This is a genomic window from Burkholderia sp. Leaf177 (genome assembly GCF_001424345.1).
Classification (GTDB): Bacteria; Pseudomonadota; Gammaproteobacteria; order Burkholderiales; family Burkholderiaceae; genus Caballeronia.
The window spans coordinates 56,521-114,191 of record NZ_LMPF01000001.1; the positions used below are offsets into that span (position 1 = coordinate 56,521).

The window sequence follows — 57,671 nt, forward strand, 5'->3', positions numbered from 1 at the left end:
TCGGCGGCTGTCAGGATGAGCACGGGCATCTGTGAATTGCGGGCGCGCAGGCGCCGCAAGACTTCGAGGCCGGACATCATCGGCAGGCCCAGATCGAGAATCAGCAGGTCGAAAGTTTGCAGCGAAAGTGCAGTGTCCGCTTCCACGCCGTGCTTGACGTGATCCACTGCATACCCCGATTGGCGGAGTGATCGAACCAGACCGTCCGCGAGTATGCTGTCGTCTTCGGCAATGAGTATTCGCATCGTAGTGTGCGCAAAAGGCATTGCCGGCACCGCAATTCGCCCGGCGCGGCGGTCTCCAGGTGTTGTGGTGCGCTTGCATGGACGGCGTGGCGTTATAACTACGCGCGCCGATCCCACTTGCAAAAACACCTGTTTTTTTATACAGTGTCTGAAGCAGTGCACCCAGTGGAGCAAAAGTCCGCGGGCATGCGCCAGATGCCGTTCATCATAGCAAAGGACGATTCATGGAAGATAGCAAGAAAGGCCCGGGCGGGATGTCTGCGGAAAAGAGCAAGGCGCTGGCCGCTGCGCTGTCGCAGATCGAAAAGCAATTCGGCAAGGGGTCGATCATGCGACTCGGCGCCGGCGAAGTCATTGAAGACATTCAAGTGGTGTCTACTGGTTCGCTCGGACTGGATATTGCACTGGGCGTTGGCGGCTTGCCGCGCGGACGCGTTGTTGAAGTCTACGGTCCGGAATCGTCGGGCAAGACCACGCTGACGTTGCAGGTTATCGCTGAAATGCAAAAGCTCGGCGGCACGGCGGCGTTCATCGACGCGGAACATGCGCTCGACATTGCGTATGCGCAAAAGCTCGGCGTGAATCCTTCGGATTTGCTGATCTCGCAGCCGGATACGGGCGAGCAGGCGCTGGAAATCGCGGATGCGCTGGTGCGCTCGGGTTCCATCGACATGATCGTGATCGACTCGGTCGCGGCGCTGGTGCCGAAGGCTGAAATCGAAGGCGAAATGGGCGATTCGTTGCCTGGTTTGCAAGCGCGTTTGATGTCGCAGGCGCTGCGCAAGCTGACCGGCACGATCAAGCGTACGAACTGCCTGGTGATTTTCATCAACCAGATCCGCATGAAGATCGGCGTGATGTTCGGCAATCCGGAAACCACCACGGGTGGTAACGCGCTGAAGTTCTACGCGTCGGTGCGTCTGGATATCCGCCGTATCGGTTCGATCAAGAAGAACGACGAAGTGATCGGCAACGAAACGCGCGTGAAGGTGGTGAAGAACAAGGTTGCGCCGCCGTTCCGCGAAGCCATTTTCGACATCCTTTACGGCGAAGGCATTTCGCGTCAGGGCGAAATCATCGACTTGGGCGTGCAAGCCAAGCTGGTGGACAAGGCTGGCGCCTGGTACAGCTACAACGGCGAACGGATTGGTCAGGGCAAGGACAACGCACGTGAATTCCTGCGTGAGAATCCGGAAATGGCGCGTGAGATCGAGAACAGGATTCGCGAGTCGCTGGGTGTCAATGCAATGGCCGAGTCCTTGCCAGGCGTTGCCGAAGTAGCTGATGAAGAATGAGTAGTAGGCGGTAGAAAAGATGCTGCGCAAGAACCGATTCGGATCAAAGGCCGGTCGCGACGCAAGTCGTGACTCGGAGAAAGACGCAAAGGAAGATCCGGATGATTCGAATTCTTCAGGCGATGACGCCGAAAGCGTCAGCGCTGAAGAAGGGGTTGATCGCTACGAACGAAGTAGCGATCGATACCGCGCAGCGTCAAACGAACGCGCTGGTGCGGAGGGATCTGCACCGGCGCGTCGTTCATTTGGGAATAGCTTTAGCAAGAGCAGTGGCGCCGCTGGTGATAAACCCAGCAGCGGGTTCAAGGGCAGCAGCTTTTCAAACAAAGGCGGCGGCAGCAGTTTTGGCAGAAAAAGCAGCTTTGGTAAAAGCGGAGGCGGAAGCGGTTCGAGCCTTTCGACTGGAACGTCGAAAGCGGAGGCCATTGCGGCAAGCGTTACCGCGGACGAGAACGCAGCGCCGGACGAGGTTGAACCCGTGTACGAACGGTCAAGCGATCGTGCGTTTCCGAAGAAGCGCAGTTCGTTTGGCGGCGGAGGTCTAGGAAAGTCTTCCGCCAAGGTATCAGCCACCGAGCCGGATAACGTCTACGAGCGCTCCAGCGATAAAAAATTCGGACGCGGCAGTTCAAGCGGGCGCAAATCCTCAATGGGCGGAAAAGCAGCCTCAAAGCCAGTAGACGGTGAAGACGTTTTCGAACGATCGACCGAGCGCGCAACAAGCCGCAGAAGCGCGTTCGCGAAGAAACCGACCGAAGGCAAATCGGCAACCGGTGCCGCAGATCTAGCCAGACAGCAGGCCGAAGCAAACGCCGCAGACGCAACCGATCGATTGAAGCTCGCGCGCGCCTTGCTTGATCAAGCGGTTGTTCAAACGCAAGCGGCATCTGCAAAAACCGTTGCTACAGGTTCCAACTCAGTGGCCATCACGGGAGAGTTCGAACCGGCGGATCCCTTCGAGCCGTTCGAACAATGCGTTCCCGCAATCGGCAGCGCGCCAAACACAGAAACCCCAAACACAGAAACCCCAAACACAGAAACCCCAAACACAGAAACCCCAAACACAGAAACCCCGAACGCGGCCACTGAATCCGTCTATTCCCGCGGAACAACGGGCCGGGGCAAACCGCCAGCAGCTGGTGAATCCAAAAGCAAACGCCCACAACTTTCCCTACGCGGCCGGGCACTCGGCTATCTATCGCGCCGCGAACACAGCCGCGCCGAGTTATCTCGCAAACTTACGCCGCATCTAACCGAAACCGATTCGATCGAAACGCTACTCGACGCCCTCGAACGCGAAGGCTGGCTTTCAAACGAGCGTTTCGTGGAAAGCGTGGTTCACCGGCGTGGCGCGAAACTCGGCACCAGCCGGATCGTGAACGAGCTAAAACGCAATGGCATCGACGAAACTCTGATCCAGGACGCAAATGCGGCGCTGAAAGACACCGAGCTCACCCGCGCCCGCGACGTCTGGAATAAAAAATACGGCGGATTACCAACCACGCCAGCCGACCGCGCCAAACAAGCCCGTTTCCTCGCCACGCGCGGTTTCTCCAGTGGCGTGATCATGAAAGTCCTGAAAGCCAGCAACGACGATTTCAGCATCGAATAAGCTCCGAATGCAGCAAAACCAGTACGAATTAGCCCTAATTCAGCAGTAATCGGCCTTGCGGCAACTCGGCCCGGCTCAAAATGCTCAGTATGGTAAAATCCGTATGTTTTCCCATTCGGCCTTTCTCCGCACATGCCGCTTTCTCCGCCTGTTTCCCGTCAGTTGCGCCATCGCCGCGCGATTCGAATGGAAGCGTTTGAGCGTGATGACGGTTTGTGGGATATCGAAGCCTGCCTAACTGATGAAAAGCCGCGCGACGTCAAACTCGCGACGGGCGTCCGGCCTCGAGGCCTGCCGATCCATGAACTCTGGCTGCGCATCACTATCGACCGCACGTTCGCTATCGTCGGAGCCGAAGCCGCTTCCGATTGGGCGCCGTATGGCCGGTTGTGTTCAGCATCGAACCCGGCATATCGCGCGCTCATCGGCCTCAATCTCGTACAAAATTTCCGTCGCGAATCCAGCCGTTTGCTGGCCGGAACGACCGGTTGCACCCATCTCACCGAACTCTGCGCCGTGCTTCCCACCGCCGCCATCCAGGCTTTCGCCGGCGAAGTGTGGAACACTGAAAAAGGCGCTGCGCCCGGAGAGTCATCGGACAACGCGGCCGCAAACAGTCAGGCATCAACTTCAGACAAACCGCCTTTCCAACTCGGCCGTTGCAACGCATTGCGTTTCGACGGCGAGGCTGTCCGGCAACACTATCCACGGTGGTTCGATCACGCGCCCAGAAGCGCGGGCGAGCGTGTCGTGGGGAATGCCAGCCCGAAGGACAGTGGACAAGACCGGGAGCGCACTTGAGCCAGCTCAGCGAATCCAGCGTGAGCAGGTTCACCAGAACTGGCCGACCACGAAATACCAGCAAAATCAGCAGAATCAGCGATATCAGCAGAAGCAGCATGAATCCGGCGACGTTGATCACCGCTGCCGGATACATTGCTCGGCGTAAATCTTCGTATCCAACCATTCGAAGTTCAATCCAACTCTCAGACTGAAGGAATCACGCATGAAGATTCACGAGTACCAGGGAAAGGAAATCCTGCGGAAGTTCGGCGTCGCGGTCCCGCGCGGCAAGCCCGTGTTCTCGGTGGACGATGCGGTCAAGGCCGCTGAAGAGCTGGGCGGCCCGGTATGGGTCGTCAAGGCTCAGATTCACGCTGGCGGTCGCGGTAAGGGCGGCGGCGTGAAGGTTGCAAAGACGCTGGACCAGGTTCGCGAATATTCGAACCAGATCCTCGGCATGCAACTCGTCACGCACCAGACCGGCCCTGAAGGCCAGAAGGTGAACCGCCTGTTGATCGAAGAAGGCGCGGACATCAAGAAGGAACTGTACGTGGGCCTCGTGCTCGACCGCATCACGCAAAAAGTCGTGGTGATGGCATCGAGCGAAGGCGGCATGGACATTGAAGAAGTCGCGGAAAAGACGCCGGAACTGCTGCACAAGTTCGCCGTCGAGCCGTCGACGGGTCTGCAGGACAAGGACGCCGACGACCTCTCGCGCAAGATCGGCATCCCCGATGCATCCATCCCGCAAGCACGCGCGATCCTGCAAGGCCTGTACAAGGCATTCTGGGAAACGGACGCATCGCTGGCCGAAATCAACCCGCTGATCGTCACTGGCGACGGCAAGGTTATCGCGCTCGACGCCAAGTTCAACTTCGACGCCAACGCGCTGTTCCGTCATCCGGACATCGTGGCGTATCGCGATATCGACGAAGAAGATCCGGCTGAAGTGGAAGCATCGAAGTTCGATCTGGCCTACATCTCGCTCGATGGCAACATCGGCTGCCTGGTGAACGGCGCCGGTCTGGCAATGGCGACCATGGACACCATCAAGCTGTTCGGCGGCGAGCCGGCCAACTTCCTCGACGTGGGCGGCGGCGCCACGACCGAAAAGGTCACGGAAGCCTTCAAGATCATGTTGAAGAACCCGGGCCTGAAGGCGATCCTCGTGAACATTTTCGGCGGCATCATGCGCTGCGACGTGATTGCGGAAGGCGTGATCGCGGCGTCGAAGGCTGTGTCGCTGAAGGTTCCTCTGGTCGTGCGCATGAAGGGCACGAACGAAGATCTCGGCAAGAAGATGCTGGCGGATTCGGGCTTGCCGATCATCGCGGCCGACAGCATGGAAGAAGCTGCGCAGAAGGTCGTCGCGGCAGCCGAGGGCAAGTAAGCGCCAGATTCAATCCGGCAATTACGAGCGTTCCACCAGACACGAAAGGCGGCGCTTTTTCGCCTCGCCGCGCCTTGAAACAAGGTGCGCAGGTGAAAAGCGACGTCGACGAACAGAGGTCACACCATGTCGATTCTGATCAACAAAGACACCAAGGTTATTACCCAGGGCATCACCGGTAAGACCGGCCAGTTCCACACCCGCGCTTGCCGCGAGTACGCGAACGGCCGTGAGGCGTACGTCGCGGGCGTGAACCCCAAGCGCGCCGGCGAAGACTTCGAAGGCATCCCAATCTACGCGAGCGTCGCGGAAGCGAAGGCTGAAACGGGTGCAACCGTTTCGGTGATCTACGTGCCGCCGGCAGGCGCCGCTGCTGCAATCTGGGAAGCGGTCGAAGCCGATCTGGATCTCGCCATCTGCATCACGGAAGGCATTCCCGTGCGCGACATGCTCGAGATCAAGGACCGTATGCGTCGCGAAAATCGCAAGACGCTGCTGCTCGGACCGAACTGCCCGGGCACGATCACGCCGGACGAACTGAAGATCGGCATCATGCCGGGTCATATTCACCGCAAGGGCCGTATTGGCGTGGTGTCGCGTTCGGGCACGCTTACGTACGAAGCAGTGGGCCAGTTGACGGCTATTGGCCTTGGCCAGTCGTCGGCGGTTGGTATTGGCGGCGACCCGATCAACGGTCTGAAGCACATCGACGTCATGAAGATGTTCAACGACGATCCCGACACGGACGCCGTGATCATGATCGGCGAGATCGGTGGCCCGGACGAAGCGAACGCGGCTTACTGGATCAAGGACAACATGAAGAAGCCGGTGGTCGGCTTCATCGCGGGCGTCACGGCTCCGGCCGGCAAGCGCATGGGTCACGCAGGCGCGCTGATTTCGGGCGGTGCGGATACGGCCGATGCCAAGCTGGAAATCATGGAAGCATGCGGTATCACCGTCACGAAGAACCCGTCGGAAATGGCGCGTTTGTTGAAGGCGATGCTGTAACAAAGGCTTCATCGACAGAAAACGCAGCGGTTTGATATGCTTATGTAAGCCTTGCGTAACGCGTCGGTACTAAAAGCGGGGGAGCTGATGCTTCCCCGCTTTTTTATTGGGCGTGCTTTCTGTCGTCGTTCACTGGTTTTTCCATGCTCGAATTTTTCGCCACGCTCCATTGGGGCGCTGTTTTACAGATCATCGTCATCGACATTTTGCTCGGCGGCGACAACGCGGTCGTCATCGCGCTCGCCGTGCGCAATCTGCCCGACCAACAACGCACGCGCGGCGTGCTGTTCGGTACGCTCGGGGCAATCATCCTGCGTGTCGTGCTGATCGCCTTTGCGGTCGTGCTGCTCGATATCCCATTCCTCAAGTTCGTCGGCGGGCTGTTGCTGTTGTGGATCGGCGTGAAATTGATGATGCCCGATCACAGCGACCCGAACGTGAAACCCGCGGATCAGCTTTGGACCGCGATCAAGACCATTATTGTCGCCGATGCCGTCATGAGCCTTGACAACGTGATCGCGGTCGCGGGCGCGGCGGAAGCCGCCGATCCGCAGCATCGGTTGACGCTGGTGATCTTCGGCTTGCTCGTGAGCATTCCGTTGATCGTGTGGGGCAGCACGCTGGTGCTCAAGTTGATCGATAAATTCCCGATCGTCATCGCGCTTGGCGCCGGATTGCTCGGGTGGATCGCGGGCGGTTTGATCATCGGTGATCCGTTCATCGACCGATGGCCGGCGTTGAACGTACCGAGCGCCGAATTTGCCGCGCATGTCGCGGGCGCTGTGTTCGTGCTTGCCATTGGCTGGTTCTTCCGCAAGCGTGTGCAAGCCGCGGAGTCGAAGGCGGCGCACTGATTGGCGGCAAGCGTTAGCCATTTGGCTGACTGCCGGGGCATTGCCGGGCTCAATAAGATCGAAGCGTCTGAGTTGCATCACGCAACCAGGCGCTTCGTCTTTTTGGGAGTTGAGCGATGACAGTAGCGGTGTGCGGGTTCAAAAGCATCAGGGAAGGCAAATCGTGGTTCCGGCGAGCGTTGGCACGGCAAAGGAAAAAGCGGTCGAGGCTGGGTTTTACGCTGATCGAGTTGATGATCGTGCTGGCAATCGTGGGCGTGGTTGCTGCGTACGCGATCCCGGCTTATCAGGACTATCTGGCGCGTAGCAGGGTGGGAGAGGGATTGTCGCTGGCGTCATCGGCGCGTTTGGCCGTGGCCGAAAACGCCGCGAGCGGTTCGGATCTAGGTGGCGGATACGCATCGCCGCCGGGAACGCGCAATGTGGAGTCCATTCACGTCGATGACGACAACGGCCAGATCACCATCGCGTATTCCACGCGCGTGGCGCCCGCGGGCGAGAACACCATCGTGCTCGTGCCATCGTCTCCTGACAATGCCGACGCACCCACGGGGCGGACAGTGCTGACGAAGGGTTCGGTTCAGGCTGGATCGATTACGTGGGAATGTTTCGCGGCGACCAAATCGGCGTCATCGCTGCCGGCGCCGGGCGCCGGTCCGCTGCCATCTGAAGCACCAACGTTGGCGCCGAATCTCGCACCGCCGGAGTGCCGCGCGTAAGTTGGCGACACGGGTTCTACGACGCTTGAAAGGCCGATCGCAAGCACACGTAACCGCTGCAGTAACGCATTGGGCGAGCACGCGAATTGCGGTTGGCTTTTTTTGTTTTGCCGAAAGCGCCACGAATTTCTAACGATTCACGGCGATTTCGGCGCATTTCATGCATGGTGCCGCACAGCATGAGTAATTTTTTGTATAGTGCGCCGGTTGCCGACGTTCCCGACCCCTCATGCCTTCAAACATCGCGCGCTACCTTACTCTTGCCGTCCTCTGTCTGGCGCTGACGATTCCGTACGCGGTCGTCAACCACACGTATCCCATTCCAACGTTCTACGCCGAGTACAGCGCGCTCGGACTGTTCTTGGCGCTTGGTGCTGCCATGGCGCTGGTCGTGCGTTTGTCGGAGCCTCGTGTGGCGTTCGCGACACCGCTCATTGCGTTGATGCCGCTCGTGCTCGGGTTGTTGCTCGTAGTGCAGACGGTTGTGCTGCCAGTCGCGCAACCATCGATGAACTGGCTGGGCGGCGGATATTTGCTGGCATCGTTTATTGCCGTGCATACAGGGTATGGGTTCGTGCGCGCCGGAATGGCCGAGAGAGCGTTGCGCTGGGGCGCGGCGGCGTTGATCGTGGGCGGTCTCTTTGCCGTGTTCTGCCAGGTCGCGCAGCTCTTTCACGTGGAATCGAAGTTTTCGCCGTTCGTAGTGGCGTACAACGTGAGCGTCGAGCGCCGGCCGTTCGGCAATATGGCGCAGGCGAATCACCTTGCTACGTACATCGCATTCGCGACGGCTGGCGCGTTGTATCTGGTGCAGACGCGACGTCTGCCGGTGATCGCGTGGTTTGTGCTTTCCGCGATATTTTCTGCGGGCCTGGCGTTGACCGTATCGCGTGGACCGTGGTTGCAGATGGGCGTGATCGTGGTCGCCGGCTTGTGGATGGCGTTGATCCAGGGCCGCTCGACCGCCGCCGATGACCCCGATGCGCTCGCGAGCGGCGCTGCTCGAAGCAAGGTGCGCGCGTGGTTGATTCCGGTCGTGCTGCTCGTGCTGTTTTTTGCGGTGAACGCCGCGATTCGATGGGCGAACGTGCGATATCAGCTCGAGCTCGGGCAGTCAGCAGCGGAGCGCATGCAGGACGCGAACCAGATCGCGCCGCGCCTTGCACTGTGGAAATACGGCTGGACCATGTTCCTGACGCATCCGCTATTGGGCGTGGGCTGGGGCGAATTCCCGCTGCATCAGTTCGAGTTTGTGCGCGAGCTTGGCGGCGTGGAGATTGCGAATAACTCACACGATATTTTCATCGATTTGCTTGCGAAAACCGGCCTGCTTGGTTTGGCTATCGTGTTGTTCGGCGTGATTGGCTGGCTGGTGCGCGTGCTGCGCGCGCCGCATACGCCGGCGCGGATTTTTGCGCTCGCGCTGCTCGGCGTTTTGACGATGCACGCGATTGTCGAGTATCCGCAGCAGTACATGTTTTATCTGATGCCCGCGATGCTGATTTTCGGCTTGCTGGAAACGCGGTCGTTGCGGTTGGTATCGCGCTCGTTTTCTTACGGGCTTTACGCGGTGCTGGTGGTGCTCGGGCTGCTTTCCCTTTATCCGGTTCTGCGCGATTACAACCGCGCCGAAGTGCTGTATTACGGCGCGCGCCCGGCTGAACAATACGCGGCGGATCCGTCGTTCCTGTTTCGCGCTTGGGGCGAATATGGCGCGGCGACGTTGTTGCCCATGAACGGCCAGGACCTTGCCAGCAAGCTCGATATGCACCGTCAGGCCATCGCGTTGTTGCCGGGCGAAACCGTGTTGCGCCGATACGCGGTGCTGCAGGCGCTCGCCGGCCAGAATCAAGACGCGCTCGATACCATGGCGCGGCTGAAGATCTTCGCAACTGAGCTGCACGACTGGCCAGCGCAACTTGCGGCAGTGTTCAAATCAGTCGATGAGCAGGGCAAGCCGCTTGCAGCATTTAAGGCGGAGCTGGTGAAGCTGTATGGTCAGCCGGCGGCGCCAGCGGATGCGGATGACAGCGACGATGATGGGGATGATTGAATTCCCTCACGCGTAGAAAACGAAGGCCGTTCCAGCGCAAGCTGGAACAGCCTTCGTCATTTTCGACGTGTCGTATGAGCGTGTTAATCCTTCGCCACCCAATCCCCCGATTTCCCCCCGTGCTTTTCCATCACGCGAACGTCATTGATCGTCATTCCCCGATCCACCGCTTTGCACATGTCATAAACCGTCAACAGCCCGACCTGCACCGCAGTCAACGCTTCCATCTCCACGCCAGTCCTTCCCACCGTCTCCACGCGCACTTCGCAATGCACGCCGGGCAATTTCTCATCGATGGAAAAATCCACCGCCACGCGCGTCAGCGCCAGCGGATGGCATAGCGGGATCAGATCCGACGTGCGCTTCGCGCCCTGAATTGCCGCGATCCGCGCGACGCCCAGCACGTCGCCCTTCTTGGCTTTGCCATCGCGGATCAGCGCTAGAGTGGCGGGCAGCATCGCGATGGAACCGCGTGCAACGGCGATCCGCCGCGTTTCGCTTTTGTCGCCGACATCGACCATGTGGGCTTCGCCAGAAGCATCGAAATGTGTAAGTCCGGACATGAATTCTCCTTGCAGCGGGCGCTCATGATACCAGCGGCGCAGGACGGCCCAACGGGTGGTCCACGCGCGCTCACGCTGCTACGATAAGCCTTTCCAGCAAATCGTGATCGCCGCCCCGGCCAACCGTGCAGCAAAGTTTGCCATGCGTCCAAACCGCCTGATCGCCGCCATGTTGTGCCTGACCGTGAGTCTTCCTCAAGGCGCGTTCGCACAATCGGCGACGCAAGCAGCAGTACAAACGGCAACGCAAACCCCAACGCAAAAATCACCACCGTCCAACGACTCGCTGACCACGCCAACCGCGACCATCGATGCCAACGTATTCGGCCTTTACGGCGGCGCGGCTGCGCGCTTCGCTAATCGTCCGGGGGAAAAAGCGGGCCTTCAGGCGTCGATGAACACGCTGCAACTTCCCGATCTCGGCGATGGTTCCGGCGGCGCGCTCACCCCGCAAGCCGAGCGCCGTCTCGGCGAGCGCCTGATGCGCGACCTGCGCCGCGACCCGGATTACCTCGATGACTGGCTCATCCGCGATTACCTCAATTCCATCGCGGCGCGTTTGTCGGCGGCTGCGGCGACGCAGTACATCGGCGGATATCTACCGGACTTCGAGCTTTTTCCCGTGCGCGACCCGCAGATCAATGCGTTCTCCATGCCGGGCGGTTTTATCGGCGTGAACACGGGATTGATCGCGACGAGCCAGACGGAGTCGGAACTGGCATCGGTGGTCGGGCACGAGATGGGGCACGTGCTGCAACGGCACATCGCGCGGATGATGGGTTCGAGCGAACGCAGCGGCTACGCGGCGCTCGCCGCCATGCTCTTTGGCGTACTCGCCGGCGTGGTTGCGCGCAGCGGCGATCTGGGCATGGGCATCGCGATGGGCGGGCAGGCGTTCGCGCTCGACAACCAGTTGCGCTTTTCGCGCTCGGCGGAACACGAGGCGGATCGCGTCGGCTTTCAGATGCTGAGCGCGGCCGGCTACGATCCGTACGCGATGGTCTCGTTTTTCGCGCGGCTCGACCGCACCGCGATGGGCGATAACGGCGTGCCGCCGTATCTGCGCACGCATCCGCTGACGGGCGAGCGCATGGCCGACATGGAGGATCGTGCGCGCCGCGTGCCGTATCGGCAGCCGCGGCAGGATCCGGAATACGGTTTCGTGCGGGCGCGCGCTCGCGTGTTGCAGATGAATTCGACGAGCGAATATCGCGATGTCGCCAGCCGGCTGCGCGCGGAAATCGAGGATCAGACGGCGCTGAACGTGGCCGCGAACTGGTATGGAATCGCGCTCGCAGAGACGCTCCAGCGCAACTACGATGCCGCGAATAAATCGCTGGCCGAGGCGCGCAATGTGTTCGATGCCGAGTCGCCGCAAGACGACCGTCCGGTTTCTTCGGAGCCGAAGGCGCCGGTGACTGCGAACAAACCGGTCGCGCCAAGCCTGTCAATCGATGTGGCTTCTCCCGCGAGCGCCGCGCTGGCATCGCTGAATGCCGCGCAATCGCCGAAAGCCGTGGTGAATCTCGGCACCATCGCCGCGAAGCGTCCGCAGGATCGCAGCTCGCCGAGCCTCGATGTCCTCGCCGCGGACATCGCGCGTCTCGCGGGTCACGACAACGTAGCCATCCATCTTGCCGATACCGCCCAGGCGCGCTGGCCGGCATCGCACGCGGCTATCGAAACGCATTTGCAGGCGTTGTTGTCGGCGCGGCGTTTTACGGAAGCGCAGGCGCTGGCCCGCCGCGAAACGCGCGACGATCCCAATCAGCCGGACTGGTGGCGCTACCTGGCGCAAGCGAGCGCGGGCGCGAACGACGCGATGGCGCAGCATCGTGCAATGGCGGAAAAGCTGGCGCTGGATGGCGCGTGGCCATCGGCGATCCGGCAATTGCAGGCCGCGCGCGATCTGAAAAACGCGGGTTTTTATGATTTATCGACGATATCCGCGCGCTTGCGCGACTTCGAGACGCGCTACAAGGAAGAGCGCGAGATGGAGAAGGACGATAGTTAGCCCGCGCGCGCCTTGGCAGCGGGGCTTGCGACGAAGCCAAAGCGTCCGGCGACGTCGTCGCGCGAGATCCGCTGCAACGTCAAATTCACGCCGGCAGCAAAGTGAAAAACGCCGCCATCATCGTCCAGTTCCGCATTCGATGAAAACAGGTCGAGGTCGTGATCGTGCAACGCGGCGATTCGCACAGCGTCCGAAAACAGCACGTTGCCCTGGTCATCGAGCCATGCTTCGGACGGCTCGAACGCACCGCCGGCGTGATCGGTCAGCTTGAGTGCGCCATCGGTTTCAGCCAATCGCACGATCCACGGCGTGTATCCCAATTCCACATACACGCGCTGCGGTCCGTTCTGGAAGAACCACTGGCCGGTTTCATCGGCGGCGTAGTTACGGTTGATGAAACTCAGAAGCGCATCGTGGCGAATGATGTCGCCGGGCAAATCAGCGGCTTGCGTGGCGTCGTCGCGCATGCGCCACTGGCCGCGCCGATCGAGCAGCAGCCAGCCGGTGCAATGCGGAACGTTCGGCCATTTGGCCAGCGCCTGCTTGACGATCTCATCCATGGGTGGAATCCGTAGTGTGTGCGGCGTGCTGCACGTGCATCTGTAAATAACCGAAAACCCGCTGCGACAACCAGTCGATCCGACCCGGAAACGGCCCGGTCATGAAGCCGACGTGGCCGCCGTGCATGGGTTGATCGAGCGTGACAGCGGCCGATACTTCCGCAGCCGATGGCAGCACGCGCCCGGGCAAGAACGGATCATTGCGGGCGTTCAGCACGAGCGTGGGCGCGGCGATGCGCGGCAAGAACGGCCGCGTGGTGGCGCAGGTCCAGTAGTCGTCGGTATCGCGGAAACCGTGCACGGGCGCGGTCACGGCGTTATCGAACGCGTGCATGGTGCGGGCGGCAAGCATGGCGTCGCGATCGAAAAGTCCCGGGTACTGGTCGAGCTTTGCGAGCGCCTTGCGCTTGAGCGTCTTCAGGAAACTGCGCGTGTAAACCATGCCGAATCCCTGCGATATCGCGTGGCCGCCGGCGTGGACATCGAGCGGCGCGGAGATTGCGGCGGCGGCGTCGAGAATCGCGGTCGCGTCCTGTTCCTGTTCGCAAAGCCATCGCAACAACACGTTGCCTCCCAGCGACACACCCGCCGCGACCACCGGCCCGTCGTGCTGCGCCTTCAGTCGACGCAGAACCCAGTCGATTTCGGCGCTATCGGCGAGATGGTAAAAGCGCGGCAGGAGGTTCATGGAACCGCTGCAACTGCGGAAATGCGGCACCACGCCATGCCAGCCGCGCGCTTTCGCTTCGGCCATCAGCACGCGCGCGTAGTGAGAATCTGAACTGCCTTCGAGGCCGTGGAAAAGGACGAAGAGCGGAGCTTTGGCCAGTGATTGCGTGTCATTGGCGGCGTTGTCGAGCCAGTCGAGATCGATGAAATCGCCATCCGGCGTGTTCCAGCGTTCCCTCTTGTATTCGACCATTGGCCGACGAGCGAACAACGCAGGCACGATAGTCTGGGCGTGAGCGGTCGGCAGCCATTTCGGCGCCTGGTACAGCAGATCGACTAATGGATCGACGATTACGTCGAGGGTGGAAGAGAGCGCGTCATTCTCCGGCGCCGTCGCGCGCGCCGGGCCGGGAGGAACGAGGTGAGATGAATCGCGTTTCATGGCGCGCTATCGGAGCAAAGTGCAGGCGAGTCCATTGATACTTTGGGCAATCCCCAAACCACGAATACGAGCACACCGCGCCCGCGAGTCCGTTTCAATGCAGCGGACCCTGCCCATGACGCATTTTGGCAGCAACCTGACCGGCGGCTTCGTCTGGCATCGCACTCGCGTGGATATGCGCTATGCGCCATTCGCCACGTTCGTGGACCATCACATAGGTGCTGAAAACCATGATCGGCGTGCTGCCGGGCTCGGCCGACTGATGCGCTTCGGCGATGGCGTAAACAACGGTGCCGAGACTGTCGTAGACACGGATATCGAGTGGCTCGACTGTGATCGGCTGATTTTCGAGTTGGGTGGCGAGACCTGCGCGTATGCTGTCCAGACCGCTCAGGTGCGAGCCGTCCGCACAAATGAAGGTGGCGAATTCCTCGTCGATCCAGAGCGCCATCACGCTGTCGATATTGCCCTCCGCGACGGCCTGGTAATAGGCGTTGAGGGTATCGGCGGCGGCTTCGAAGAGGCGGGCAAAACGTGGCATGGCTTGTGGGTCTCTAACGTTCGATGCACGGCGTCCAATGTTTTACGGACAAAAAACGCCACGGTTCGGTCAAGTTTCAAAAGCATGCCCCCGCGCAGGTGGCATTGGCATGTCGCAAGCAGCGACTCTGACGAAGTTATGTGAATTGGGCTTTAAGCCGCTTCATGTCGCGTTAAAAGCGTTGGCAACTACGTTGCGTCAACTCCGTTGCGTCAACTCCGTTGCAGCATCAACATGCCACGCAGATCGCCGAAAACCTGATCCGCGCCGAGTTCGCGCAGGCAGTTCAGATGACCCAGCGGACACTCGCGGGCAAAGCACGGACTGCATTCGAGGTGCAGCCATTGTACCTTTGCGAGATCGGAGAGGGGCGGCGTGTGGCGCGGGTCGGTCGAGCCGAACACCGCGACCAGCGGGCGACGCAGCGCGGCGGCGACGTGCATCAGGCCGGAATCGTTGGTGACCACGGCGCTTGCACGTGAGATCAGCGCGCACGCTTCGCCAAGCGATGTCTGACCGCACAGATTGCGCACGTTCGACGCGCGGTCCGCGATTGCCTGCGCGAGCGGCGCGTCTTTCGGCGAGCCGAGCGCGACAATCCGCGCATACGGAAACGACTGCGCGATAAATTGCGCCAGCGACGCAAAATGCTCCGGCGGCCAGCGTTTCGCCGGCCCGAACTCGGCGCCGGGGCAAAACACGACGAGCGGCGCGCGGGTATCGAGGTTAAAACGCGTGGAGACGCGCGCCGCTTCGTTCAGATCGAGATCCAGACGCGGCACCGGCACGGGAACCGTGGCGTTTTCCTGCAGCCACGGCAGCCGCGCGCCCGGCGCGTAGGCGAGTGCGGCGTACTGGTTGACCATGGGCGGACGCTCGTCTTTCGGCGGATTCGCGTGCCGCACGTTGAGCAGGCCGTAGCGGCTTTCGCCTTTATAGCCGATGCGCAAATTGATGCCGGCCATGAACGGGATCAGCGCCGATTTGAATGAATTCGGCAGCACGTACGCGGCGTCGTAGCCCACGTCGCGCAGGTCGCTGGCGAGTTGCCATCGGCGCAGCATTTGCAGCTTGCCGTGCGCGAGATCGGTGGCGTAGACATCGTGGATCTCGGGCATGCGCTCCAGCACCGGCGCGACCCACGCGGGCGCGACGGCATCGATGACAATACGCGGATGCAATTTCTTGAGCAGCGAAAACAGCGGCTGCGCCATCAATGCGTCACCAATCCAGTTCGGGGCGATAACCAACGCGCGACGCATCTATTTAGCTTCCAATCTCGAAAATGACGCAGCACACGCCGTTTTTGGGCGGAACTCGTCGATGTAAATGGGGTGATGGGCGCCGAACGCGCAACGCGCCGGACGTCGGAGAGGAAAGCGCGAGCGGGTGCGTCACGCTGCGCATGACCACGATTCGGGTCGCCCGTGCCGTTTATCCGGCCTGGGCGAGCAACGCGCTCAATGACCCTTGATCGTTTCGCCGTCTTTCAGCTTGTAGCGCGTGCCGCAGTACGGGCAGCGCGCTTCGCCGTGTGTGATGTCGAGAAACACGCGCGGATGCGTGCTCCAGCGCGGCATGTTCGGATTCGGGCAGAACGCCGGCACGTCTTTGGCCGACAACTGCACCAGCGGCATTTCCTTCAGTTCGCTCATGAGGAATCTCGTTCGGGTTCGTTTCTACGTTCTATTCGGGGACGCGGCGGACCGGCTTTTTCGCCGGTCCGCCACGGTATTTATTTGACCGCCGACAGCCAGTCCGCGTACTTCTCGTTCTTGCCGCTCACGATATCGAAGAAAGCGCTTTGCAGCTTTTCCGTGATCGGACCGCGCTTGCCTTCGCCAATAGTGCGATTGTCGAGCTCGCGGATCGGCGTGACTTCAGCGGCCGTGCCGGTGAAAAACGCTTCGTCGCAGGTGTAGACCTCGTCGCGGGTAATGCGCTTTTCGATCACCGGAATGCCGAAGTCGCGCGCGAGCGTGATGACCGTGTCTCGCGTGATGCCGTCGAGACACGACGCCAGATCCGGCGTGTACAGCTTGCCGTTGTTCACCAGGAAGAAGTTTTCGCCGGAGCCTTCCGACACGTAGCCGTCCACGTCGAGCAGCAGCGCTTCGTCGTAACCGTCGGTGATGGCTTCCTGATTGGCCAGGATCGAGTTCACGTACCAGCCGGACGCCTTGGCGCGGACCATGGACACATTCACGTGGTGGCGCGTGAACGACGACGTCTTCACGCGGATGCCCTTCGCAATGCCGTCGTCGCCGAGATAAGCGCCCCACGGCCACGCGGCGATCGCCACGTGAATGGTATTGCCCTTCGCCGATACCCCCAGCTTCTCCGATCCCACCCAGATGATCGGGCGGATATAGCAGGATTCAAGCTTGTTCACGCCGACCACTTCGAGCTGCGCCGCTTCGAGCGTGGCGTGGTCGAACGGGACTTCCATCTGGAAGATCTTGGCGGAATTGAGCAGGCGCTTGGTGTGATCTTTCAGGCGGAAGATCGACGTGCCGTTGCCGGTCTTGTAGGCGCGCACGCCTTCAAAAACGCCCATGCCGTAGTGCAGCGTGTGGGTCAGCACGTGGATGTTGGCGTCGCGCCAGTCGATCAGCTTGCCATCCATCCAGATCTTGCCGTCGCGGTCGGCCATTGACATACGTTTCTCCTGGCGAAGGTTGTGCTCGTGTTTGAATGGGCCGCCGGCGCAGTTCCACCAATGCACGGGAACCCGGTTTTCGATGCAAAACCGGCACGCGGCCGGGCAGCCAAAGACCGTCATTTTAGCGTCTTTTCGATTAAAAAATGGGCGCTGTCGGCCATTTGACGCCTTTCACGACGCTATAATTCGCCTTTCGCCGCCACGCGATGCGCCCAGCGCGCGCGCAAATCGCACCCGGCCTATCCTCCAGGTCGCTGCGCGACCGCACCGACCCGCACTCATTTCCATGTTCGATCGGCTGTCCGATACCAATCGACGCGCATTCATCGATGGCGTCAAAACGCTCTCTCCAGCCGTTCCGGCCACGTTCTCGTGGGGTCTCGTCACGGGTATCGCGATGGCGAAATCAGTGCTGACCGTGCCGCAGGCGCTCGGCATGTCGCTCGCGGCGTATGCGGGTTCGTCGCAGCTTGCCGTGCTGCCGCTTTTCGCCGCCAAGCTGCCGCTCTGGACCATTTTGCTGACCGCCGCCATGGTCAACCTGCGCTTCGTCATTTTCAGCGCGGGGCTTGCGCCGCACTTTGCTTATTTGCCGTTGCGCCGCCGTCTGGTGCTCGGCTATTTCAACGGCGACATCATCTATTTGATGTTCTCCAAACGCAATTTTCCGGTCGGCTATCAGCCGGGCAAGGAAGCGTTTTTCTGGGGAATGGCGGCGACGAGCTGGTCGTCGTGGCAGGTTTCATCGATTGTGGGGATTCTGCTTGCAAGCCTTTTCCCCGATAACTGGGGCCTCGAACTCGCCGGCACGCTCGCGCTGATTCCGTTGATCGTGTCCGCAATCGCCACGCGCTCGACGCTCGCGGCCGTCGGCGTTGCAAGCGTGATTGCGTTGATCACGCTGGATTTGCCGTATCGGCTGTCGTTGCCGCTGGCGGTTATTTCGGCCTTGCTGGCCGGGACCTTCGCGGATCTGATAGCCGAGAAGAGGGGCGCACGCGCCAAGTCGAAAGCGGCATCCGCGGCGAGTCCGGAAAATCCCCGGAGCGTCCGATGACCACCGCCCAGGTCTGGCTCGCCATTGCGGGCATGGCTCTGATCACGGGCCTCACGCGCGCGCTGTTCCTGATTGGCGGCGAACGCATGATCCTGCCCGACCGCGTGCAGCGCGCATTGCGCTACGCGCCGGCTGCGGCTCTGGTCGCGGTCGTCGTGCCGGATTTACTCTCGACGCAGAATGGACTTTCCATCGCGTTTTCGAATCACGCGCTCTATGCATCGCTTTGCGGCCTCGCGTGGTTTTTGTGGCGGCGGAGCATGCTCGGGACGATCGTCGTCGGCATGACTGTGTTCACTCTGTTGCGTTTAATCGCGTGAAATCGTGGTGCAACGCAGCATGATGCAGATGGCATTGTGAGCATTCCCGAATCCCGGGGATTTGCGTTTGCAGCGTTGGCGGGCGGTGGGTATCGGTTAAAATGGCGTTCTTGCTGTCGTATCGAAAGAGGTCGAACGTGTATCCGGCAGTCACCGCTCAACAGCTTCATTCGCTTCGTTCTCCGCTGTCACGCTCAGCCGTCCTGACGCATCGGTCAGCGGCGCAAGCGGCCGCGCGATTCGCTTTATCCTCTCTCCCCGGCGCGTTTTGTTCAGATAGTCGCCAGCGCGCAACGTCAGCTTCAATATCAATTTCCCCGTAGCAGTTTCCCGCGAGCGACAAGCCTTGTTCGTCTCTGGCCGCAGAATCCATTCGCCCGAACCGCTTTCCAATCACCTGCTCCTACGCTGACTCCCATGACGAAAGTACTGCGTTTCACCGATCTGATCGCCGAAGGCAAAGTGTCCGGCAAACGTGTTTTCATCCGCGCCGATCTCAACGTGCCGCAAGACGATCAGGGCAACATCACTGAAGACACACGCGTGCGCGCATCGGTGCCGGCCATCCAGCAGGCGCTTGCCGCAGGCGCGGCCGTGATGGTCACGTCGCACCTCGGCCGTCCGACGGAAGGGCAGTTCAAGCCAGAAGACTCGTTGGCGCCGGTGGCGAAGCGCCTTGGCGAATTGCTCGGCCGCGACGTGCCGTTGCTGGCCGATTGGGTCGATGGCGTTCAGGTTCAGCCGGGACACGTCGTGTTGCTTGAAAACTGCCGCTGCAACAAAGGTGAGAAGAAGAACGACGACGCGCTGTCACAGAAGCTCGCCAAACTCTGCGATATCTACGTGAACGACGCATTCGGCACGGCGCATCGGGCGGAAGCGACCACGCACGGCATCGCCAAATACGCGCCGGTTGCGTGCGCCGGCCCGCTGCTCGCGGCTGAACTCGATGCACTCGGCAAGGCGCTCGGCGAGCCGAAGCGCCCGCTGGTCGCGATCGTGGCGGGATCGAAGGTATCCACGAAACTCACCATCCTCAAGTCGCTGGCCGAGAAAGTGGATCAGTTGATCGTGGGCGGCGGGATTGCAAACACGTTCATGCTGGCTTCCGGTTTGAAGATCGGCAAGTCGCTGGCGGAAAAGGATCTCGTCGATGAAGCCAAGACCATCATCAGCGAAGCGCGTGCGCGTGGGGCATCGGTGCCCATTCCGAGCGACGTCGTGACCGCGAAGGAGTTTGCCGCGACCGCGAAGGCTGAGACGAAGGCCGTCGATCAGGTTCAGGACGACGACCTGATCCTCGATATCGGTCCGGACACCGCCAAGGCGCTCGCCGCGCAATTGGAAAAGGCCGGCACGATCGTATGGAACGGTCCGGTCGGCGTGTTCGAGTTCGATCAGTTCGGCAATGGCACGAAGACGCTGGCGGACGCCATCGCCAATTCGTCGGCGTTCTCGATTGCCGGCGGCGGCGACACGCTCGCGGCCATCCAGAAGTACGGCATCCACGACAAGATTTCGTACATCTCCACGGGCGGCGGCGCGTTCCTCGAGTTCCTGGAAGGCAAGACCTTGCCGGCGGTAGAAGTGCTCGAATCGCGGGCCTGATCCGATGACAAAAGCCACGTCGGAGTCGGAAAGCGAGCGGTCTGTATTGGCCGTGGAAGAGCTGGCGGAGAAGATGGTGGAGGACGTGGACGGCAGCGTGGGCGAAGAGGCCCGCCATGCCCGAGCAGTTGAAGCGCTTGCCACATCCACATCCACATCCACATCCACGTCCGCGGACGCCGAGTCTGGCGCGGCTTCAGATGCGGACGCGCTTTCGCCCGCGGCCGAGAGCGATGAAAAGCCCAAGCGCGCGGCCCGGGCGCCTGCCCGGCGTAGTGGGAAGTTGAAGAAGGAAACGGTGGTCATGATCGGCGGCACGAATGGCGCGTCGCTGATACCTGGCCCCGGGCAGTTATCGAATAGCCATCACAAAGCGACGCCGGCACGATCCGGCGCGCGTTCGCAGGCGGAGACAATTGAATCCCCGTCGGCACACCGTACTCGCAGCGCTGTTTCAGGCGATACCACCCAGACGAGGAATTCCATGCATCGCGCTACAAAGATTGTCGCCACCATCGGCCCGGCTTCCAGCTCCCCCGAGATCCTGTTGCAAATGATCCAGGCCGGTCTCGACGTGGTCCGTTTCAACTTCTCCCACGGCACCGCCGACGACCATCGTCAGCGCGCGCAATACGTTCGCGACGCCGCCAAGCAATGTGGCCGCGAAGTCGCGCTGATGGCCGACTTGCAAGGCCCGAAGATTCGCGTCGGCAAGTTCGAGAACGGCAAGGTCACGTTGATTGCGGGCAACCCCTTCATCCTCGATGCACGTTGCGAACTCGGCAACGACGAGCGTGTCGGCCTCGACTATCCGGACTTGCCACGCGACCTGCGTAGTGGCGACGTGCTGTTACTCAACGACGGCCTGATCGTGCTCGACGTGGTGCGCGTGATTGGCGAAGAGATTCACACCACGGTGAAAGTGGGCGGCGATCTTTCGAACAACAAGGGCATCAACCGGCAGGGCGGCGGACTGACTGCGCCGGCGCTGACCGAGAAGGACATGGAGGACATCAAGACCGCCATGTCGCTGGGCGCGGACTTCGTGGCGGTATCGTTTCCGAAGAACGCCACCGACATGGAAATGGCGCGGCAACTCGCGAACATTGCCGGCGCGCCTTACGGCATCAAGCCGAAGATGATCGCGAAGATCGAGCGCGCGGAAGCCATTCCGGCTTTGCAGGGCATTCTCGATGCCTCCGACGGCATCATGGTCGCCCGTGGCGATCTGGCTGTGGAAGTGGGCAACGCGGCGGTTCCCGCATTGCAAAAGCGCATGATCCGGATGGCGCGTGAATCGAACAAGTTCGTGATCACCGCCACGCAGATGATGGAATCGATGATCCACGCGCCCGTTCCGACGCGCGCGGAGGTATCGGATGTGGCGAATGCCGTGCTGGACGGCACGGATGCGGTGATGTTGTCGGCGGAAACGGCGGCGGGGAAATATCCGGTCACGACCATCGAGACGATGGCGGCGATTTGCCTGGAAGCCGAGAAGTCGGAGCAGAGCGAGCTGGACAAGGACTTTTTGGACCGGACGTTCACGCGCATCGATCAATCGATTGCGATGGGCGCGTTGTTCACGGCGTATCACCTTGGGGCGAAGGCGATTGTGGCGTTGACGGAGTCGGGCGCGACGGCGCTGTGGATGTCGCGGCATTGGTCGCATGTGCCGATTTTTGCCTTGACGCCGAGGATTGGTAGTGAGCGCACTATGGCGCTTTATCGGAATGTGACTTCGTTGCACCTGGATACGAACACCGATCGCGATGTTGCGCTTCAGCAGGCGCTTGAGGTGGTTGTGGGGAAGGGTTACGCGGCGCGTGGTGATATGGTGGTGTTGACTGTCGGGGAACCGATGGGGCAAGCCGGCGGGACTAACGCGATGAAGATTGTGCGGGTGGGAGATCCGTTCTAGGGGCGCTGGCGCTTGGGGAGGGGTTTTTAGTGGGCGGGGTTGGTGCTGGGTTGCTACTGCTTGGGCCTTCGCGGGTTCGGTTCTAGCTGATCTCTTTATCACTATTAGCCACTATCCTTGGCAGGACTTCATTTCACGAGGTTTTGACGCTGGCGCTTAGTCTTCGTAGCGGTCATGGTTGATGCCGGGTTGATGCTCTTTAGGCCTTCGCGGGTTCTGTCTTAGCTGACTTCTTTTGCACTATTAGCCACTGTCCGTGGCGGGACTTCATTTCTTTGTCCAACGGCGACAAAGAAACGAAGCAAAGAAAACGCCTCTCCACCGCTAATTCTTAANCTATTAGCCACTGTCCGTGGCGGGACTTCATTTCTTTGTCCAACGGCGACAAAGAAACGAAGCAAAGAAAACGCCTCTCCACCGCTAATTCTTAAGTGTTCACAGCGTGCAGTGACAACTGCGTGGCACGCAAGAAGCACCCTCAGCGCATAACCCCGAACACTTGAAACCCTCCCCCTCCGTTCACGGATACCCACACGCTTCGCCACGAGTGTGGGAATCCACTAACCAGGCCTCCGCGCTGCGCGCGCTAGCGCCCAAACACAACAGATGGCGGTATTGACGGAGAAGTCTGCGGTTCAAGCTGCTTTGGACCTGTTATGAGCCTGGTCCGTTGTTATGTCTGTGACGGATTTCCGTATTAACGGATTCCGACACTGGCGGCGAAGCGTGTGGGTATCCGCGAACGGAGCGGGAGGGTTTCAGGAGGACGCGGTTATGCGCTGAGGATGCTTCTTGCGTGCCACACAATTAAAACCGCACGCTGTGGACACTTAAGAATTAGCGGTTGGAAGGCGTTTTCTTTGCTTCGTTTCTTTTTCGCCGTTGGAAAAAGAAATGAAGTCCCGCCACGGACNTTAAGAATTAGCGGTTGGAAGGCGTTTTCTTTGCTTCGTTTCTTTTTCGCCGTTGGAAAAAGAAATGAAGTCCCGCCACGGACAGTGGCTAACAGTGCAAAAGAGAACAGTGAAGACAGAACCCGCGAAGACCTAAGCAGCACCAACCCGGCATTAACCCCGACTGCCAGAAACAACCATCCGAGCGCCAGCGTCAAAACCTCATGAAATGAAGTCCCGCCACGGACAGTGGCTAACGGTGATAAACAAGTCAGCTAAGACAGAACCCGCGAAGCCCTAAAAAGCAGCAACCAAGTATCAACCCATCACCAACCGCCCGAAGACCCAAAAACCAGACCAACCAACGGAAGGCGCATCTCGAACACAACTCCCGCGCGCCAGCGCCAATCGCCGTCTCACCAACTTCCCGACGGTTTCACCCCACCTAAATTCAAGACATCCCCCCAGACGCGTTTACAATGGCGTCAAATCGGCCACCACAACCACTACAACCCGCCGTTCTCGCATCCGCGGGGAACGGCGCGTTGGTTTTATCGTTTGTATCCCGATCATTTTCTCCTAGCCCGACGTTGCAGCACTTTTCCGGTAGATGACGATGTCCACCCAACATTCCCCGCTGTACGAATCCACGCTGAAATCGGTGCCGCTGCTCGGCCGCGGCAAAGTCCGCGACAATTACGCCGTCGGCACGGACAAACTCCTGATCGTGACGACCGACCGTCTTTCGGCGTTCGACGTGATCATGGGCGAGCCAATCCCGAACAAGGGCCGCGTGCTGAATCAAATGGCCGATTTCTGGTTCGAAAAGCTCAAGCACATCGTGCCGAATCACAATACGGGCATCGATCCGGCCACCGTGGTTTCCGCCGATGAAGCCGCCCAGGTCGCCGGCCGCGCCGTCGTGGTGAAGCGCCTCGAGCCCATTCTGGTCGAAGCGGTGGTGCGCGGTTATCTGGCCGGCAGCGGCTGGAAGGACTATCAGGCAACAGGTTCGGTATGCGGCGTGGAATTGCCGCCAGGCCTGCAGAACGCGGAAAAACTGCCCGAGCCGATTTTCACGCCGGCAGCGAAGGCGGAAATGGGCCATCACGACGAAAACATCACGTACAACGAGATGGAACGCCGGATCGGCACGGAATTGTCGGCGACCATCCGCGATATCTCCATCAAGCTGTACAAGGAAGCGGCCGAATACGCGGCGACGCGCGGCATCATCATCGCGGATACGAAGTTCGAATTCGGGCTCGACAACCGCGGCGAACTCTTCCTGATGGACGAAGTGCTGACGGCGGATTCGTCGCGCTTCTGGCCGGCGGATGGCTACAAGGTGGGCACGAACCCGCCATCGTTCGATAAACAATTCGTGCGCGACTGGCTCGAAACGCAATCGTGGGGCAAGACGCCGCCGGCGCCGAAATTGCCTGACGATGTCATCGCCAAGACCGCCGAGAAGTACGAAGAGGCGTTGCAGCGTCTGACCGGCCAGTCGCTGGCATAACGCCGCGCCCAATCGAGCACAATCAAGCACAGACCCAAACCACAGGAATGCAGCACGATGAGCGAAGTCCAGGCCCACACGCATGACGCACCGTTGATCGGCGTGTTGATGGGTTCCAGTTCCGACTGGGACGTGATGAAAAATGCCGTCGCGATCCTGCAGGACTTCGGCGTGCCGTACGAGGCGAAGGTCGTGTCCGCGCATCGCATGCCCGACGAGATGTTCGCCTACGCCGAAAGCGCTCGCTCGCGCGGGCTCGCGGCGATCATCGCGGGGGCGGGCGGCGCGGCGCATTTGCCGGGCATGCTCGCCGCCAAGACCACGGTGCCGGTGCTGGGCGTGCCGGTATCGAGCAAATATCTGAAGGGCGTGGATTCGTTGCATTCGATCGTCCAGATGCCCAAGGGCGTGCCGGTCGCGACGTTTGCCATCGGCGAGGCGGGCGCGGCGAATGCGGCGTTGTTCGCGGTATCGATCCTTGCGGTGACGCAAAGCGCCTACGCCGAAAAACTCGCCGCTTTTCGCGCCCGGCAGAACGACGCAGCGCACGCAATGGTCCTCCCGCCGCTTTAAATCCAGCAGCTCAAACGGCTTCACTTCCGGCTGACCGACCTCACACGATGAACGCACACACCCAACCCAGTTCTCCTATTCAGCCGGGCGCATGGCTCGGCATGGTCGGCGGCGGCCAGCTCGGCCGCATGTTCTGTTTCGCCGCGCAATCCATGGGCTATCGCGTGGCGGTGCTCGATCCGGACGAGACGAGCCCGGCCGGTTCCGTCGCTGATAAACACATCCGCGCCGCCTACGACGACGAAACGGCGCTGACGGAACTCGCGCGCTTGTGCGCGGCGGTATCGACGGAATTCGAGAACGTGCCGTCCGCGAGCCTCGATTTCCTGGCGAAGACCACGTTCGTCAGCCCGGCCGGCCGATGCGTGGCGATCGCGCAGGATCGCGTGGCGGAGAAGCGGTTTATCGCGAGCGCGGGCGTGCCCGTGGCGCCGCATGTGGTGATCGAGTCGCCGGAAGCGCTTGCCGCGTTAAGCGATGAGCAGATCGCCGCCGTGCTGCCGGGGATTCTGAAAACGGCGCGTCTCGGCTATGACGGCAAGGGCCAGACGAGCGTGCGCAACGTCGATGAAGTGCGGACCGCGTACGGATCGCTGGCCGGCGTGCCGTGCGTGCTCGAAAAACGCATGCCGTTGAAATTTGAAGTGTCGGTGCTGATCGCGCGTTCGGGCGATGGCAAATCGGCCGTGTTCCCACTCGCACAAAACCAGCACGTTGGCGGGATTCTCGCGAAAACCGTCGTGCCCGCGCCCGATGCAACTGACGCGCTCGTCGCCCAGGCGCAGGACGCGGCGCTCACGATTGCCGCCAAGCTGGATTACGTCGGCGTGTTGTGCGTGGAGTTTTTCATCCTCGACGATGGCACGCTGATCGCCAACGAGATGGCGCCGCGTCCGCACAATTCCGGCCATTACACGGTGGACGCCTGCGCCACCAGCCAGTTCGAGCAGCAAGTGCGCGCGATGACCGGCATGCCGCTCGGCGATACGCGCCAGCATTCGCCGGCCGCCATGCTCAACATTCTCGGCGATGTCTGGTTCGATGGCGCAAAAGCGCATATCCCGCCATGGCACGAGGTGATTGCCATGCCGACCGCGCGTTTGCATCTGTACGGCAAGGAAGAAGCGCGCCCGGGCCGCAAGATGGGCCACGTGAATTTCACGGCGGTTACGCTCGAAGAAGTGCGCACGGCGGCGCGCGATTGCGCCCGTCTGCTGCACATCGCGCTGGACTGACGTTATGACCTTCGAAGCACCCAGCGTCGCGCAAATCACGGAAGCCGCCGCGTTGCTCGACGCCGGCCATCTGGTCGCGTTTCCGACCGAAACGGTCTACGGACTCGGCGGCGACGCGGAGAACCCGGAAGCGATCGCGCGGATCTACGCGGCGAAGGGACGGCCATCGAATCATCCGGTGATCGTGCATCTCGCACCCGGTGGCGATCCTGATTACTGGGTCGAGACGCTTACGCCGGATGCGCAAAAACTCATTGATGCCTTCTGGCCCGGACCGCTCACGCTGATTCTGAAGCGCGCGTCGCACGTGCCCGCGGCCGTGAGCGGCGGACAGGATTCGGTCGCGATACGCTGCCCGTCGCATCCGGTCGCGCAAGCTTTGCTCACCGCATTCAGTACCTTACGCGACGGTCATGGCGGCGTGGCGGGGCCATCGGCGAACCGGTTCGGGCATGTCAGCCCGACCACCGCGCAGCATGTACGCGATGAATTTGGCACGAGCGTCCATGTGCTCGACGGCGGCGCGGCGAAGGTTGGCATCGAATCGACGATCCTGGATTTATCGCGGGGCTTTCCGGCATTGCTGCGGCCGGGGCACGTCAGTCCCGCTGAAATTGCGGACATTCTCGGCGTCATGCCGCGTCTGCCCGACGGCACCGATGCCACCGCGCCACGCGCATCAGGTACGCTGAAGGCGCATTACGCGCCGCGCACGCCGCTGCGTTTGCTGCCGTTCGATGCGCTCGAACCGTTGCTCGAAGCGCATCCATCGAACGCCGATAAAAAGCTGGCGCTGGTTGCGCGTGCATCGAGCGCGGGGAAATGGGCGGATGCGCCGAACGTGCGTTTCATCGCGGCGCCCGACGATCCGCAAGGCTACGCGCGCGAGTTGTACGGCTTGCTGCGCAAGCTGGATCGTGAGGATGTGGAGCGGATTCTGATCGAGACGCTGCCGGTATCGGCGGAATGGAGCGCGGTGAATGACCGGCTGGGAAGGGCGGCGGCGGCGTTTGAAGAGCAGGAGTGAGCTGGACGCAAGCAGGTCTCTGAGATGACTGAGACATAAAAAAGTATCTAGACCATAGTCAGTCAATTTTTGCTCCAAATTCAAACAATTATCGGTTTTTTTCAACTGAAATTACAGAAGTAAATGATAAAAATCAGAGACTTAGCGGACCATAAGAGTTAAGATACAAAAAAGTATCTTAACTGGATCCACATGGCTACATGGTCTTTCTACGGTCGTATGGGCACACTGGAAACCCTCGACAAGCTCGTTCACGGACCAGCTTGGTTCTTCTGCCGAATTCAAGGCAGACGGCGCATTGGGAAAACATCGCTTTTGCGCGAGCTGTCCAAATCGGATGAAACGCTGCTTGCGCGCATGGTCTACATGCAGATTCCCGATTCGGACGAGCGCGACGTCGCTGCCAGCTTCCGTCGCACGCTTAGTGACTGCGAGTCCGCTTTTGCAAACGATCTAGCGGATTCGGTAGTCGATTTCAGCACAATGGCATCCGCAATCGGCAGTCTGTGCAGGGAAGGACTTGTCGTGGTGCTGGACGAATTTCAGTACTTCACAGCAACCAAACTTCGGCCTTTCAACTCCTTCTTGCAGGAACAAGTGGACCGTCTTCGCGAAACGGACCGCGGCGGCTTGTTTGTTCTTGGTTCGCTTCAATCCGAAATGAGCGCGCTGCTCGATGACAAAGGCGCACCGCTTTTCGGACGCTTGACTGCCACAATCGAGCTGTTGCATTGGGACTTTGAAGACTTGACGTCGGTTTATCGCGCGCATGACATCAATGATCCGTATCAGTGGCTGACGTTATGGAGTTTTTTTGAGGGCGTACCGAAGTTCTATCGAGATGCATTCGACCAAGGGCTTTTTTCGGTATCACGCAAAGATTTTGCTCAAGTGCTCATGGAGCGAATGTTCTTGAAAGAAGGTAGTCCGCTGGCTGAGGAAGCGGATACTTCTTTCCTGCGTGAGGTGAAGGGAAAGATGTTGTCAATCTTGAATTTTCTCGCCGAAAACCCCGGCTGTAGCAATGGCGACGTAGTCGCAGCCGTGAACCGGGAAGATGACACGACTCCGTTGGGCACTCATATCAAACGACTTGTCGAGAACTACCAGATGGTCGATAAGCGACAGCCCGTGTTTTCCGAAAGTAGCAGCCGCAACGCCCGGTACTATGTAACCGACAACTTCCTGCAAGCTTGGCTGTCCGTGGTCAAGCCAGCGCGCGATACCTCTCGTATGCGCCCACTTTCCAAAGCGATCGAGCGAGCAATGCCGCGCTGTTTTGTGCACGAAGGGTTCGCCTTCGAAAAGCTGATCCGACAGTTACATGTCGAATGTTCGAGGAAAGACGTTGGCGACTTCTCTCTGACGTCTATCGAACTCGGTTTCTGGAATCGTGCTCGCAATGTGGACAACGATATTGAAATCGATATCGTTGCGATCGATGCGGACAACCGGCGCGTCCGTTTCGGCTCGTGCAAGCGCAACGCAACCGCGCACGACGGAGCAGCGCTCACGAAATTCGATACCCACGTCGAACGATTCCTCTCTACGAAAGAAGGTCGGAGAGTCAACGAATGGGCAATCGAGAAGACGCTGTTCGCACCCGAATTCACAGAGTCAGAGAATCAAATTCTTTCCGCGAAAGGCTACCTGTGTCGAGACCTGACGTGGTACGCGGCGCTGTTCTGATTCATGCACGTCCCCAGCCAAATCAAAACGCCCGGTCTCGAAAGAACCGGGCGTTTCGCATTTCCACCGCTTCAAACGAAGTTTATTTCCCTAATCCCGCTTTCGCGATCTGCTGTTCAACGAACGTCGAAAACAGCGCGTGCAGATGCGTAGTCGGATGCACCGTATCCGCGTACATGTAGGTCTGGTCGGCGTTGGCCACCGTGTACGTCTGCGGCGAGCAGAACAGCGAGGTGCCGAACGCCGTCGGGTTCGGCTGGCCCGCCTTGGTCGCGGCGGCGATCATCGCGGAGAGATTACAAGCCGTGCCCGTATTCGATACCGAAAATCCGTTCGACTGATAGTTGGCCTGAACGCCGTCGATCCACGCGTAGGCATCGACGTAAATCACCTTCGACAACAGCCCGGCCTTCTGCAGCGCGCCTTGCAGCGTGCCGTTGAAAAGCTGCGTGACTTGCGACAACGTCGCGCCTTTATCCGCGCTGGCGAGCCCTTGCGGCGATCCGCCAATGTCCGGAACGTTCGATACCAGCACGTGCGTCGCGCCCGCCTGAACCACGCGGCCGACAACCGTTGCCAGGTCGATAGCCGCCTGGCTGATCGCCGTCGTGGCGGCGGTCGTGGCTGCGGCGCCCGCCGTTGCGGCCTGCGCCGGCGTGATCGTTCCCGCCGCGACCTGCGCCTGAATTCCGGCAGCCGTGGCCTGAGCGACGGTCAGGTTATAGAAGATGTCGTTGGCGCCGCCGTTCACCAGCACGAGCTGATTGGCGTTGAACGTCCCATGCGACGCGATGTACTGCGAAACCTGATCGTTGACGGGAATCGTCGTGGCTTGCGAGAAGTCTGCGTTCGCCGTTCCCGGCGTCGCGTGGCCGACGCCCGGCTGCAATGTCACGCGCGAACCGCCTTGCGCGTAGCCGAATCCGCTTGCCGCCTGGAGCGGCACGCCGAAGCCGCCGGTGTTCGCGGCCGCGAGCGTATCCCCGTAATACTGCGCGACGTTTTGCGTCCAGACCTGGCCCGGATTTGTGGTGAAGCGTCCGCCGCCGAAGTTGGCCGTGGCAACGGGCGCATAGGTGCCGACATCGGACAGGCTGTCGCCGAACGACACGACCTGTAGCTTCACGCCGCCCGCGGGCGTGTTGTCATTGTTGTCATCGCCGCCGCCGCACGCGGCCAAAGTGGCGATCGCCGCGCACGCCATCGCGGTCTGGACGGCGCGCAGCCAGTAAGCCTGGCGCGCGGCGGGAATGGTCTTGGCGGGTTTCATCGGCGTCATCTCCTCGTTCCTCGTTTAGCTGGTCTTGTGGTCTGCATGCCGCTTCGAGATGGCTGCCGGCTTGCGTGGCGATAGCTTACCGAATCTTTTGAGATAAATTGAGATGTTTCCTACGAGGGTTTCCCTGTGCTTGTGCGCGTCGCCGGAGTGAGTTTTACGTTTGTCCTTAATCCATCGATCCCGTGCGGCGTGCGCCTTCATAGACCCATTCGAGCAGCGCGTCATGCGCGGCGCGCGCAGCTTCCGCGCGAGGGTCGTTGATAAAGCTCACCACCACGTAGCTCTCGCCGTTCGCCGCGCCCACATATCCCGCGATGGCGCGGACGTCCCGCAACGTGCCCGTCTTGATGTGCGCGTTTCCGAGCGCGCCCGCGTTCGTCAGGCGGTTGCGCATGGTGCCGTCCACGCCGGCTATCGGCAGCGATTCCGTAAAGACTTGCGCGACCGGACTCGAGTTGGCCGCCGTCAGCATGTCGGCAAGGGATTGCGCCGTGATGTGTTCTTCGCGCGACAAGCCCGAGCCATTGTCAAGATAAAGCCCTGACATGGGCAGCGCGCTTCGATGCAGGAACGCCGTAATTGCTGCCGCCGATTTCTGCGTCGTCGCCGGCGGTTTTCCGGTTGCGGCGCCAATGGTCAGGAACAAATTACGCGCCATCACGTTGTTGCTGAACTTGTTGATATCGCGAACGATATCCGACAACACCGGGCTTCGATGCGTCCCCACAAGCCGAGCGCTCGAAGGCGTCGGACCTTCGCGCGTGACGCCGGCAAACGTGCCGCCAGCCTGTTTCCACAACGCGAGGAAACCGCCTGCGAAGAACGTGGAGTGGTCGAGCGCGGCGACGTTGATCGTGCGCGAACCGCAGCGCAGCGGATAGTCGCCAATAAACGATGCCTGCACGAAACCGCCGGCGGTTTGCGCCACGCTCGGCGACGCCGCCGGCAGCGTTCCCGTGCACGCGCCGCGCGTCACGCGCAGTTCGTTATCGATTTGAAGCTGCGCGAGTTGCGGCAATACATCGATGGAAACGCCGCCTTCCGGATTCGGCGTCAACGTGAACGAAAGCGACTTGAACGCGTAGAGCAGCGGGTCGGGGCCGACGTTGTAGGGCGCGGTTTCATCGGAATCGAAGGCGGGGAGGTCGCGCGTGGAGGGATCGAAGTAACGCTTGTCCAGGACCAGCGCGCCGTCGATGCCCGAAATGCCGTTGCGGCGGATCTGGTCCACGAGGTCGATCAGTTCTTCCGGCACGAGCTTGGGATCGCCCGTGCCCTGAATATAGAGATTGCCGTTGAGGATGCCGTTTGCATCGACCTCGCCGTCGGCATAGGCCGTCGTTTTCCAGCGATAGTCCGGCCCGAGCAGCGACAAGCCCGAGTAGGTCGTGACCAGCTTCATGGTGGACGCGGGCATCATCGGCACGTTGGCGTTGATCGCGACGAGCGGCACGCCGGCGCTGCCGATGCGCTCGACCACCACGCTCATCGACGAAAGCGGCACGTGCGCGCGTGCGAGCGCGGCCATGACCGTGGGCGGCAGCGGACCGGCCGGCACCGCGACGCGCTGGAAGTTGTTTTTCCTGGCGGCTTTCTCGGCCTTGGTGGTTTTAACGGCCTTCGTGTTCTTGACCGTTTGCTTCTGCGATTCCGCTTTCGTGCCGCCGCCACTGCGAGCCTCGGCGGGCAAGCTCAGGCTCGCGCCAAGCGCCGATACAATCACGGCCAACGCCGTGACATTGCGCCAACGTTTGCCGAAAGGCGTTCTTATATTCTTCGATAGTGCTCTATACATGTGTTCGGATCGTGTGTTGCCGCGGTTTGCAAGGTGCGGGTATTGTAGTGGCGCTCGCGTTTACGATTGTTAATTCCGCGGCTTTCGGTTCATCGCGGGGCGAGCCGTTCGGGCAACGCATAACGCTGCATCGTGCGCTCCATGCCGTCCAGAAAGGCCTGTTCCGCCGCGTTCATCTTGCGGCCGCTGTGCCACAGCAAATCGATATCGACATCGGCCAGACCTTCGTCCGGCGGCAGGCGCCAAAGACGTTGCTGCGCGAGGTCATCGCGCACGATGTGCTCGGGCAGGCAGCCAATCCCGTACCCCGCGAAGATCAGCCGCCGCACTTCATCCAGACTTGGCGACGCCGCCACGATCCGCCCCGTGAAGCCGCGCTGGTCGCGAAACACGGTCAGCGGCGACAAGCTGTCGCCAATCTGGTCGCTCGTGAAGGACACGAAGTTTTCGGCGAGCAGATCGTTCATCGACAAGCCGTGCCGCCCAAATAGCCGATGATGCCGGCCGCAAAAAATGGCGTATCGCTGGCGCAGGAAACAGCGTTGCTCGAGTTTATCGACGGGTGTGCGGCAAAGTCCGAGTCCTGCCGTTGCGGTTTTTTGCAGCAGCGACGAAATGATGTCGGACGAGCGCATCACTTCGATATGCAAATCGATACGCGGATACGTCCGATGGAATTCGCCGAGAAACTCGTCGTAGACGCCTGAATCGATACGGCTCACCGTCAAGAGGCGAATGGAACCGGTGATGTCGTCGGTGCGGTCATCGAGTTCGGTTTCGAGCCGCGACATTTGCCCGTAGATATCGCTGGCAATCCTGTACACCTCTTCGCCTGCATGCGTGGGTTCGAAGTGCGGCCCGCGACGCTGGATTAGCGTGCGCTCGAGCGTGTCTTCCAGGCGTTTCAACGCCTGGCTCACCGCCGGTTGCGTCAGATGCAGCCGTGCAGCGGCCCGGCTCACGCTGCGCTCCTGCATGATCACCAGGAATGTGCGCAGCAGGTTCCAGTCGAGCCGGTCGTTGAGAAAGCGCGCGATATCCGCCCGGCGTCGAGTCATCGAAACCCCTAAGTATTAACCTGAACATTAGCCAGATTTATATCGCGAATAATAAATCGAAATTGGACTTATGTTTTATGGCTGGCGATAAAACGCTTATACAACGCGGAAAAACTGCGAATCCAGGAGCCACCTTGACACCAGCATCCAGTTCAGGCCGCCAGCCCGTGCGCGCGGCGACCGCCGCTTTTATCGGCACGATGATCGAGTGGTATGACTTCTACATCTACGCCATGGCCGCCGCGCTCGTGTTCGGCGAGCTGTATTTTCCGTCGCACGATCCGTTCATCAGCACCATGGCGTCGTTCGCGACATTCGCTGTCGGCTTCTTCGCGCGGCCATTGGGCGGCGTGATCTTCGGGCATCTGGGCGACAAGATCGGCCGCAAGAAAGCGCTGATGACCACGTTGATGATGATGGGCGTGGCGACCGTGTGCGTTGGATTGTTGCCGTCTTACGCGAAGGTCGGCGTGCTGGCGCCGGTGCTGCTCGTGCTGCTTCGCGTGGTGCAGGGCATTGCGGTGGGTGGCGAATGGGGCGGCGCGGTGTTGATGGCGGCCGAACATGCGCCGACTGGACGACGGACGTTTTTTGCATCGTTCGCACAACTGGGCAGTCCGGCCGGGTTGATCTTGTCGCTGATTGCGTTCCGCACAGTGACTTCCATGCCGCATGCAGACTTCATTACGTATGGCTGGCGTTTGCCGTTCTTGATCAGCGCGGTGCTGCTCGTGGTGGGCATTCTGATCCGGATGGGCGTGAACGAATCGCCGGAGTTCGAGCGCGAGAAGTTGCAGAAGCGCACTGTGGAGTTGCCGATTGCGGAGGTGTTTCGTACGTCGGGGGCGCTGGTGGCGTTTTGTATCGGCGCGAATACGATTGGGATTGCCGGTGTGTATTTCACGAACACGTTCATGATTTCGTACACGACGCAGTACGTGGGCGTGACGAAGTCGCTGATTCTCGATTGCCTGTTTGTCGTCGCGATCATTCAGTTTTTGATACAGCCGTTGGCCGCGTGGTTGGCTGAAAAAATTGGCGGGGCGCGGTTCCTCAAGTTGTCGGCGTTATGCGCGATGGTTTCGCCGTATCCGATGTTTATTCTTGTGCAGACCGGCAATATTGTTTCGATGGTTATCGGAATTGCGATTGCGGTGGTGTGTATGGCGAGTTTTTATTCGGTGATTGCGGGATTTATGAGTGGTGTGTTTCCCGTGCGGGTGCGGTATTCGGCGATTTCTCTCTCGTATCAGGTTTGTGGGGCTATTGCCGGGGGGCTGACACCGTTGGTGGGGACCTGGCTGGCGCATAAATTCATCGGGCAATGGTGGCCGTTGGCGGTGTTTTATACGTGCCTGGCAGGGGTTTCGTTGATATGCATCGTTGCACTCGATTCGTTGAAAAGTCGGCGCGCCGATGCGGCGGAGGGAGTTGCTGTGGGATAGGGAGGGGGCGGGGGCGGGGGTAGTCTGGGGTGATTGGTTGGTCTGGGTTGATGCCGGGTTGTTGCTGCTTAGGTCTTAGCGGGTTCTGTCTTAACCGTTCTTCTTATCACTGTTAGCCACTGTCCGTGGCGGGACTTCATTTCTTTGTCTAACGGCGACAAAGAAACGAAGCAAAGAAAACGCCTCCCAACCGCTAATTCTTAAGTGTCCACAGCGTGCAGCGACAACTGGGTGGCACGCAAGAAGCACCCTCAGCGCATAACCACGTCCTCCTGAAACCCTCCCGCTCCGTTCGCGGATACCCACACGCTTCGCCGCCAGTGTCGGAATCCGTTAATACGGAAATCCGTCACAGACATAACAACGGACCAGGCTCATAACAGGTCCAAAGCAGCTTGAACCGCAGACTTCTCCGTCAATACCGCCATCTGTTGTGTTTGGGCGCCAGCGCGCGTAGCGCGGAGGCCTGGTTAGTGGATTCCCACACTGGTGGCGAAGCGTGTGGGTATCCGTGAGCGGAGGGGGAGGGTTTCAACAGGACGCGGTTATGCGCTGAGGGTGCTTCTTGCGTGCCACGCAGTTGTCACTGCACGCTGTGGACACTTAAGAATTAGCGGTGGAGAGGCGTTTTCTTTGCTTCGTTTCTTTGTCGCCGTTGGACAAAGAAATGAAGTCCCGCCACTTAAGAATTAGCGGTGGAGAGGCGTTTTCTTTGCTTCGTTTCTTTGTCGCCGTTGGACAAAGAAATGAAGTCCCGCCACGGACAGTGGCTAACAGTGATAAAGAGAACGAATAACACGAAACCCGCTAAGACCTAAGCAGCAACAACCCAGCATCAACCTTGACCGCTACAAAACAACCATCCGAGCGCCAGCGTCAAATCTTGTGAAATGAAGCCCGCCAAGACCGGTGGCCACTAGCAACAAAAAAACCACCAAGTCTGACCGCCCCATAACCCAAAAAACACCAACACCGCACCAATCACAAACCAATTGCAACCTGGCGCAAGCCAAACTCCCGGAGCGCAAGCATGATAAAAACCAACGGCCCCCGCCTATGGGCGAGCCTGATGGAAATGGCAAAAATCGGAGCAACACCAAAAGGCGGAGTACGCCGCCTGGCGTTATCCACCGACGACATCCGCGGCCGCGACCAATTCACCAAATGGTGCAACGAAGCGGACATGACTATCCACATCGATGAAATCGGCAATCTCTTCGCCCGCCGCGAAGGCATCCAGCAAAACGCAAAAGTCGTACTGATCGGCAGTCACCTCGATACCCAACCCGAGGGCGGACGCTTCGACGGCGTCTACGGCGTGCTCGCCGCGCTGGAAGTCGTGCGAACCCTGAACGACCACAACATAACAACCGAAAAGCCTATCGAAATTGTCTCCTGGACAAACGAAGAAGGCGCACGCTTCACACCCGCAATGCTCGGCTCGGCCGTCTTCACAGGCGCAACGCCGCTGAAAGCCGCGCTGGAAACAAAGGACGCGCAAGACATCTCATTGCAAGAAGCACTGCAACAAAGCGGCTACGCCGGCACGCGCAACAGCGGCCTGACACATGTCGATGCGTATTTCGAAGCGCACATCGAACAAGGCCCGATCCTCGAAAGCCACGGCAACCGCATAGGCGTCGTCACCGGCGGCCAGGCGATCCGCTGGCTCGACGTTGAAGTGACCGGCATCGCCGCGCACGCGGGCACCACGCCCATGCCGTACAGAAAAGACGCGCTGTTCGCGAGCGCCGAAATGGCGCTGGAACTCGAAGCCATTTCGCGGCGTTTCGCGCCGCACGGTCTGGTAACGATCGGACAAGTGGATGTGCCGAATTCATCGCGTAACACAATCGCGGGACGCGTCGTTTTCACCGTGGACCTGCGTCATCCCGACGACAGCAAAATCGACGCGATGGAACACGAAGTGCGCGAAGCATTCGAGCAGATAGCGGAACACCGCGACGTGCACACAGAAATATCGACGTACTGGAAAAGCCCCGCAACGCCCTTCGATACAACTTGCATAACCATGGTCGAAGACGCGGCCAAAGCACTTGGCTACACATACGAACGCATCGTCAGCGGCGCAGGCCACGACGCCATTCACCTCGCGCGCCACGTCCCCACGGCGATGGTTTTCATCCCGTGCAAGGATGGCCTCTCGCACAACGAAGCCGAAGACGCGCTCCCCGAAGACGTCACGTGCGGCGCGAATGCCTTGATCAATGCGGTCCTGGCGCGCGCGGTCGTCGGCGTGGCCGTGGACGCATAAAAAAGGAACACGGAAAATGCAGACATACTTCCATCCGTCGCAACTGAAACATCATCCGCGTTCGTATCTTTCGCGCGGCCAGATGCGCACGCCGCAAGAGATTCCGGAGCGTGCGCTGCGTCTGGTCGAAGCATCGAAGAACCTCGGTTTCGATGTCCGCGAACCCGCCGATTTCGGATCAGCCCCGCTCGCCGCCGTGCATGGCGAAAAGTATTTGCGCTTTCTTGAAGAGGCGCATCGCGAGTGGAAAAAGGTGCCCGCCGAATGGGGCGACGAGGTGATGTCGAACATCTACGTGCGCGAAAACAATCCGCTGCGTGGCGTGCTTGGACAAGCCGCGCGTTATCTCGCCGATGGCAGTTGCCCCATCGGCGCCGATACCTACGAATCGGCGTACTGGTCGGCGCAAAGCGCGTTGGCCGGCGCAAACGCGATCATCAATGGCGAACGTGAAGCCTATGCACTCTGCCGTCCGCCGGGCCATCATGCACGCGCCGAAGCCGCGGGCGGTTTCTGCTATCTGAACAATGCGGCGATTGCGGCGCAGGCGTTGCGCGCGAAGTACGGCCGCGTCGCCGTCCTCGATACCGACATGCACCACGGCCAAGGCATCCAGGAAATTTTCTACGAGCGCGGCGACGTGCTGTATGTATCGATTCATGGCGATCCGACGAACTTCTACCCGGCGGTAGCGGGTTTCGATGACGAACGCGGAACCGGAGAAGGCGCGGGCTACAACCTCAATCTGCCGATGCCGCACGATTCAGCGGAAGAGGTTTTCTTCAATAATCTGAATCTGGCCAAAGACGCGCTCGACCAGTTCAAACCCGACGCGCTCGTGTTGGCGCTGGGCTTCGACATCTACAAGGACGATCCGCAAGCGATGGTCGCCGTCACGACCGACGGTTTCGGCAAACTGGGCGCGACTATTGGCGCGTTGAAGCTGCCAACGCTGATCGTACAGGAAGGCGGATATCACATCGATACGCTCGAAGCGAATGCGCGAGCCTTTTTCGAAGGATTCAGCAGCGGTCGTTAATGCGGGCGGTTGATGTTCAAAATCGTCGCAATCGAACACCGCCCACGTCTTTCAACACGCTTAAGCCCCGTTTAAGCCCCGCCCAGCGCGTCCCGGCTAGAATAAACGTCCGGGCCGCGAGGTCGCCAAGCTTAGAACCGCAGAGCGAATCATGCGAATCCTGCTAGTTGAAGACGACAGAATGATTGCGGAAGGCGTCCGCAAGGCCCTGCGCAGCGATGGCTTTGCAGTGGACTGGGTGCAGGACGGCGAAGCGGCGCTGACGGCCGTTGGCGGCGAACCTTACGACCTGATGCTGCTCGATCTTGGCCTGCCGAAACGCGATGGCCTCGACGTCCTCAAAAGCCTGCGCGCCAAGGGCAACGCGCTTCCTGTGCTGATTGTCACCGCCCGCGATTCCATCGCCGACCGGGTCAAGGGTCTCGATGCCGGTGCGGACGATTACCTCGTCAAACCCTTCGATCTCGACGAACTCGGCGCCCGCATGCGTGCGCTGATTCGCCGCCATGCCGGCCGTGGCGATTCGCTGATTCGCCACGGCGCGCTGACGCTCGATCCTGTAGGCCATCAAGTCACGCTGGAAGGCAATGCCGTCGCGTTATCGGCGCGTGAATTCGCGTTGCTCGAAGCCCTCATGGCGCGCCCCGGCGCTGTCCTGTCCAAAAGCCAGCTCGAAGAAAAAATCTACGGCTGGGGCGAGGAAATCGGCAGCAACACGGTCGAGGTCTACATCCATTCGCTGCGCAAAAAGCTCGGTCCCGATCTCATCCGCAACGTGCGCGGCCTCGGCTATATGGTGTCGAAGGAAACCTGATGCATTCAATTCGACGCCAACTGCTGGTGTGGCTGCTGGCGTTGGTTATCGTCGGCGTGGGGTTCGCGGGCTGGCTGATCTATCGGCAGGCGCTCGCCGAAGCTAACGAGCTTTTCGATTACCAGCTCGAGCAGATCGCGGCGGCGTTGCCGTCGGAACCGTTTTCGTCGGTGCTGCAATCGCGCAGCGACAGCGACGAAGGCGTCGTGATCCAGATCTGGAACCGCAACGGCGTGCTGATGTATTACTCGCATCCGCGCGTGCCGCTCGCGCCGCATGCGGAACTCGGCTTTTCCACCGAAGCCACCGCGCGCGGCGAATGGCGCGTGTATAGCGCGATCGTCGGCGATAACGTCGTGCAACTTGCGCAGCCGCTGTCCATCCGCAACCGGCTCGCGGCGGGCGTTGCATGGCGGACCTTGTGGCCGCTCGTGTTGCTGCTGCCGCTGCTCGGCATGGCGATATGGATCATCGTGGGGCGTGGTTTGACGCCGTTGCAACGCGTGACGCGCGCGCTCGATACCCGTCATCCCGAAGCGCTCGAACATCTCCCTGATAACCGCCTGCCCGAAGAAGTCGTGCCCGTCGTTCGCGCGCTGAACGCATTGCTGGACCGCCTGGCGATCGCGCTCGATACACAAAAGGCTTTTGTCGCCGATGCCGCCCACGAGCTTCGCACGCCGCTCGCCGCCGTGCAGATCCAGTCGCAACTCGTCGCGCGCGCGAAAGACGACGATTCGCGCAAGGAAGCGCTCGACGATCTGCAGGCGGGCATTACGCGCGCCACGCGTTTAGCTGAACAATTGCTTGCGCTTGCACGCTCGGAACCCGACGGCAAGAGCGCGACCACGCCCGTGGATTTGCATGCGCTGCTCGACGAATGCGTCGGCGGGTCGGTGCTGGTCGCGCAGCAGCGCGGCGTGGATCTGGGCATCGAGGCGAGCGAGGCGGCGACCGTCACGGGCGATTCGAACGCGTTGCGCGTGATGTTCAACAATCTCATCGATAACGCCACGAAATACACGCCCGATGGCGGCCGCGTCGATGTCTGCCTGCGCGTGGACGAGGGCCATCCTGTCGTCGAAATTGCCGATAACGGCCCTGGCATTCCGGCTGATGAACGCGTGCGGGTGTTCGACCGGTTTTATCGCGTGGGCGCGAGCGCCGATCGTGCGCGAACCGACGTGGCAGGCAGCGGTCTGGGGCTTGCCATCGTGCGCCGGATCGCCGAGCAGCATGGCGCGACGGTCTTGCTTGCGGAATCGAAAGCGGGTGGCTTGCTGGTATCGATTCGTTTCGACGCAGCCTGATTTCATTGCTTTAAGTAACCTTTAAGCGGCGCCCCGTACTCTTCGTTTCATCATGAAGCGTATCCCCGAGGAGCACACGATGAAAGCGAAGATCATTACCCGCAGCGCCGTTGCGGTAGCCGTTGCAGTCGCCTTGTCGGCGGGTTATGTGGCCGGCAACCATAACGTTGCCGCGCCCCAGGTCATCACACCGGCGCAGGCCGCGATGATGCCCGCCGAAGCCGCCGCCAAAACCGGCATCCCCGATTTCTCCGGCCTGGTCGAAACCTACGGTCCGGCAGTCGTCAACATCAGCGCGAAGCACGTCGTGAAAACGGCGGCGCGGCGCGGCATGAATGGCGGAATGAACGGTGGCAATCCGCAATTGCCGATCGATCCAAACGATCCTTTCTATCAGTTCTTCAAGCATTTCTACGGTAACGGCGTGCCCGGCATGGGTGGCGACGGCAACGGCAACGGTCCCAACGCCGCCGATACCCCGAGCGAAAGCCTGGGCTCGGGTTTCATCGTGAGCAGCGACGGATACATCCTGACCAACGCGCACGTGGTCGATGGCGCGAACGTCGTCACCGTCAAGACCACCGACAAACGCGAGTACCGCGCGAAGGTCGTCGGCGCCGACAAACAATCGGACGTGGCAGTGCTGAAGATCGACGCGAAGAGCTTGCCCGTGGTGAAGATTGGCGACCCGAACGGCAGCAAGGTCGGCCAGTGGGTGGTCGCGATCGGCTCGCCTTACGGTTTCGATAACACCGTGACTTCCGGCATCATCAGCGCGAAATCGCGTTCGCTGCCTAACGAGAATTACACGCCGTTCATCCAGACCGACGTCCCGGTGAATCCGGGCAATTCGGGCGGACCGCTCTTCAACCTGCAAGGCGAAGTGATCGGCATCAATTCGATGATCTATTCGCAGACCGGCGGTTTCCAGGGTCTTTCCTTCGCAATCCCGATCAATGAAGCGATCAAGGTGAAGGACGCGCTGATCAAGACGGGACACGTGGATCGCGGACGTCTTGGCGTCACGGTTCAGGGCATGAACCAGACGCTGGCGAAGTCGTTCGGCATGCAAAGCGCGAACGGCGCGCTGGTGAGTTCGGTGGAGCCGGGCGGCCCCGCAGCGAAGGCGGGTCTCGAGCCGGGCGACGTGATCTTGTCGGTGAACGGACTTGCTGTTGCAGATTCGAACGCGCTGCCGGCGCAGGTGGCCGGTTTGCCGCCGGGAACCACGGCCAAGCTTCAAGTCTGGCGCGACAAGGGCACGAAGGATTTGACGGTGACCGTCGGCGCGTTGAGCGATGCAAAGACCGCAAGCACGGGCGGCGCGGACAAGAGCGAATCGGCGTCGCAGGATGCGCGTCTGGGCGTGGCGGTCCGGCCGTTGACGCCTGAGGAAAAGCAGAGCGCGTCGTTGTCGCGTGGTCTCCTGGTTCAACAAGCGGGCGGCGCGGCGGAAAGCGCGGGCATTCAGGCCGGCGACGTGATTCTCGCGGTCAACGGCCAGCCGGTTACGACCATCGAGCAATTGAAGACGATGGTCAAGAATGCGGGCGACAGCATCGCGTTGCTGATCCAGCGCGACGATGCCCAGATCTTCGTGCCGGTGGATCTCGGCTGAAGCGGGATTTCCGGATCGCGTAGCATGCGATCCGGAAATAGGGCGGGATGCGGGCATGAACCGTGCTGATTCGTCTGTTCAGATGCTGCGCCACTTGGCAGCAATCAGAACCGCACGCCGATGAAGGCGTCTGAAGTCCACAAGGAGCTAAACAGATGACCAGGACGACTAACGCAGCGACGTTTCACGCAACATCGAATCAGCAAAGATTTAAAAAGGTATCGATCGCGCTACTGACAGCCGCCATGACTTTTGGCGTCGCGGGCGGCGCGTTTGCGCAGGCCTCCAGCGCTGAAACCAGCGACATGAGCAGCGCCGGCAACACGAATGGCGGCGGCTTGCCCCAGGTGCAGACGCAGGGCAACGTGTCGTACACGTCGGGCGGCGTTGGGCTGGACGAATCGCATGCGTTGATCCGCGAACAGGCGCACTGGCCGCTTTCGTTGCGTTTCACGGGTCCGACGGCCGATTATCTTGCCGACGTCCACGTGCGTATCGCCGATGAAAAGAACGCCGAAGTGCTCAAAACCGACGCAATGGGCCCGTACATGCTGGTGAAGCTGCCGCCGGGCCATTACACGGTCTACGCCAAGTACAAGGATTCCGAGAAAAAACAGGCGGTGACAGTAGCCGGAAACGGCAGGGCGAAGGCAGCATTCCACTGGACGACTCAGTAACCGACGCAGTAAGCGGATGCAGTAATCGGAACAAACTGCCGGGACCGACACGAACGCGCGAACGATGTGTGGCGCAGGACATAAACCCGCGCACAACGCTTGCACAACTCCCCTGGAGTTGTCTCATAATGAAAGCCACGGGTCCCGGAAAGCCCGTGGTTTTTTTGTGCGGTCGAGCCGAACGACAGCGCAGTTCTGTGTCTTGCATCGAAACCGCGATTGATCCAGCGATCCAGCATGAAACCGGGAGCGCACGATGAACACCGACACCCATCACATCGAAATTTCGCTGAACACGCGGCGGCATCGCGTGATTCATCAGGGCGTGACTTTCGCCGACACGCAGGCGGCGCTGACGCTCGCCGAAACAGGTCTCGATCCGGTGCATTATTTCCCGCGCGGCGACGTCAACATGGCTCGCCTCGCCAGGTCCACGCACACCTCGCATTGCCCGTACAAGGGCGAAGCCACTTACTACCATCTGCTCACCGAAGAAGGTCCGATCGAAAACGCGGTCTGGAGCTACGAAGAACCGCTGGAAAGCGCCACGCAGATCAAGGGATATCTCGCGTTTCACCCGACGCGCGTCGATCGTATCGATGAAACGTCGGGCGCCTGATTACTAAACCGCCGCATTGCATCAGGGGAGGTCGTGATGGAAGTCGCCGATGCTCTACGCATTCCACTCGCCCCTGCCTTGGTGCGCGAGGCGCTGGGCGACCTGGCGCTGGTGCGCGCGAGTATCGATAATTGCGAATCGCTTCTGCGACTGGCCGGCGGCGAATACATGCTCGCGATGACCGTGCCGCTCGGCGCGCTGCGTTCGCGTTACGTGATCCGCGCGCACGTGGCCGAGGCGCGCCGTGTGCCGCGTCATGACGGTCCGGATGGCGAAGTCGATGCCCAGACGTTGAGTTTCAAGGCGCGCGGCGAAGGCGTGGGATCGTTGCGCGGACAGATTGCGGTGGCGCTGATTCCGGATGCCAACGGCCAATCGACGTGGATTGAATATACGGTCTGGGCCACGCTCACCGGGCCGCTTGCAGGTTTGCCGCCGCGTCAGATCGAAAACGCGTTGCGCGAAGTCGCCGATGATTTTTTCGCGGAATTCTGCGAAGTGGTGCGCGCGAAACACGGTCACCCGGCGTCGCAGACGCCCGACGCCACCGTTTCGCGGCGGCATGTGTTTCTGCGGCCTATCACCATGTCGGCGGCATTTGCGCGTCCGGCGAGTGCCGCGGCACAGAAGTCACGCGCGGCGGCGGCAGATGCAATCGGTGGCGTCTTGCGGCATCGGCTGCATGGACACACGCCGCGCCATCATCCGCACAGCTTGCCCGCGTGGGCTTGGGCGGCAATGCTCGGTTGTGTAGCAATCTTCCTGTTTCTCGCGCAGCACTACGGATTGCAATAAGTCCGCAACAGCACACGATTCAAGCCGCGGGACGCAGCATGGACGGGCTATAGCGCATTACATCGAAACACGAGTCGATCAGCCGTTCCGATTCGTTCTTGAGGTCGATGCTCTCCGGCCACATCAGCGAGTCGTACAGAATCCCGGTGAAAAGAGCATGCAGGATGGTCGTGGCGTGATGGGTATCGAGTTGCGCGGGCAGCTGGCCTTTGTCGACGGCATTCAACAAACCCCGTTCAATCTTCTCCTTGCCTTCGCGCATATTGGTCTGGTGACGTTCGCGCACCGGACCCATGTCTTCGACGAATTCGCACTTCAAGAACAAAATATCGAAGACGCGGCGCCGCTGTTCGTCCAGCGCGATATTTCGCATGCACCAGATGAAGATGTCGCGCATCCGTCCGAGCGGATCGGGTTCCTTGGTATCGAGCGTGGCTTCCACCAGTTCATCGAGCGGTAACAGGCTGCGGTCGAACATGGCGGTGAAAAGATCGCCTTTGTTCGCAAAATGCCAGTAGATGGCGCCGCGCGTCACGCCGGCCTCGAGTGCGATATCGGCCAGTGTTGTGCGCGACACGCCTTTCTCGAAGAACACGCGCTCGGCTGCATCCAGAATGCCGTTGCGCGTTTCCGCCGCCTCTTCCTTCGTTCGTCGGACCATTATTTCGTCAATCCCAGCTTGCCTGCCCAGCGCAACGATGCAGCGCTTTCTTACATTAACCTGCAGCGGCGTCACGCATTTGTTTATCGTCTTCAAACGCTCCGAGACGATTCCTCTCGCACTGCTCGTGTTCACGTACGATCGTCTCTTTTACGTTCGTCCGTGAATGTATATACAATACCATCCGTCCAACGATAGCCCAAGCCGCATTGACCGGTTAATATCCGACACAGCTTTCAGCCGCCGCCCGTCCGCGGAGCCCACCCCAGGCCCACACAAGCGGCAGTCGCACGACAGAGACGACGCCCGGCGCGGAACACGAATGATGGTCGGGGCGCTGGTTTTTACGCCCACAGGCTACTGGTTTGCGTCTAAAGACGCTTGTTGCGGCTCGCCGGCAGAAGAGGCGGCCGCGCACTTATTTTCAATCTCAGTCTTTGACAGAGGTCGCTCCATGCGCGTCGAACGGGTTCCATTCCGCTTAATCAGTGCCGCGACGGCTGCCCTAATCCTTGCAGCCTGCGGACAAAAACAATCAGCACCGCCGCCTCAGACGCCTGAAGTCGGCATCGTCACCATCCAGCCGACCACCGTTTCTGTCGTCAGCGAATTGCCGGGCCGCACGAGCGCGTTTCTCGTCGCCCAGGTTCGCGCTCGGGTCGACGGCATCGTGCAACGCCGCGAATTCACCGAAGGTGCAGATGTGAAGGCAGGTCAGCGCCTTTACAAGATCGATCCGGCGCCGTACATCGCAGCACTGAATACAGCCAAGGCCACGCTCGCGAAGGCGCAGGCCAACGTCGCGACGCAAAACGCGCTCGCCGCGCGCTACAAGGTGCTCGTGGCCGCGAACGCAGTCAGCAAGCAGGACTACGACAATGCGGTAGCGACACAGGGACAGGCGGTTGCGGACGTGGCGTCGGGTAAAGCCGCCGTGGACACAGCCCAGATCAACCTGGGCTATACGGACGTGGTATCGCCCATTACGGGTCGTATCGGTCTGTCGCAGGTCACGCCGGGCGCGTATGTGCAGGCGAGCGCGGCGACGCTGCTCTCGACGGTCCAGCAACTGGATCCGGTGTATGTGGATCTGACGCAATCGAGCGTGGACGGCCTCAAGCTGCGCCGCGACATTCAGGAAGGGCGTCTGCAAACAGGCGGTCCGAACGCCGCCAAGGTCTCGCTGATCCTGGAAGACGGCCGCAAATATTCCGAACAGGGCAAGTTGCAGTTCTCGGACGTGAGCGTGGACCAGGGCACCGGTTCCGTGACCGTGCGCGCGATTTTCCCGAACAAGGACCGTGTGCTGTTGCCGGGCATGTTCGTGCGCGCTCGTATCGACGAAGGCGTGAACAACAAGGCGCTGGTGGTGCCGCAAGTCGGCGTGACGCATGACCAGAAGGGCCAGCCTACGGCGCTCGTGGTCGACGCGGACAACAAGGTGGTGTTGCGCCAGCTGGTGACGTCAGGCACGTATGGCACGGGCTGGGTGGTCGACAGCGGGGTCAACGCGGGCGACCGGGTGATCGTGCAGGGCACGGACAAGGCGCGGCCGGGTTCGACCGTCAAGCCAGTCGATGCGCAACTGCCGCCGCCGGGTGCTCAAGGTGCTTCAGGCGCCGCCGCAGCTTCGGCTCCGGCTGCCGGCGCCAGTGGCGCAGCGGCTTCGAGCGCTCCGGCGCCCGCTTCCGCGGCCGCAGCCTCCGCAGCATCAGGCGCGTAATCAGGCGCAATTGACGGAATAACAGGGAGCCTGTTTCATGGCAAAGTTCTTTATCGATCGCCCGATTTTTGCGTGGGTGATCGCGATTATTCTGATGCTGGCGGGGATCGCTTCGATCTTCACCTTGCCGATCGCGCAGTACCCGACGATCGCGCCGCCGGCCATTCAGATCAGTGCCACGTACCCGGGTGCATCGGCTACCACGGTCGAAAACACGGTGACGCAGGTGATCGAGCAGCAGATGAGCGGCCTCGATCACTTGCTGTACCTGTCTTCGACCAGCGATGACTCCGGCACGGCCACCATCACGCTGACATTCGCCGCCGGCACCAACCCCGACATTGCTCAGGTTCAGGTGCAAAACAAGTTGCAGCTGGCTACGCCGCTGTTGCCTCAGGCCGTGCAGCAGCTCGGCACGAAGGTGACGAAGTCGAGCAGCAGCTTCCTGGTGGTGATGGCGTTCGTTTCCACCGACGGCAGCATGGGCCGTTACGACCTCGCGAACTATGTGGCGTCGAAGATCCAGGATCCGGTCAGCCGTATCGACGGGGTGGGTACGGTCACGCTGTTCGGCTCGCAGTTTGCAATGCGAATATGGCTGGACGCGACCAAGCTCAACAACTTCTCGCTGACGGCAATCGACGTCAAGAACGCCGTGTCGAACCAGAACGTGCAGGTCGCGGGCGGCGGACTCGGCGGGACGCCGGCGGTGCCGGGGCAAATGCTGCAGGCGACCATTACGGAAGCCACGCTGCTGCAAACGCCCGAGCAGTTCGGCAACATCCTGCTGAAGGTCAATCCCGATGGCTCGCAAGTGCGTATCAAGGACGTGGCGCGCATCGAGCTGGGCGGTGAAAACTACAACTTCGACACGAAGTACAACGGTCAGCCGACCGCCGGCTTCGGTATTCAGCTTGCCACGGGCGCCAACGCGCTGAACACGGCAAAGCTGGTGCGCGCGAAAATCGATGATTTGTCGAAGTATTTCCCGCCGGGCCTGGTCGTGAAGTATCCGTACGACACCACGCCGTTCGTGAAGCTGTCCATTGAAGAAGTGGTCAAGACGCTGATCGAAGGTATCGTGCTCGTGTTCCTGGTCATGTATCTGTTCCTGCAGAACCTGCGCGCCACGCTGATCCCGACGATCGCCGTGCCGGTGGTGTTGCTTGGCACGTTCGCGGTCATGGGACTGGTCGGATTCTCGATCAACACGTTGTCCATGTTCGGGTTGGTGCTCGCCATCGGCTTGCTGGTGGACGATGCGATCGTGGTAGTGGAAAACGTCGAGCGGGTGATGGCCGAGGAGGGGTTATCGCCGAAGGAGGCGACCCGCAAGGCCATGGATCAGATCACCGGCGCGCTGGTCGGCGTGGCGCTCGTGCTGTCGGCCGTGTTCGTGCCGGTGGCGTTCTCGGGCGGGTCGGTGGGCGCGATTTATCGTCAGTTCTCGCTGACCATTGTTGCCGCCATGATCTTGTCCGTGCTCACCGCGTTGATCTTGACGCCGGCGTTGTGCGCGACAATTCTGAAGCCTATCGAGAAGGACCATCACGTCGAGAAGAAAGGTTTCTTCGGCTGGTTCAACCGTACGTTCACGAAGAGCCAGGACAAGTATCACAGCGGCGTGGAGCACGTGATCAAGCGTTCGGGCCGTTGGCTCATCATCTATCTGGTGGTGATCGTTGCGGTGGGGTTCCTGTTCGTGCGTCTGCCGAAGTCGTTCCTGCCTGACGAAGACCAGGGCACCATGTTCGTGATCGTTCAGGCGCCGGCAGGTTCGACGCAGGAACGCACGGCCAAGGTTCTCGCCGATATCACCGACTGGCTGCTGAAGGACCAGAAGGACATCGTCGATGCCGTCTTTACCGTGAACGGCTTCAGCTTTGCAGGCCGCGGCCAGAACTCGGGTCTCGTGTTCGTGCGGATGAAGGACTACGCGGAACGTCAGCACGCGGACCAGAAGGTGGGCGCGCTCGTTGGCCGGATGTTCGGGCACTTCTCCACGTACAAGGACGCGATGGTGATTCCGGTGAATCCGCCGTCGATTCCGGAACTCGGCACGGCGTCGGGCTTCGACTTCGAGTTGCAGGATCGCTCGGGTCTCGGGCACGACGCGCTGATCCAGGCGCGCAACATGTTGCTCGGCATGGCCGCGAAGGACCCGACGCTCGCGCAGGTTCGTCCGAACGGCTTGAACGATACGCCGCAGTTCAAGGTGAACATCGACCGTGAGAAGGCGAGCGCGCTGGGTGTGTCGCCCGCGGATATCGACAACATGTTCTCGATTGCGTGGGGTTCGTCGTATGTGAACAACTTCCTCGACGTCGATAACCGGATCAAGAAGGTCTACATTCAGGGCGATGCGCCGTTCCGCATGAACCCCGAAGATCTGAACGACTGGTACGTGCGCAACAGTGCCGGTGGCATGGTGCCGTTCGGTGCGTTCGGCTCGGGCAAGTGGATCTACGGTTCGCCGAAACTCGAACGCTACAACGGTATTTCGGCAGTGGAAATCCAGGGTGCGGCGGGTCCGGGCAAGTCGACGGGTCAGGCCATGGCGGCCATCGAAGCAATCGCGGCGAAGTTGCCGGCGGGTATTGGCTACGAATGGACGGGCTTGTCGCTGCAGGAACGCCAGTCGGGTTCGCAGGCGCCGATTCTGTACGGCATCTCGATTCTCGTCGTGTTCTTGTGTCTCGCGGCGCTGTATGAAAGCTGGTCGATTCCGTTCTCGGTGATCATGGTCGTGCCGCTCGGTATCTTGGGCGCACTGCTCGCGGCGACCTTGCGCGGACTGGAAAACGACGTGTTTTTCCAGGTCGGCTTGTTGACTACGGTGGGTTTGTCGGCGAAGAACGCAATTCTGATTGTGGAATTCGCCCGCGACTTGCGTTCGCAGGGACGCACGACGGTTGAAGCAGCCATGGAAGCGGCGCGCCTGCGGTTGCGCCCGATTCTGATGACGTCGCTGGCGTTCATTCTCGGCGTGTTGCCGCTCGCGATCAGTAACGGCGCGGGTTCGGCGAGCCAGCACGCCATTGGTACGGGCGTGATCGGCGGGATGTTGACGGCGACCTTCCTGGCGATTTTCATGATCCCGATGTTCTTCGTGGTCATCAGCAAGATCAGTCATGACAAGGGCACGGCGCATCACGACCACGGTGATACGCCTGCTCCGGCCAAGGAAGGAAATTAAGATGCTGAAACACTCCTTGATAGCAGCAGCGGTCGCGTTGTTCGCGGCTGGCTGCACCATGGCGCCGAAGTACGTGCGTCCGGCGGCGCCGGTCGACCAGACGTTCCCGCAAGGCGGCGTCTACGACAAGCAGCCGAGCGCGACATCGGGCGATGCAAACGGCCGCAGCGCGGAGACAAAACCGGCGGTGGATATCGGCTGGCGTGATTTCTTCGCCGATGCCCGTTTGCAGCGGATCGTCGAAATCGCGCTGAAGAACAACCGCGATTTGCGGGTATCCATGCTCAACGTCGCAACGGCGCGCGCGCAGTACCAGATCACGCGCGCGGGCTTGTTCCCGACGCTTGATGCAGTCGGCTCGCAAACGAAGCAGCGCACGCCGAAGGACCTGTCGTTCTTCAATCAGACCATCTCGAACCAGTATTCGGTTGGTGTGAATGCATCGTGGGAAATCGACTTCTTCGGGCGGATTCAAAGCTTGAAGGATCAGGCCTTGGCGCAGTATTTCGCGCTGGCCGAGACGCGCAAGGCGGCGGAGATTTCGCTTGTCTCGCAAGTCGCCGATCAGTACCTCACCATGCTTTCCGACGACGATCAGCTCACCGTCACGCGCAACACGTTGAAGACGGCGGACGAGTCGTACCGGATCACGAAACTGCAATTCGATAACGGCGTAGGTTCCGAACTCGATGTGCGTCAGGCTCAGGGCGTTCAGCAACAGGCCGCTGCCAACCTGCAGTCGCAATTGCGTCTGCGGGCGCAGGCCGAGAACGCGCTGGTGCTGCTGATGGGCGAGCCGTTGCCCGCCGATCTGCCGCCTGGTTTGCCGCTCGACAGCCAGAACCTGCTCGCCGATATCCCTGCCGACCTGCCGTCCGATTTACTGACGCGGCGTCCGGACATTGCGTCGGCGGAGCAGTCGTTGCTGGCGGCGAATGCGAACATCGGCGCGGCGCGCGCGGCGTTTTTCCCGAAGATTTCTCTCACGGGAAGTTTCGGGACGTTGTCGCCGTCGCTCGGTGGACTGTTCAAACCGGGTTCGGCTGCATGGTCGTTTGCACCGCAGATCTCGATTCCGATCTTCGAGGGCGGCACGAACATCGCCAATCTCGATGTGGCGCAGATCCAGAAGCGCATCGAAATCGCGAATTACGAGAAGACGATCCAGACTGCGTTCCGCGAAGTGGCGGATGGCCTGGCCGCGCGCGGGACGTACGATCAGCAGATTACCGCGCTTGAATCGTTCACGAAGTCGCAGTCGCGCAGGCTGGAGTTGTCGGACTTGCGTTATCGCAACGGCGTGGACAGCTATCTCGCGGTGCTGACGGCGCAGGACGATTTGTACACGGCGCAGCAACTGCTGATTTCGGCGCGGCTGAATCGGGCGACCAACCTCGTGGATTTGTATCGTGAGCTGGGCGGCGGCTGGATTGAACATGCTGGCGATCAGCCGCGTCCGTCGGATCTGATACCGGATTATCGGGATATCGGTACGCCGGCGACGGCGGCGCCTGCTGCGGCGGCTTCGGGCACGACGGTGGGTTCGGTATCGACCGGGCCTTCGACGGGTTCCGCGAAGCTGGTGCCCGTGCAGCATTTGATGCCGGCGGCGAAACCACAAGTCGATGCCGAAGGGAAAGCGGCTGGATCGGCAGGATAGTCTGGATAGTTTGGCGTCGTAAAAAAACCGCAGCCTTGGCTGCGGTTTTTTTTATACCTGTGTCGATGAAATTTTCGGGGTAACTCTCAAAATATTCTGTTTAACGATCATTTATGAGAATTATTCAGAATATTCTTATTTATGTTTTGTAAAAAATTGATTATCAAACTGAAACGAACCTACTGCTCGATGCAGTCACCGATATGATGGCGATTGTCCGCTATGGTGCCTATTGTCAAACATGAATGAACAAGAATGGGAGCGAGACTAACCACTCACAGGAGGTGATTTGAAAAGTCGAAACAAGCACACGGTGATTTCGAGCATTGCCATTCGATTCGCTGGAATATTCAAGGCGACTTTTAACAGGGAAGTCAAATCCAAAGGCTTGTCGCCGAAAGACAAAAATGCGGGATACATTTTTGCGAAGCTGTCGTTGCATGAAAGTAGTAGAAAAAGATGAACGCCGCGAAAGAACATTTGCGATCATGCGAAATTGACATCTCGGACTAGCCGAAATTCGAAGGCAAGCAATACGATCGATAGAAAAGGTCGAATGAAAAAGGACTCTATAAGAAGACGCTGTTTTGCTTCTCGTAGTTGAAAAATCAAGTAAATAATCAGATTGGTTAATATTGCATGTCGCGCTCAAATGAGCGCGTGGGTTGAAATTTGTTAATTCTGGTTTGACAATGTGTAAATGATGTCGTCGCGGCTTTGTGCCGCGACGACGTAATGATCTCGCTTACTGGACCTTTATCTGCAGACAACTTTTCGCGAATGGTATTGGTTTTATTCATTCGTTCCGCCTTTGCCGCTCCATCAGAACCATCCCACGCATGGCGAATCGCACCTGTGGCATCGTCATTTTTAGCCCATCGATTAGTCAGCAAACTGACGACACCGACTGTGCCTGCAGAATTCGTTGCTTGAATCGATTACAGCGCCTTCGGCAACTGCGACAACAACTTGCTGTAACCATGGCACGAGTTGCCGACCTCATACACACGCTATCGAGTTTTAGAATGGTGCTTCCTGAACCACAGCTTAACTACGGCTTTTTTGCGTCGGAAACAATGGCTACCAATTAGGTCATTGTAAAGACCATCTAAATGACCTAATATAAGTACCAAATTTGATGCTACGTTGAGGTCACATTCAATGTGCCGAAAACGTAAACATTGAAGTCTTGACACGCTGCTTACTGATAGAGGCAATATGGAACTCATTCTTGCGCGCACTTCGATTGGAATCAGCGAACTCAAGGTCAACCCATCGGCCGCAATTGAGCAGGCTGACGGGCCCGTCGCAGTGCTTAACCGAAACAAGCCCGTCGCGTATCTGATCCCGGCGCACGAATGGGAAGCAATCTGCGAACGGCTTGAAGATATTGAGTTGGCTGAGATTGTTAGGGCGCGCCGCGGCGAGAAAGCTGTGAGTGTGAAAGTTGAAGACCTATGAACTACAGTTTTTAGTATCGGCAAAGAAGGAATGGGACAAGCTCGACAACACAGTGCGTCAGCAACTTAAACGCAAGCTTGTGGAGCGGCTTGCAAATCCACGAGTGGAATCCGCGCGTCTCGCTACCATGCCGGATTGCTACAAGATCAAATTGGTCTCATCGGGCTATCGATTGGTGTATCAGGTCGTCGATCGCAAGATTACAGTTGTGGTGATTGCAATTGGAAAGCGGGAAAGAAAAGCGGTTTATTCGATAGCACTCGGTCGCGTCCCGCAATGAAGCCACAAGTATCAAGCTGCTCGACAGACGCATCGAGCAGCTTTTTTACATCCAATTCACCGATCCGCTTTCACCGTTCCATCGAAATCATGACCGGCGCGCCGAATCGCGCACGTGGCATCGCGTTCCTTCTTTACGCCGTTGAACACAATATTGAGCAGCACCGCCGACACCGACGCCAGCAGAATCCCGCTGTGCAGAATGGGTTCGAGCGCGTGCGGCAGTTGCGAGAAGAACTTCGGCGCGACCACCGGCACGAGTCCCAGCCCAATACTCACCGCGACAATGAACAAGTTGTGATGGTTCTTCACGAAGTCGACCTTCGACAGCACCTTGATCCCGTTCGCCGCGACCATGCCGAACATCACGATGCCCGCGCCGCCCAGCACGAACGGCGGCACCGAAGCGACCACTTGCGCCATCTTCGGAAAGAGCCCGAGCGCCACCAGGATCACACCGCCGGTCGCGCAGACAAAGCGACTTTTCACGCCCGTCACGCCGATCAGCCCGACGTTCTGCGAAAACGATGTATGCGGAAACGAGTTGAACACGCCGCCTATCAACGTGCCGAGTCCATCGACTCTCAAGCCGCGCACCAGCGCATCCTGATCGACGGGACGCTCGACCATATCGCCGACGGCGAGGAACATGCCCGTCGATTCAATGAAGGTGACGAACATGACGATGACCATCGTTGCAATGGAAAGCGGGTCGAAGTGCGGCAAGCCGAAGTGAAACGGCAGCACGATGCCGACCCATGGCGCGCTCGTCACGCCGTTCAGGTCGACGCGTCCGAGTGACATGGCGATCGCAAATCCCGCCACGATGCCCAGCAACACGGAAATATTCGCGATAAACCCGCGCCCGAACTTGTTGATCAACAAAATCAGCACGAGCACGACAAGCGCAAGCAGCAGATAAACCGGATTCCCATATTCGGGATTGCCGACACCGCCGGCCGCCCAGTTGATCCCCACGCCCATCAGCGACAAACCAATCACCGCGATCACCGTTCCGACCACGACGGGCGGGAAAAAGCGCAGCAACTTTCCGATCATCGGCGCAAGGAATATTCCGATGACGCCCGCCGCAATCGTCGCGCCGAATATGTCGAGAATGCCGAGCCCGGGATTCGTTCCGATGGCCACCATCGGACCGACGGCGGCGAACGTGCATCCCATGATGACCGGCAAGCGGATGCCGAAGATCCACAGGCCGAGCGTCTGGATCAGCGTCGCGACGCCGCATGAAAAAAGATCGGCGCTGATCAAAAACGCGATCTGGTCTTTTGGCAACTTGAGCGCTGCGCCGAGAATCAGCGGCACGGCGACGGCGCCTGCGTACATCACGAGTACATGCTGGATGCCCAAGGTGAGCAATTGGGCGGCGGGCAAGCGTTCGTCGCACGGATGAACCTGATTTGATGCCATGTCTTGTCTCTCTCCATCAATTTGATCGCCGTGCAATCCGGACGTCTTGTTTGAGCGATCCAAGGTAAGTGGCTTAAAAAGCAAGAACAAGTCGACGTTGGCGTATGGCCCCCTTAGCCGGGCTGATATGGCCCGAGTGGCTTAACATTGCGTGTGGCGCGGCAAAGCGTTGACTGGCGGGCGTTGATCGATTTGCGTCGTGCGAACGCGGGTGCTCAGATACGAGGCGTGGTTATGATGGTTATCGGCCGGGACGCATAGTCCGTTTTGTTGCGACGCGAAGGAAGCACGGGGTTAACCCGTCGCAACCGGGTTTTCGAATGTTTTTTATCGGTTTCGAAACACGTATTGAACCTGCGCTTAAACTAACGCCGCACGCGACCTTACACGCAGTACGAAGACCTCATACAAATGTCCGATATCTCGAAGCCTCACACGCCATTCCCAGATTTCCGTTCGCGCGAGTTCCTGCTCGATCACGCGCTACGCACCATGACGTTCTATCACCCGCATTGCATGGATCCGGCGGGCGGTTTCTACCATTTCTACAAGGACAACGGCGCGGTCTACGATCGCAGGACGCGGCATCTGGTATCGAGTACGCGCTTCGTTTTCACCTACGCAATGGCGTACAAACATTTCGGTCTCGATGAATATCGCGGCGGCGTGCGCCATGGCATCGAATATTTGCGCGAGTTTCATCGCAATCCGGAAACGGGCGGTTATGCGTGGACACTCGATGGCCGCAATGTCACCGATGGCACCAATCATTGTTACGGCCTCGCGTTCGTCGTGCTGGCCTATGCGAAGGCGCTCGAAGCCGGTTTCGAAGAAGCGCGCGCGTATCTGGAAGAAACGTGGGACCTGATGGAAACGCGCTTCTGGGACGCCGGACACGGTTTGTACAAGGACGAGGCGAGCGCGGACTGGGTGGTGTCGGACTATCGCGGGCAGAACGCCAACATGCACGCGTGCGAGGCAATGCTCGCCGCATTCGAGGCATCGAAAGACGAGCGTTATTTGGATCGCGCCGCGCTTCTCGCCGACAACATGGTGAACCGCCAGGCCGCGCTCGCCGGCGGACTCGTATGGGAACACTACAAGCCGGACTGGTCGGTGGACTGGGAATACAACAAGGGCGACAAGACCAACATCTTCCGTCCGTGGGGATTCCAGCCGGGGCATCAGACGGAATGGGCGAAGCTGCTGCTGATCCTGGAACGGCATCGCCCGGAAGCCTGGCATGTGAAGCGCGCCCGTGAACTCTTCGATAAAGCCATGGAACTCTCGTGGGACCACGAGCACGGCGGCATGGTTTATGGCTTCGACGTCGAAGGCAAGTTCTACGACGAAGACAAATACTTCTGGGTCCAGGCTGAATCGCTGGCAACCGCCGCGTTGCTCGCCGATCGCGCCGCGCGCGACGGCGACGCCGCTGGCGCAAGCCGCTACTGGAAAGATTACGACCGCTTGTGGGCTTACAGCTGGGAACACTTTGTCGACCATAAATGGGGCGCGTGGTACAGAATTCTCGCGCGCGACAACAGCAAATACAGCGACGAGAAAAGCCCCGCCGGCAAGGTCGACTATCACACGATGGGCGCATGCTACGAAGTGCTAAACGTAATCTCGCGCGACCCGCAGAATCCCTGAAACGATCAACGAAAGGAGTCGGACACATGAAGACGAAAGCCGCCATTGCATGGGAAGCCGGAAAGCCGCTGACCATCGAGGAAGTGGATCTTGAAGGGCCGCGCGCCGGCGAAGTGCTGATCGAGGTGAAGGCCACCGGCATTTGCCACACCGATTACTACACGCTCTCGGGCGCGGATCCGGAAGGCATTTTCCCGGCTATTCTCGGCCATGAAGGCGCGGGAATCGTCGTGGATGTCGGTCCGGGCGTCGGCACATTGCGCAAAGGCGATCACGTCATTCCGCTCTACACGCCCGAATGCCGCCAGTGCAAGTTCTGCCTTTCGCGCAAGACCAACCTGTGCCAGGCCATCCGCTCCACGCAAGGCCGCGGTTTGATGCCGGACGCAACGTCGCGTTTCTCCATCGATGGAAAACCGCTGTTCCATTACATGGGGACATCGACGTTTTCGAACTACATCGTCGTGCCGGAAATCGCGGTGGCGAAGGTGCGGGAAGACGCGCCGTTCGACAAAATTTGCTACATCGGCTGCGGCGTCACGACGGGCGTGGGCGCTGTCGTGTATTCGGCGAAAGTCGAGGCGGGCGCGAACGTGGTCGTGTTCGGGCTGGGCGGCATCGGCTTGAACGTGATCCAGGGCGCGAAAATGGTGGGCGCGGACAAGATCATTGGCGTCGATCTGAATCCGGGGCGCGTGGAACTCGCGAAGAAGTTCGGCATGACGCATTTCATCAACCCGAACGAAGTGCCGAATGTGGTCGATCACATCGTGCAACTCACCGACGGCGGCGCCGATTATTCGTTCGAATGCATCGGCAATACGAAGGTGATGCGCCAGGCGCTCGAATGCACGCACAAGGGCTGGGGACAATCGTTCATCATCGGCGTGGCGGCGGCGGGCGAGGAAATCTCGACGCGTCCGTTCCAGCTCGTGACCGGCCGCGAATGGAAAGGCTCGGCGTTCGGCGGCGCGCGTGGACGCACGGATGTGCCGAAGATCGTCGATTGGTACATGGAAGGCAAGATCAATATCGACGACCTGATTACGCACACGTTGCCGCTCGAGCGCATCAACGAAGGCTTCGACCTGATGAAAAAGGGCGAGTCGATCCGCTCGGTGGTTCTTTACTGAGGATGACGACAATGCTGGAACTCGTGGAAGAACATCGCTGCTTTGGCGGCGTGCAGCGCACTTACAAGCACGACTCGCAAACCATCGGCCTGCCGATGCGATTCTCCGTGTTCCTGCCGCCACAGGCCGCGCACGGCAAGGTTCCCGCGTTGTTTTATCTCGCGGGTCTTACGTGTACCGAGGAGACGTTTGCGATCAAGGCCGGCGCGCAACGTTATGCAACGGAGCATGGCATTGCGCTGATCGCGCCGGATACGAGTCCGCGCGGCGCTGGCGTGCCGAACGAAAGCGCGGCGTGGGATTTTGGCGTGGGCGCGGGGTTTTATGTGGATGCCACGCAGGAACCGTGGGCGCAAAACTACCGGATGTATTCGTACGTGACGCAGGAATTGCGCACAACGGTGCTGGCGGGATTGCCCGTGCGCGAAGACCGCTTGGGGATTTTTGGACATTCCATGGGCGGCCACGGTGCGCTGGTTCTGGCGCTGAAGAATCCGG

The 57,671-nt window shown here is 60.0% G+C and carries 48 protein-coding genes (2 of these 48 only partly in view); 35 read left to right on the forward strand and 13 right to left on the reverse strand.

Annotated elements, in window-relative coordinates:
* Positions 1-245 carry the 5' portion of a response regulator gene (locus tag ASG35_RS00265; protein WP_056352792.1) on the reverse strand. Its footprint begins 499 nt before the window's first position, so only the first 245 of its 744 coding nucleotides appear in the window; it begins with the start codon at positions 243-245; the stop codon falls past the left edge of the window.
* A gap of 224 nt (positions 246-469) precedes the next feature.
* On the opposite strand from ASG35_RS00265, the gene recA reads away from it, so the two are divergent.
* The 8 genes from recA (at position 470) to ASG35_RS00305 (ending at position 9,959) form a co-directional block, all read left to right on the forward strand.
* Positions 470-1,540 carry a recombinase RecA gene (gene recA / locus ASG35_RS00270; protein ID WP_056351437.1) on the forward strand — a complete coding sequence of 357 codons (1,071 nt, stop codon included), beginning with the start codon at positions 470-472 and terminating at the stop codon, positions 1,538-1,540.
* 19 nt (positions 1,541-1,559) lie between these two features.
* A complete protein-coding gene (gene recX / locus ASG35_RS32025; RefSeq protein WP_056351440.1) occupies positions 1,560-3,152 on the forward strand; it encodes a recombination regulator RecX in 1,593 nt (530 codons plus the stop codon).
* A 132-nt stretch (positions 3,153-3,284) separates the two neighbouring features.
* Complete coding sequence (locus tag ASG35_RS00280; protein ID WP_056351441.1) at positions 3,285-3,953, forward strand: DUF2889 domain-containing protein; 669 nt, start codon at positions 3,285-3,287, stop codon at positions 3,951-3,953.
* A gap of 190 nt (positions 3,954-4,143) precedes the next feature.
* Entirely contained in the window at positions 4,144-5,325 is a 1,182-nt protein-coding gene (gene sucC / locus ASG35_RS00285) for an ADP-forming succinate--CoA ligase subunit beta (RefSeq protein WP_327019634.1), read from the forward strand.
* Between the two features lie 126 nt (positions 5,326-5,451).
* Positions 5,452-6,333 (forward strand): succinate--CoA ligase subunit alpha, encoded by an 882-nt coding sequence (sucD, locus tag ASG35_RS00290; protein WP_031359567.1) that lies wholly within the window; start codon positions 5,452-5,454, stop codon positions 6,331-6,333.
* A 143-nt stretch (positions 6,334-6,476) separates the two neighbouring features.
* The gene (locus tag ASG35_RS00295; protein WP_056351443.1) at positions 6,477-7,187 is read left to right on the forward strand and encodes a TerC family protein; all 711 of its coding nucleotides are present in this window, start codon (positions 6,477-6,479) and stop codon (positions 7,185-7,187) included.
* 116 nt (positions 7,188-7,303) lie between these two features.
* Positions 7,304-7,906 carry a pilin gene (locus tag ASG35_RS00300; protein ID WP_082508168.1) on the forward strand — a complete coding sequence of 201 codons (603 nt, stop codon included), beginning with the start codon at positions 7,304-7,306 and terminating at the stop codon, positions 7,904-7,906.
* 229 nt (positions 7,907-8,135) lie between these two features.
* Positions 8,136-9,959, forward strand: a complete 1,824-nt coding sequence (locus tag ASG35_RS00305; RefSeq protein ID WP_056351444.1) for a PglL family O-oligosaccharyltransferase — start codon at positions 8,136-8,138, stop codon at positions 9,957-9,959.
* 83 nt (positions 9,960-10,042) lie between these two features.
* Here ASG35_RS00305 and moaC read toward each other — a convergent pair whose 3' ends face one another.
* A complete protein-coding gene (gene moaC / locus ASG35_RS00310) occupies positions 10,043-10,522 on the reverse strand; it encodes a cyclic pyranopterin monophosphate synthase MoaC (RefSeq protein WP_056351447.1) in 480 nt (159 codons plus the stop codon).
* A gap of 142 nt (positions 10,523-10,664) precedes the next feature.
* Between moaC and ASG35_RS00315 the strand changes: the two genes are divergently transcribed.
* Positions 10,665-12,536 (forward strand): M48 family metalloprotease, encoded by a 1,872-nt coding sequence (locus ASG35_RS00315; RefSeq protein ID WP_056352797.1) that lies wholly within the window; start codon positions 10,665-10,667, stop codon positions 12,534-12,536.
* Here the strand turns inward: ASG35_RS00315 and ASG35_RS00320 are convergent.
* The 6 genes from ASG35_RS00320 to ASG35_RS00345 form a co-directional block, all read right to left on the reverse strand.
* Complete coding sequence (locus ASG35_RS00320) at positions 12,533-13,096, reverse strand: DUF2946 family protein (RefSeq protein WP_056351450.1); 564 nt, start codon at positions 13,094-13,096, stop codon at positions 12,533-12,535. The genes ASG35_RS00315 and ASG35_RS00320 overlap by 4 nt on opposite strands.
* Positions 13,089-14,207 (reverse strand): hydrolase, encoded by a 1,119-nt coding sequence (locus tag ASG35_RS00325; RefSeq protein WP_082508169.1) that lies wholly within the window; start codon positions 14,205-14,207, stop codon positions 13,089-13,091. The genes ASG35_RS00320 and ASG35_RS00325 overlap by 8 nt, the downstream gene beginning before the upstream one ends.
* 94 nt (positions 14,208-14,301) lie before the next feature.
* The gene (locus ASG35_RS00330) at positions 14,302-14,748 is read right to left on the reverse strand and encodes a nuclear transport factor 2 family protein (RefSeq protein ID WP_056351453.1); all 447 of its coding nucleotides are present in this window, start codon (positions 14,746-14,748) and stop codon (positions 14,302-14,304) included.
* Positions 14,749-14,960: 212 nt separating this feature from the next.
* Positions 14,961-16,010 (reverse strand): lipopolysaccharide heptosyltransferase II, encoded by a 1,050-nt coding sequence (gene waaF, locus ASG35_RS00335; protein ID WP_056351456.1) that lies wholly within the window; start codon positions 16,008-16,010, stop codon positions 14,961-14,963.
* A gap of 198 nt (positions 16,011-16,208) precedes the next feature.
* Positions 16,209-16,403 (reverse strand): zinc-finger domain-containing protein, encoded by a 195-nt coding sequence (locus ASG35_RS00340; protein ID WP_056351458.1) that lies wholly within the window; start codon positions 16,401-16,403, stop codon positions 16,209-16,211.
* Positions 16,404-16,483: 80 nt separating this feature from the next.
* Positions 16,484-17,407 (reverse strand): branched-chain amino acid transaminase, encoded by a 924-nt coding sequence (locus tag ASG35_RS00345; RefSeq protein WP_056352800.1) that lies wholly within the window; start codon positions 17,405-17,407, stop codon positions 16,484-16,486.
* A 289-nt stretch (positions 17,408-17,696) separates the two neighbouring features.
* Between ASG35_RS00345 and ASG35_RS00350 the strand changes: the two genes are divergently transcribed.
* The 9 genes from ASG35_RS00350 (at position 17,697) to ASG35_RS00395 (ending at position 29,252) form a co-directional block, all read left to right on the forward strand.
* The gene (locus ASG35_RS00350) at positions 17,697-18,467 is read left to right on the forward strand and encodes an AzlC family ABC transporter permease (protein ID WP_056351461.1); all 771 of its coding nucleotides are present in this window, start codon (positions 17,697-17,699) and stop codon (positions 18,465-18,467) included.
* Positions 18,464-18,787 carry an AzlD domain-containing protein gene (locus ASG35_RS00355; protein ID WP_056351463.1) on the forward strand — a complete coding sequence of 108 codons (324 nt, stop codon included), beginning with the start codon at positions 18,464-18,466 and terminating at the stop codon, positions 18,785-18,787. The genes ASG35_RS00350 and ASG35_RS00355 overlap by 4 nt, the downstream gene beginning before the upstream one ends.
* A 417-nt stretch (positions 18,788-19,204) precedes the next feature.
* The gene (locus ASG35_RS00365; protein WP_056351469.1) at positions 19,205-20,395 is read left to right on the forward strand and encodes a phosphoglycerate kinase; all 1,191 of its coding nucleotides are present in this window, start codon (positions 19,205-19,207) and stop codon (positions 20,393-20,395) included.
* 484 nt (positions 20,396-20,879) lie between these two features.
* Positions 20,880-22,316 (forward strand): pyruvate kinase, encoded by a 1,437-nt coding sequence (gene pyk / locus ASG35_RS00370; protein ID WP_056352802.1) that lies wholly within the window; start codon positions 20,880-20,882, stop codon positions 22,314-22,316.
* Positions 22,317-23,825: 1,509 nt separating this feature from the next.
* A complete protein-coding gene (locus ASG35_RS00375; RefSeq protein ID WP_056352804.1) occupies positions 23,826-24,728 on the forward strand; it encodes a phosphoribosylaminoimidazolesuccinocarboxamide synthase in 903 nt (300 codons plus the stop codon).
* Between the two features lie 57 nt (positions 24,729-24,785).
* Entirely contained in the window at positions 24,786-25,301 is a 516-nt protein-coding gene (purE, locus tag ASG35_RS00380) for a 5-(carboxyamino)imidazole ribonucleotide mutase (RefSeq protein WP_056351472.1), read from the forward strand.
* Between the two features lie 47 nt (positions 25,302-25,348).
* A complete protein-coding gene (locus ASG35_RS00385; protein WP_056351475.1) occupies positions 25,349-26,536 on the forward strand; it encodes a 5-(carboxyamino)imidazole ribonucleotide synthase in 1,188 nt (395 codons plus the stop codon).
* 4 nt (positions 26,537-26,540) lie between these two features.
* Positions 26,541-27,563, forward strand: a complete 1,023-nt coding sequence (locus tag ASG35_RS00390; RefSeq protein ID WP_056351478.1) for an L-threonylcarbamoyladenylate synthase — start codon at positions 26,541-26,543, stop codon at positions 27,561-27,563.
* A 192-nt stretch (positions 27,564-27,755) separates the two neighbouring features.
* The gene (locus ASG35_RS00395; protein ID WP_056351481.1) at positions 27,756-29,252 is read left to right on the forward strand and encodes an ATP-binding protein; all 1,497 of its coding nucleotides are present in this window, start codon (positions 27,756-27,758) and stop codon (positions 29,250-29,252) included.
* 82 nt (positions 29,253-29,334) lie between these two features.
* Here the strand turns inward: ASG35_RS00395 and ASG35_RS00400 are convergent, their stop codons facing one another.
* From ASG35_RS00400 to ASG35_RS00410, 3 genes are all read right to left on the reverse strand, one after another.
* Entirely contained in the window at positions 29,335-30,522 is a 1,188-nt protein-coding gene (locus ASG35_RS00400; RefSeq protein WP_056352806.1) for an SGNH/GDSL hydrolase family protein, read from the reverse strand.
* A 175-nt stretch (positions 30,523-30,697) separates the two neighbouring features.
* Positions 30,698-32,326 (reverse strand): D-alanyl-D-alanine carboxypeptidase/D-alanyl-D-alanine endopeptidase, encoded by a 1,629-nt coding sequence (dacB, locus tag ASG35_RS00405; protein WP_235527414.1) that lies wholly within the window; start codon positions 32,324-32,326, stop codon positions 30,698-30,700.
* Between the two features lie 89 nt (positions 32,327-32,415).
* Positions 32,416-33,384 (reverse strand): LysR family transcriptional regulator, encoded by a 969-nt coding sequence (locus ASG35_RS00410; protein ID WP_056351485.1) that lies wholly within the window; start codon positions 33,382-33,384, stop codon positions 32,416-32,418.
* Between the two features lie 134 nt (positions 33,385-33,518).
* On the opposite strand from ASG35_RS00410, the gene ASG35_RS00415 reads away from it, so the two are divergent.
* From ASG35_RS00415 to ASG35_RS00455, 9 genes are all read left to right on the forward strand, one after another.
* Positions 33,519-34,829: an MFS transporter gene (locus tag ASG35_RS00415; protein ID WP_056352812.1), complete on the forward strand. Its 1,311-nt coding sequence runs from the start codon at positions 33,519-33,521 to the stop codon at positions 34,827-34,829.
* Positions 34,830-35,859: 1,030 nt separating this feature from the next.
* The gene (locus tag ASG35_RS00420; protein WP_056351486.1) at positions 35,860-37,104 is read left to right on the forward strand and encodes a Zn-dependent hydrolase; all 1,245 of its coding nucleotides are present in this window, start codon (positions 35,860-35,862) and stop codon (positions 37,102-37,104) included.
* A 16-nt stretch (positions 37,105-37,120) separates the two neighbouring features.
* Positions 37,121-38,143, forward strand: coding sequence for a histone deacetylase family protein (locus ASG35_RS00425; RefSeq protein ID WP_056352814.1), 1,023 nt, complete (start codon positions 37,121-37,123; stop codon positions 38,141-38,143).
* A gap of 151 nt (positions 38,144-38,294) precedes the next feature.
* Complete coding sequence (locus ASG35_RS00430; RefSeq protein WP_056351487.1) at positions 38,295-38,957, forward strand: response regulator; 663 nt, start codon at positions 38,295-38,297, stop codon at positions 38,955-38,957.
* Positions 38,957-40,267, forward strand: coding sequence for an ATP-binding protein (locus ASG35_RS00435; protein ID WP_056351488.1), 1,311 nt, complete (start codon positions 38,957-38,959; stop codon positions 40,265-40,267). Before ASG35_RS00430 ends, ASG35_RS00435 begins: the two co-directional genes overlap by 1 nt.
* Before the next feature lie 79 nt (positions 40,268-40,346).
* Entirely contained in the window at positions 40,347-41,885 is a 1,539-nt protein-coding gene (locus ASG35_RS00440) for a DegQ family serine endoprotease (protein WP_056352815.1), read from the forward strand.
* Positions 41,886-42,130: 245 nt separating this feature from the next.
* Positions 42,131-42,562, forward strand: a complete 432-nt coding sequence (locus ASG35_RS00445; protein WP_442854799.1) for a carboxypeptidase regulatory-like domain-containing protein — start codon at positions 42,131-42,133, stop codon at positions 42,560-42,562.
* 256 nt (positions 42,563-42,818) lie between these two features.
* Positions 42,819-43,181, forward strand: coding sequence for a DUF427 domain-containing protein (locus tag ASG35_RS00450; RefSeq protein WP_056351490.1), 363 nt, complete (start codon positions 42,819-42,821; stop codon positions 43,179-43,181).
* 36 nt (positions 43,182-43,217) lie between these two features.
* A complete protein-coding gene (locus ASG35_RS00455; RefSeq protein ID WP_056351493.1) occupies positions 43,218-43,976 on the forward strand; it encodes a CoxG family protein in 759 nt (252 codons plus the stop codon).
* A 19-nt stretch (positions 43,977-43,995) separates the two neighbouring features.
* On the opposite strand, the gene ASG35_RS00460 is transcribed toward ASG35_RS00455, so the two are convergent.
* On the reverse strand, positions 43,996-44,637 hold the full coding sequence (locus ASG35_RS00460; protein ID WP_056351494.1) for a TetR family transcriptional regulator: 642 nt from the start codon (positions 44,635-44,637) through the stop codon (positions 43,996-43,998).
* A 454-nt stretch (positions 44,638-45,091) separates the two neighbouring features.
* Between ASG35_RS00460 and ASG35_RS00465 the strand changes: the two genes are divergently transcribed.
* The 5 genes from ASG35_RS00465 (at position 45,092) to ASG35_RS00485 (ending at position 52,957) form a co-directional block, all read left to right on the forward strand.
* Complete coding sequence (locus ASG35_RS00465) at positions 45,092-46,360, forward strand: efflux RND transporter periplasmic adaptor subunit (RefSeq protein ID WP_056351496.1); 1,269 nt, start codon at positions 45,092-45,094, stop codon at positions 46,358-46,360.
* Between the two features lie 37 nt (positions 46,361-46,397).
* Positions 46,398-49,556 carry an efflux RND transporter permease subunit gene (locus ASG35_RS00470; RefSeq protein WP_056351498.1) on the forward strand — a complete coding sequence of 1,053 codons (3,159 nt, stop codon included), beginning with the start codon at positions 46,398-46,400 and terminating at the stop codon, positions 49,554-49,556.
* 1 nt (position 49,557) lies between these two features.
* Positions 49,558-51,216 (forward strand): efflux transporter outer membrane subunit, encoded by a 1,659-nt coding sequence (locus ASG35_RS00475; protein WP_082508170.1) that lies wholly within the window; start codon positions 49,558-49,560, stop codon positions 51,214-51,216.
* A gap of 1,218 nt (positions 51,217-52,434) precedes the next feature.
* Positions 52,435-52,677: a type II toxin-antitoxin system Phd/YefM family antitoxin gene (locus ASG35_RS00480; RefSeq protein ID WP_056351500.1), complete on the forward strand. Its 243-nt coding sequence runs from the start codon at positions 52,435-52,437 to the stop codon at positions 52,675-52,677.
* Positions 52,664-52,957 (forward strand): type II toxin-antitoxin system RelE family toxin, encoded by a 294-nt coding sequence (locus ASG35_RS00485; protein WP_056351504.1) that lies wholly within the window; start codon positions 52,664-52,666, stop codon positions 52,955-52,957. Before ASG35_RS00480 ends, ASG35_RS00485 begins: the two co-directional genes overlap by 14 nt.
* 56 nt (positions 52,958-53,013) lie before the next feature.
* Here the strand turns inward: ASG35_RS00485 and ASG35_RS00490 are convergent, their stop codons facing one another.
* Positions 53,014-54,387, reverse strand: coding sequence for a nucleobase:cation symporter-2 family protein (locus ASG35_RS00490; RefSeq protein ID WP_056351507.1), 1,374 nt, complete (start codon positions 54,385-54,387; stop codon positions 53,014-53,016).
* A 411-nt stretch (positions 54,388-54,798) separates the two neighbouring features.
* Between ASG35_RS00490 and ASG35_RS00495 the strand changes: the two genes are divergently transcribed.
* The 3 genes in view from ASG35_RS00495 to fghA are tightly spaced (at most 26 nt apart) and all read left to right on the forward strand, a layout consistent with a single transcriptional unit that may run on beyond the window.
* Positions 54,799-56,040 carry an AGE family epimerase/isomerase gene (locus ASG35_RS00495; RefSeq protein ID WP_056351510.1) on the forward strand — a complete coding sequence of 414 codons (1,242 nt, stop codon included), beginning with the start codon at positions 54,799-54,801 and terminating at the stop codon, positions 56,038-56,040.
* Positions 56,041-56,066: 26 nt separating this feature from the next.
* Positions 56,067-57,173 carry an S-(hydroxymethyl)glutathione dehydrogenase/class III alcohol dehydrogenase gene (locus tag ASG35_RS00500; RefSeq protein ID WP_056351514.1) on the forward strand — a complete coding sequence of 369 codons (1,107 nt, stop codon included), beginning with the start codon at positions 56,067-56,069 and terminating at the stop codon, positions 57,171-57,173.
* A gap of 11 nt (positions 57,174-57,184) precedes the next feature.
* On the forward strand, positions 57,185-57,671 hold the 5' portion of the coding sequence (gene fghA, locus ASG35_RS00505) for an S-formylglutathione hydrolase (RefSeq protein ID WP_056352817.1). Its footprint extends 359 nt past the window's final position; only the first 487 of its 846 coding nucleotides appear in the window; its start codon is at positions 57,185-57,187; its stop codon lies off the right edge, out of view.

What these genes read in the sequence shown, in the direction of transcription:
- ASG35_RS00395 (WP_056351481.1), top strand. Translation starts at nt 27,756, where the DNA reads ATGGCTACATGGTCTTTCTACGGTCGTATGGGCACACTGGAAACCCTC.
- ASG35_RS00440 (WP_056352815.1), top strand. Translation starts at nt 40,347, where the DNA reads ATGAAAGCGAAGATCATTACCCGCAGCGCCGTTGCGGTAGCCGTTGCA.
- recA (WP_056351437.1), top strand. Translation starts at nt 470, where the DNA reads ATGGAAGATAGCAAGAAAGGCCCGGGCGGGATGTCTGCGGAAAAGAGC.
- ASG35_RS00500 (WP_056351514.1), top strand. Translation starts at nt 56,067, where the DNA reads ATGAAGACGAAAGCCGCCATTGCATGGGAAGCCGGAAAGCCGCTGACC.
- ASG35_RS00305 (WP_056351444.1), top strand. Translation starts at nt 8,136, where the DNA reads ATGCCTTCAAACATCGCGCGCTACCTTACTCTTGCCGTCCTCTGTCTG.
- ASG35_RS00465 (WP_056351496.1), top strand. Translation starts at nt 45,092, where the DNA reads ATGCGCGTCGAACGGGTTCCATTCCGCTTAATCAGTGCCGCGACGGCT.
- ASG35_RS00365 (WP_056351469.1), top strand. Translation starts at nt 19,205, where the DNA reads ATGACGAAAGTACTGCGTTTCACCGATCTGATCGCCGAAGGCAAAGTG.
- ASG35_RS00295 (WP_056351443.1), top strand. Translation starts at nt 6,477, where the DNA reads ATGCTCGAATTTTTCGCCACGCTCCATTGGGGCGCTGTTTTACAGATC.
- ASG35_RS00280 (WP_056351441.1), top strand. Translation starts at nt 3,285, where the DNA reads ATGCCGCTTTCTCCGCCTGTTTCCCGTCAGTTGCGCCATCGCCGCGCG.
- ASG35_RS00420 (WP_056351486.1), top strand. Translation starts at nt 35,860, where the DNA reads ATGATAAAAACCAACGGCCCCCGCCTATGGGCGAGCCTGATGGAAATG.
- ASG35_RS00315 (WP_056352797.1), top strand. Translation starts at nt 10,665, where the DNA reads ATGCGTCCAAACCGCCTGATCGCCGCCATGTTGTGCCTGACCGTGAGT.
- ASG35_RS00460 (WP_056351494.1), bottom strand. Translation starts at nt 44,637, where the DNA reads ATGGTCCGACGAACGAAGGAAGAGGCGGCGGAAACGCGCAACGGCATT.
- ASG35_RS00495 (WP_056351510.1), top strand. Translation starts at nt 54,799, where the DNA reads ATGTCCGATATCTCGAAGCCTCACACGCCATTCCCAGATTTCCGTTCG.
- ASG35_RS00470 (WP_056351498.1), top strand. Translation starts at nt 46,398, where the DNA reads ATGGCAAAGTTCTTTATCGATCGCCCGATTTTTGCGTGGGTGATCGCG.
- ASG35_RS00455 (WP_056351493.1), top strand. Translation starts at nt 43,218, where the DNA reads ATGGAAGTCGCCGATGCTCTACGCATTCCACTCGCCCCTGCCTTGGTG.
- ASG35_RS00320 (WP_056351450.1), bottom strand. Translation starts at nt 13,096, where the DNA reads ATGGATGAGATCGTCAAGCAGGCGCTGGCCAAATGGCCGAACGTTCCG.
- ASG35_RS00410 (WP_056351485.1), bottom strand. Translation starts at nt 33,384, where the DNA reads ATGACTCGACGCCGGGCGGATATCGCGCGCTTTCTCAACGACCGGCTC.
- ASG35_RS00490 (WP_056351507.1), bottom strand. Translation starts at nt 54,387, where the DNA reads ATGGCATCAAATCAGGTTCATCCGTGCGACGAACGCTTGCCCGCCGCC.
- pyk (WP_056352802.1), top strand. Translation starts at nt 20,880, where the DNA reads ATGCATCGCGCTACAAAGATTGTCGCCACCATCGGCCCGGCTTCCAGC.
- dacB (WP_235527414.1), bottom strand. Translation starts at nt 32,326, where the DNA reads ATGTATAGAGCACTATCGAAGAATATAAGAACGCCTTTCGGCAAACGT.
- ASG35_RS00475 (WP_082508170.1), top strand. Translation starts at nt 49,558, where the DNA reads ATGCTGAAACACTCCTTGATAGCAGCAGCGGTCGCGTTGTTCGCGGCT.
- ASG35_RS00345 (WP_056352800.1), bottom strand. Translation starts at nt 17,407, where the DNA reads ATGTCAATGGCCGACCGCGACGGCAAGATCTGGATGGATGGCAAGCTG.
- moaC (WP_056351447.1), bottom strand. Translation starts at nt 10,522, where the DNA reads ATGTCCGGACTTACACATTTCGATGCTTCTGGCGAAGCCCACATGGTC.
- ASG35_RS00340 (WP_056351458.1), bottom strand. Translation starts at nt 16,403, where the DNA reads ATGAGCGAACTGAAGGAAATGCCGCTGGTGCAGTTGTCGGCCAAAGAC.
- ASG35_RS00450 (WP_056351490.1), top strand. Translation starts at nt 42,819, where the DNA reads ATGAACACCGACACCCATCACATCGAAATTTCGCTGAACACGCGGCGG.
- ASG35_RS00300 (WP_082508168.1), top strand. Translation starts at nt 7,304, where the DNA reads ATGACAGTAGCGGTGTGCGGGTTCAAAAGCATCAGGGAAGGCAAATCG.
- ASG35_RS00325 (WP_082508169.1), bottom strand. Translation starts at nt 14,207, where the DNA reads ATGAAACGCGATTCATCTCACCTCGTTCCTCCCGGCCCGGCGCGCGCG.
- waaF (WP_056351456.1), bottom strand. Translation starts at nt 16,010, where the DNA reads ATGCGTCGCGCGTTGGTTATCGCCCCGAACTGGATTGGTGACGCATTG.
- ASG35_RS00480 (WP_056351500.1), top strand. Translation starts at nt 52,435, where the DNA reads ATGGAACTCATTCTTGCGCGCACTTCGATTGGAATCAGCGAACTCAAG.
- ASG35_RS00350 (WP_056351461.1), top strand. Translation starts at nt 17,697, where the DNA reads ATGTTCGATCGGCTGTCCGATACCAATCGACGCGCATTCATCGATGGC.
- ASG35_RS00400 (WP_056352806.1), bottom strand. Translation starts at nt 30,522, where the DNA reads ATGAAACCCGCCAAGACCATTCCCGCCGCGCGCCAGGCTTACTGGCTG.
- ASG35_RS00425 (WP_056352814.1), top strand. Translation starts at nt 37,121, where the DNA reads ATGCAGACATACTTCCATCCGTCGCAACTGAAACATCATCCGCGTTCG.
- ASG35_RS00385 (WP_056351475.1), top strand. Translation starts at nt 25,349, where the DNA reads ATGAACGCACACACCCAACCCAGTTCTCCTATTCAGCCGGGCGCATGG.
- ASG35_RS00355 (WP_056351463.1), top strand. Translation starts at nt 18,464, where the DNA reads ATGACCACCGCCCAGGTCTGGCTCGCCATTGCGGGCATGGCTCTGATC.
- ASG35_RS00330 (WP_056351453.1), bottom strand. Translation starts at nt 14,748, where the DNA reads ATGCCACGTTTTGCCCGCCTCTTCGAAGCCGCCGCCGATACCCTCAAC.
- ASG35_RS00445 (WP_442854799.1), top strand. Translation starts at nt 42,131, where the DNA reads ATGACTTTTGGCGTCGCGGGCGGCGCGTTTGCGCAGGCCTCCAGCGCT.
- ASG35_RS00390 (WP_056351478.1), top strand. Translation starts at nt 26,541, where the DNA reads ATGACCTTCGAAGCACCCAGCGTCGCGCAAATCACGGAAGCCGCCGCG.
- purE (WP_056351472.1), top strand. Translation starts at nt 24,786, where the DNA reads ATGAGCGAAGTCCAGGCCCACACGCATGACGCACCGTTGATCGGCGTG.
- ASG35_RS00430 (WP_056351487.1), top strand. Translation starts at nt 38,295, where the DNA reads ATGCGAATCCTGCTAGTTGAAGACGACAGAATGATTGCGGAAGGCGTC.
- ASG35_RS00375 (WP_056352804.1), top strand. Translation starts at nt 23,826, where the DNA reads ATGTCCACCCAACATTCCCCGCTGTACGAATCCACGCTGAAATCGGTG.
- sucD (WP_031359567.1), top strand. Translation starts at nt 5,452, where the DNA reads ATGTCGATTCTGATCAACAAAGACACCAAGGTTATTACCCAGGGCATC.
- recX (WP_056351440.1), top strand. Translation starts at nt 1,560, where the DNA reads ATGCTGCGCAAGAACCGATTCGGATCAAAGGCCGGTCGCGACGCAAGT.
- ASG35_RS00435 (WP_056351488.1), top strand. Translation starts at nt 38,957, where the DNA reads ATGCATTCAATTCGACGCCAACTGCTGGTGTGGCTGCTGGCGTTGGTT.